Genomic DNA, 55,494 nt, shown 5'->3' with positions numbered 1-55,494 from the left:
GGTGTTGTACCCGACGCGGCCCTCAGCGGTGAAGCGCACCGTGTTGACGGCACCGACCGACGCAGCGATCGGATCGAGCCGGTCGAGCAGCGGGATCACCGCGATCTTGCACGGGTGGGTGATGTTGAGCGCATCGAATCCGAGACGCTCGGCCCAGTCGAGCATTTCGGGGAGCGCCTCGACGGTCAGCCCGAGTGCGTCGAGTGCGAGCGGCCGGTAGACGAGCGTCAGGCCGTGCGCGCGAGCCTCGGCCATCTGCATCGGCGGCGTGAGCGACGGCAGGACCCCATCACCGATGAGTCCCATCGCATACGCATGCCCCATTGTCATCGTGCTCCCGTCGTTGCGAGTCTTCCGTGCGTCATCGCACCCGTATCTCACCGGTAATGTACTCACCGGTACGTACATCATGCAATCGCTCGGCGAGGATGTCAAACACCACTTCCGAAACGGCGACGGGACCCATGAGCGCCCGGGCCTCGCTTGCACCGGCTCGGTCAACCCGAGATGATTGCCGTGTGGGAGAGAACGGCGGGAAACGGCGGGACGCTGCGCGTACCCGGGCCGAACTCCTGACCGAGGCGACCGCCGCATTCGCCGCCAACGGGTACTCGGGCACCGGCGTCGACGAGATCGCGGAGCGCAGCAGCACCACGAAGCGCATGATCTACTACTACTTCGGCAGCAAGGAACAGCTCTACCTCGCCGTGATCGAGAACGCCTATCGCGGCATCCGAGAGGCCGAGCAGGGCCTGCAGGTGGACGGCCTCGCCCCCGTCGAAGCGCTGCGCCGACTCGCCGAGCTCACGTATGACCATCATCTCGCCCATGAGGACTTCATCCGCCTCGTGGCGATCGAGAACATCCATCGCGGAAAGTTCATCAGTCAGATCGAATCGCTCCGCGAGCTCAACGCTCCGGCCCTCGACCTGCTCGATCAGCTGCTCGAACGCGGGCGCGAGGATGGGGACTTCCGCACCGACGTGGATGCGCTCGATGTCCACCTGCTCATCAGCTCCTACTGCGTCTTCCAGGTCGGCAACCAGTACACCTTCGGTCACCTCTTCGGCACCGACCTGCATGCCCCCGAGCGTCGCGCGCACCTGCGGTCGATGATCGGCGATGTGGTGGTCGCGTGGCTCACTCGCGGCGCGCGGAGAGCTGCGGACTGAGCTTCGGCTCCCGCTGATTCAGAGCAGACGCAGATCCGCCTCGATCGCAGCGGCGGTCTCGAGCGCTCTGGGAAGGTGGTGATCGCGCAGCCTCTCGAGCGAATCCCGGGTGGCACTCGTCGAAACGTTCAGCGACGCGGCGACACCTCCGTCTCGACCGCGCACGGGGACCGCGAGCGACCTCAGGCCGAGCTCAAGCTCGCCGTCGACGATGGCCCAGCCCTGCTCGCGGACTCGAGTGAGCTCGTCGATGACGGCGTCGACGTCGGTGATCGTGCGCTCGGTAAGCGCTTCCGGCGGGTGCTCCGCGAGCAACTCGCGGACTCTCGCGTCGGGCAGTTCTGCGAGCAGTACGCGCCCCATACTCGTGGTGGCCGCGGGGAATCGTGTGCCGATGGTGATGCCGATGGACATGATGCGCCGGGTGGGCACGCGGGCGACGTACACGATCTCGGTCCCGGCGAGCACCGCTGCGGAGACCGACTCGTCGACCTCGCGCGACAGTCCTTCCAGGTGGGGTTGCATCGTCTCGGGCAGGGAGAGCGCCGACAGGTAGCTGAAACCGAGCTCGAGCACGCGCGGCGTCAGCGCGAAGCGGCGGTCGTCAGACCGGACGTATCCGAGGGTCTCCAGGGTTCGCAGGAACCGGCGCGCCGCGGCCGGTGAGATCTCGGCTCGACGGGAGACCTCGCTCAGCGTGAGCTCGGCGTGCTCGGCGTTGAATGCGCGAATCACCGCGAGCCCGCGCGCGAGCGACTGGACGAAGTCGGTGTCGCGGGAATCTTCAGTCATCTGCCCTCCTCCGCCAGCATACGGGTCAGCAGAGCGATCATGAGGTCCTTCCCCCGCGGTTCACTCATGGCGACCATGAGCGTGCCCGCCGCGGGGCAGAGGCAATATGCATATCGTGCATACTGCTCTCACGGGCGTTGTCCGCATCCGGACGCATCTACCGCTCGAGCACCACCGCGAGGCCCTGCCCCACTCCGATGCAGATCGCTGCAACGGCGACTCCGCTCCCGCGGCGCTTGAGTTCCTGCGCCGCGTGGCCGATGATGCGGCCTCCCGAAGCGCCCAGCGGGTGCCCGATCGCGATCGCGCCGCCGTGGATGTTGAGCTTCTCGGGGTCGAGTTCCGGCCAACCGGCGAGGCAGGCGAGCGACTGGGACGCGAACGCCTCGTTGAGCTCGACGAAGTCGACGTCCGCCCAGGTCTTCCCGGCTCGCGCCAACGCTTTGTTGGCCGCCTCGATGGGGGCGATCGGGAACTGGTCCGGGTCTACGCCGTGCGCCGCGCGTCCGATGACCCGCGCCAACGGCTCGGCGTCGATGACCCCCTCTCCGCCGAGCAGTACGGCGGAGGCGCCGTCGTTGATCGACGATGCGTTGCCAGCGGTCACGGTGCCGTCCGCGGCGAAGAGCGCCTTGAGCCCGGCGAGCTTCTCGACGGAGGTGTTGTCGCGGATCCCCTCGTCGCGAGCCAGTTCGGCTCCCGGCACCTGCACGATCTCGGCGTCGTAGTGACCGGCGGTCCAGGCTTCTGCGGCGAGGCGGTGCGAGCGCACTGCGAACTCGTCCTGCGCCTCACGGCCGATCCCCCACTCCTGCGCGATCTTCTCGGCGGATTCGCCATTCGAGATCGTCCAGTGCGTCGGCAGCGCCCGGTTGGTCATTCGCCACCCGATCGAGGTGTTCCACATCGTCTGGTTGCCGACCGCCGGCCACGGCTTCGCCGACTTCTCGACGACGAAGGGAGCGCGGCTCATCGACTCGACACCTCCGGCGAGGATCACGTCTGCGTCGCCGGACTCGATCGCCCGTGACCCCTGGATCACCGCCTCCACCGACGAGGCGCACAGGCGGTTCACCGTCGTGCCCGTGACCGTGGTCGGGAAGCCGGCGAGCAGCGCACCGAATCGCGCGACGTTGCGGTTATCCTCGCCTGCCTGGTTCGCGTCGCCGAAGATGACGTCTTCGATGCGCGCGGGGTCCAGCCCCGTGCGCTCCACCGTAGCGCGCATCACCGTTGCAGCGAGATCGTCTGGGCGCACCCCGGAGAGGGCGCCACCGCCGCGCCCGAAGGGCGTGCGGACTGCGTCGTAGATGAATGTTCCCGTCATGTGCCTACTTCCCTGCCTCGGCGCCTGCATTGCGCGCGTCACTGAGCGACAGCCCGGTGATCTGTTCGAGCTCCGCGATCGTATTGTCGCCGAAGAGCTCGCGAACCGCGAACCCTTCAGGAGTGATGTCGAAGACCGCGTGATCCGTGTACGCGCGCGAGACGCACCCCACACCGGTGAGCGGATAGCTGCACGCTGCGACGAGCTTCGACTCGCCCTGCTTCGTGAGGAGGTCCGTCATGACGTAGACGTCTTTCGCTCCGATGGCGAGGTCCATCGCGCCGCCGACGGCGGGGATCGCTCCGGGAGCACCGGTCGACCAGTTCGCCAGGTCACCCGTCTCGGAAACCTGGAATGCGCCCAGCACGCAGACGTCGAGGTGGCCGCCCCGCATCATGCCGAACGAGTCGGCGTGATGGAAGTAGGCGGCACCCGGCTGAGCGGTGACCGCCTGCTTGCCCGCGTTGATCAGGTCGGGATCGACTCGCCCGGCTTCGGGCGCGCCGCCCATGCCGAGCATGCCGTTTTCGGTGTGGAGGATGATCTCCTCGTCCTCGGGCAAGTAGTTCGCGACGAGCGTCGGCGCTCCGATGCCGAGGTTCACGAACGCTCCCTCCGGAATGTCCGCGGCGATCCGCTGCGCCAGCTCCTGGCGGGTGATGCGAGTGGTCATGCTGCTGCCTCCTCGTTCTCGCTGAGGGGATTGCCCTCCAGGTCGACACCGCCGACGAACTCCCCGTCACGCAACCAGCGACGCTCGCCGACCGCGACGACACGGTTGACGAAGATGCCGGGAGTGACGATCGATTCAGGATCGAGGTCGCCGAGTTCGACGAATTCGTCGACCTGCGCGACCGTGGTCGCCGCGGCGGTCGCCATAACCGGGCCGAAGTTACGTGCAGTCTCGCGGAAGACGAGGTTGCCCCAGCGGTCCGCCTTGCGTGCGCTGATGAGCGCGTAATCCGCCTGAATCGGGTACTCGAGCACGTAGTGCCGTCCGTCGATCTCGCGGACTTCCTTGCCCTCGGCGAGGGCGGTGCCGTACCCGGTCGGCGTGAAGAAGGCGCCCACCCCGGCACCGGCGGCGCGGATGCGCTCGGCGAGATTGCCCTGCGGGACGAGTTCGAGCTCGATCGCACCCTCGCGATAGAGCTCGTCGAAGACCCAGGAGTCGCTCTGCCTGGGGAACGAGCAGATGATCTTGCGCACGCGACGCTTCGCCAGGAGCGCCGCAAGGCCGACGTCGCCGTTGCCCGCGTTGTTGTTGACGATCGTCAGGTCTGCCGCCCCCTGTTCGATCAGGGCGTCGATGAGTTCGACGGGCTGGCCTGCGCGGCCGAACCCGCCGATCATGACGGTGGCTCCGTCGGGGATCCCCGCCACCGCATCAGCGATGGACGGGACTGTCTTGTCGATCATCCGCACCTCCAGGTCACGTGGTCACGAGTTTTCGCTTTGCGAATATGACTTCGTTGATCGAAAACTACAGTACACGGACCCCCTCTCCAGCACCACCCCCTGCCCCGGTGGGCGCCGCATCGAACACCGAGACCCTGCCCCGGTCGCCGTCCACCTCGACCCAGTCGTCCGTCCGGATGAGAGCGACGGGGTCGCCGTCCAACTCGATCACCGTCGGACATCGCGTCACCACCGCCCCGAGCACGGCCTTTGTCGTCACGGTGGTGAACAGCATCGCCGCGGGCGGCGAGCCGAGCAGCCGCGAGGACTGGAAGAACCCCGACCACCCCGACGACCCTTTCGCACCTGGAAAGACGAGGATCCTGCCCGCGAAAGAGATGCCCTCGAGCTCATGCTGCTTCTCGATCACGGTTCCAGTCGAGGGATCGATACCGCCCCATCCTGAGATCGTCTGCGTCGTCACCAGCGCTCGCGCCTCCGCGCGCCCGGGAACGATCCCGCGCCCCGTGAGCACGAGCCTCGGTGCCGCCCGACTCGCCGAATCGTGCGCGAGCTCGTTGCGCTCCGTCGTCCGACTCATCTCAGTTCTCCTCTCCACCGACCCGATATCGCCGCTTCCACGCACTCGCGCGTCGTCCCGAACCACGCCTCGATACCGAGAATGGCGGGCAGGTAGTGGGCCTGCTTCGCACTGTCGGTCGCGAAGACGCGTGTACCCTCGGGGGCCACCCGCGACATCGCCGGACACGAGTCGGTGAGCACTTTGCCCCCTGCACGCTGAATCGCGGCGACGTACCCGTTGCGCTCGGCAACGCTGCGCAGCGCTCGCGGCGTCATGACCCAGAGCTCCGTGCCGGGATTCAGCGTCTTCCCGTCGAGCAGGTCAGCGATCTCGCGCATTTGGTTGAGCGAGGCGTGCGGGCACCCGAGCAGAATGAAGTCGACGTCCTCACTCGACCCGTTCGAGTTCAACCGCTCGTACGCGCTGCGCCGCTCCGCATCCGTGTACGGCACCGAATCGGGCACGTCACGTCCGCCGAATGCCGCCTCCAACGTCGACGCTTCGGGCGTCACGCCCGGCAGGTGAAAGATCTCGACGCCGCCGCTCGTGGCCATCGCCGCACCGAGGTGCTTGAGCTTCTCTGAGTCGACGTCGGCGAGGTCGCCGGTGAGCACGGGTCGCTCCTCTTGCACCAGGCCCCCGGAGAAGTACCCGAGCAGCCCCCAGTCCTGAAAGCTCCGCACGGGATACCGCACATCGATGTGATGCGTTCCGTAGCGATTCTCTGCGAGATGGTTGCCCCAGTAGGGGATGCGGCCGGTCAACGACGCCGCACCGGTCGAGGTCGTCCCCTCGCAGTTGCTGCGCGCGCCGAGCACGGAGTTCGCGTAGACCACCGCCGAGGATTCCATCCACGCGATGTGCTCGCCGAAGACCGGCAGGTTGCCCACCTGATACGGCGTACAGGTGGCGAGAATGTTGATCCCGCGGTCCGTCGCGAACGCCTCGGCGCCCTCCTGCAGCTCCACGAGGTGCGGGTTGTAGGGGGTGATCTGCAGCGCGTCCGCACTGAACCCCTGCTGCAACTGACACGTCGGCACCCGCATGGGCGGGATCTCGACGTCCCGGTCGCAGTCGAGGCTCGTGACCGCGAACGCCTTCGCCCATCCGCCCTCGCGCAGCAGCTGGGTCTTCGCCGGTGTCGGCTGCGTCGTCGTACCCGCGACGTTCTTGACCGCGCAGAGGCGCTCGGCGCCGAGCCCCTCGCCATAGCGGATCAGGAGATCCATGGCGGCCGCCACAGCGTCGCCCCCGTCGCCGTCGCGCATGGCGCGTTCCTCAGTGCTCAGCCGCATGATCATCCTTCCCCGTCGGAGATGTTGCGACGGATCCTGGCGCGGAGATCGCCGAAGTCGAGCGTGGAGACGGACTCTCCGAGCGTGAGGTCGAAGGCGTGGGCCGCCGCCTCACCCATCGCGGCACAGGGCCCCATGACGCGCACGCTCGACAGGGCGGCGGCGTCACCGTCCACGCACCGCCCCGCCACCAGCAGGTTCTCGGACCCCACCGGCGTAATCGAGCGGAGCGGCACCGAGTGCACGTGGTCGGAGTCGAAGACGTCCCACGTGTACCCCTCAGGGTGTCCGTGGAGCTCGATCGGCCAGGCGGTCTGCGCGATGGTGTCATCGAACTTGGTGCCGTTCCGCACCTCATCGAGCGTCAACTGGTGCTGGGACTCGATCCACCTGGTCTGACGGCGACCCGGGAGTCCATAGAGCCTCACCTTCGCCTCGCCGAACGCATCGGGGAACTGATCCTTCAAGAACGCGACCACGCGATCCGCCTGCTCCTTGCCCCGAATCTGAGCGGTGGACGCGTCCACGGGATCGAGCGGTGACTCGATGTGGGTCATATTCATGACGGCGGTATCGCGGCCGGGGAAGAAGAACGCCAACCCGTCTCGCCTGATCAGGCCGAACTCGTCGCCCCGCTCACGAACGCGCGAGACCAGGTCGGCAGGCTCGGGCGCGGCTTCGGGCACCAGGTTCTCGAGCCGCACCTGTTGCGATCCCCAGATCGTACGCTCGGGTACGCGGCAGGGCAGACCGGCCTCCCAGACGAGCGCCGCGTCACCCGTAGCATCGATGAACGCGTCGGCCCGCACCCCCACGACGCCGTACCGCGTCGAGAATTGCACCGAACGGATATGCCCGCCGTCGTTGTCGACCGAGAGGATCGATGCGCCGGTGAGCGGCAGCACACCGGTGCGATCTACCTCCTTCTCGAACCACCGCCCCACGGCGATCTCGTCGTAGTTGACGGTGATCGTGTGGCGGTAGTTGAACGAGATGTCGTCGGTCTCGGCGAGGGCCTCGAACATGCGCGGGAAGATCCCGTACGTCAGCTGACGGTACTCGGGGCCGTTGCCGTACACCCCGCAGAACAGACCGATGAGCGAGTTCGCGCACTGACCCCCCAGGGTGGGCATCGCGTCGACCAGCACCACCCGCCTGCCGAGCTCCGCGGCCGTCAGGGCCGCCGACATGCCGGCGATGCCGGCCCCGACCACGCAGACGTCCGCGGACAGCGTCTCGGTCTCGCGCGGATCCTTGACCCGGGTGTCGAGGCGGACGCGTCGTGGATCGTCCCGCTCCCGCTCCGGTGTGGTGGTGGCGGTCGTCGTCGTACTCATGCGCTCTCCTTCGCAGTCGGAGCGGAATTCGGAACATTCGAGACGAGCACCGCGCCGCGCTCCAGCGGGCTCACGGCACTGGCGTACTGGTCGAGCCAGTTCGACACCGTCTCCTCACGGGGCGCCGGCGGTCGCTCGGCGCGACGAGCGAGCTCGTCGGTGTCGACGAGCAGGTCGATGCTCGACGCCTCCACATCGATCGCGATCGTGTCCCCGTTCTCGACGAGGCTGAGCGGGGAGGGCCAGACGCCCTCGGGCTTCACCTCGCCCGCCACGATCCCCTTGTTGACGAGACCGGAGAGCTGACCGTCGGTCACCACGGCGACCTCCTGGGTCAGGCCGGATCCGTTGAGGGCGAAGACGACGTTCGACGCCATCCCCATGCCAGGGCACCCGCGAGGTCCGAGACCACGGAGCACGAGCACCGTTCCCACGACGACCCGACCGTCATTGATCGCCGCGATGGCGTCCTGCGCGTCGGCGAAGACCTGCGCCTCACCCCGGAAGCTCGTCTGACGCGATTCGGCGGCGGACAGCTTCACCACCGCACCGTGCGGCGCCAGAGATCCCGACACGATGTTGATGAGGGAGTGCCGGGCGACCGGCGCGTCGACGGCGTGGATGACCGACGCGTCGCCGGGTTCCGTCGCCGGCCAACCGTCGTCGAGCCGTCCGCCCATCACCGTGGTCGCGCCGGCGTCGATGACCCCGGACAGGCGCTGCAGCACGGCGCGCGCACCTCCGGCTGCGTCGAACTGCTCGATCGTCGTCTGCCCGTTGGGACGCACCGCGACGAGCGGATCGATGCGCTGCGACCAGCGGTGGAACGCCTCGGTCACATCGATCGCCACACCGCCCTCCGCGGCGATCGCCTGCAGGTGCTTGATCGCGTTGATCGATCCTCCGATCGCGAGCGTCAGCGCCACGGCGTTCTCGATCGCCGACTCGGTCATCACCGAGCGCGGGGTGATCCCCCGCTGCACGGCATCGACGATCGCTGCGCAGGCGCGGTCCACGTCCGACCACATGCGATCGGAGTTGGCCGCGACCGGTGCCGCACCCGGAACCGTCATACCGAGGGCTTCGGCCACGCAGTGCATGGTGTTCGCCGTGCCCATGCCGCTGCACACGCCCGGCCCCTGAATCGCCGCGTCGCTGATCGCGCACACGCGTTCGAATGTCGAGCGACCGCTCGGGATGTGCCCGGCCTGGATGAACACCTCCTCGATGTCCACCGGCTCGGCCGGGTCGACGGTGCCGCTGCGCTGATACCCGCAGGGCACCACGACGGTCGGCACATCGAGCCGCATAGCGGCCATGAGATGGGCCGGCGTGGTCTTGTCGCACGAGGACAGGCAGATCATGCCATCGAGTTGCGCACCCTCGACGGGCGCCTCGATATCGTTCACCAGCAGGTCGCGCGACGAAAGAACGTATCCGCCACGCTTGCCGGCCGCCATTAAGAAGTCGGTCGGCGCCACCGTACGGATCTCCAGTCCGACAGCCCCCAACTCGGCGAGCCGGTCGCACACCGCTGCAGCGATGTCGTCGAGGTGCGTGAAGCACGGCGCGAGCTTCGACGACGAGTTCACCACTGCGATCTTCGGTTTCTCGAGATCCTCCTCGCCGATCCCCAGCGCCCGCCACTGCGTGCGTCGAGTGAACCACCGGGGCGACCCATGGGCGTAATTGCTGCGCAGCGTTGTCATGCGGCGACCCTCCGTCCGTACACCGACTCGTGCCAGGGAATGAACACGCGCTTCATCGAGGTCACCAGGAAGTACATGATCAACCCGATCGCGGCGAGCAGGATGATCACGGCGAACAGCGCCGGCGCGTTGAGTTCGTTCAGCGTCCGCACGACGAGATAGCCGAGACCCTCGCTTCCGGCGAGGTACTCGCCGACGATCGTGCCGATGACGGCGAGCACGATGGCCGTCTCCATGCCGGCGAACATGTGAGGCATCATCGACTTCACCTCGAGGTGCGTGAACGTCTTCCATCTGCCGGCATTCACCGACCGCATGACATCCCGGTGCCCCGGGTCCACCGACCGGATGCCGAGCAGCACGTTGAGCATGACGGGGAAGAAGGCGAGGAGCGCGGCGATGATCACCTTCGTGGTCATGCCGAACCCGAACCAGATGACGAAGAGCGGGATGAGCGCCACTTTCGGGACCACCTCGAGGGCGATGATCAGCGGTCGCACGCTCGCCTCGATAAGCGGTGCCTTCCCGAGGATGACCCCGACCACGAGGCCCGCCAAGACGCCGAAGGTGAACCCGAGCACGATCTCGGTGATGGTGGTCTGAATATGCGACCAGGTCACGGGCGTCTGCAGCACGACGATCAGTTCTTGGAACACGACCGATGGTGCTGGCAGCACCAGCGGAGAGATCTCGAACGTGCGCACGGCGACCTCCCAGATCACAGTGACGACGATAAGCAGTGCCGGCGTGGTGATCCAGGGCAGTATGGAGGGAACTTTACGCATCATCATCCTCCACGTGCAGGAGCTGGCGGAGGCCTCCGACCGCGCTCGTGAATTCGGGCGCGCGCTGCACCTCGGCGCCACGCGGGCGCGGGAAGGGGATCTCGCTGATGTCGCTGATCCGCCCGGGACGCGGAGTCAGCAGCACGACACGATCCCCGAGGAAGACGGATTCCTCGATGTCGTGCGTCACGAACACGACAGTCGCCCTGGTCGACTGCGCGATGCGCTGGATCTCAAGATTCATCTTCTCCCGCGTGAGCGCGTCGAGCGCCCCGAACGGTTCATCCATGAGCAGGATCTCGGGGTTGTCGCTCAGTGCGCGCGCGATCGCGGCGCGCTGACGCATACCCCCCGAGAGTTCGCGCGGGTAGCTCTTCAAGAAGTCGCCGAGCCCGACGAGGTCGGCGAGCTCTCGCGCGCGCCGCAACCGCTCCTTCTTGGGCGTGCCCCGCAGTTTCAGCGGAAGCGCGATGTTGTCCTCGATGCTGTACCAGGGGAAGAGATTCGCATCCTGGAACACGACGCCGAGTCGCCGGACGACGGACGCATCGACCGCGCTGCCTTTCCACAGGGGCCGCCCACCGATGAGAATGTTGCCTGCGGTCGGCGACACCAGGCCCGCCATGGTGCGCAAGAGCGTCGTCTTGCCGCACCCCGAGCGGCCGACGAGGGAGACGAACTCCTCCTTGCGGATGTCGAGATTAATGTCGGACAGGGCGACGACCTTGGTGCGATCGGTCTGATACTCCTTCGAGACACCGGCGACGGAGATCTCGACGGCTCCCTGGACCGGATCCTGCCCATCGTCTGCGGTCTCGGCCGCGGTCAGCGATGACGCGATCACGACGCCTCTCCGCTCAGGAAGTCGTTGGTGACCCACTCCGTCGGATCCAAGTCCTCCGCGCCGACCGGCAGCATGCCGCCGTCGATGAGCTCCTGATACCCGGCGGCCCAAATTTCGGTGTTCGACTGCAGCACCGGAACGGTCCCGTTCGCCGTCCACAGCTCCCTCGCCTGCGAGAGGGCCTCCTTCGCAACCTCCTCGTCGTCCAGCGAACCGAACGAGTACTCGCTGCGCATCGTGTCGAGCACACCGTCCAGGGACTCGTCCGAGATCATCTCCTCGACGGCCTCCTGAATCGCGGCGAGGTAGCTGCGAATGTCGTCGCCGTGCTCGTCGAGACCCTCCTGCGTCGCCGTGTACACCTGCAGGTCGGACTTGACCTGCGTACCCGCGTCGAACGCCTCGGCCTCTCCGGCGAACTGCTTCATCGTCATCACGGCCTGGTCGATCGACACCATGTAGCCGGCGATGTCACCGCGGCGCACCAGCTCGAAGGTGGCGGGCCCGAGGCCCACGACCTGTCGCTTGACCTCAGAGGGATCGATGCCCGCGCGCTGCAGCATGAGCGACAACGACTTGTCCGAGGTGCCGCCCTCCGAGGGCACACCCACCGTCTTGCCGACGAAGTCCTCGGGGTTCTCGAGCGGAGTGTCCTGCGCATAGAGCACGCGGATCGACGAGGCGTGCACGATGGTGCCGACATTCATGAGGGGCTGGCCGTCTGCGGCAGCGGTCATCACGTCGATCGCTCCCACTCGCGTCAGCGGGGCGACACCCGAGATGAGCGTTTGCAGCGCTTGCGGCGACCCCTTTGTCGTCTGGAACTCGACGTCGAGTCCGTGCTTCTCGAAGTAGCCTCCGGCGTGCGCGAGCAGTTCGGGAGCCACGGAGAGCGTTTCCATGGGCAGGTAGCTGAGGTACGTGAACGGCCTCACGCTCGCGCCGCTGGAAGCGGCCCCACCGGCGCACCCGGTCAGAAATCCGAGCGCGGCGAGACCACCGAACCCCGCGGCACCGGCAAGAAGTGACCGGCGAGACAGTCCCGCGCCAGAAGGGGGAGCATGCATGATTTTCCTTTCGTCATTGAATGAGGAATCTCTCCGAGGATCGCAAGCTGCTCGCGCGTCACCTACCGACGTTTCACTGAATGAGAAACATCGACTAGTGGTGCGTATCCGTCGGCCAAGCTCGAGAGATGGCGCGGGCGGTCATCTGTACCGCGTGCGCCATCGATTGTTCTTTCAGATTGCCGGACGGGGTGTTCACCGAGAGCGCCGCGATGACGTTCTTCCGTCCGTCGACGATGGGGGCCGCCACCGAGAACGCGTCGGCGCGAATCTGCCGGTCGCTGACGGCGAAGCCGTGGTCGCGGATGTCGGCGAGCGAACGCCGCAGAATCGCGGGATCGGTGACGGTGAAGTCGGTGGGCGACTCGAGGGCGCGCGACAGGTACTCGTTCTGAATGCCAGCAGACGCATGGGCAAGAAGGATCAGCCCGACGGACGTCACGTGGAGCGGATACCGCGACCCCACCTCGGGTCGCGTCCACTCTTCTCCCACGGGAGCCATGCGCTCGATGAAGACGCACTCGCTCCCGTTGCGCACCGCCAAGTGAACCGGGTGCTGCGTGACAGTGCTGAGGTCGCGCATAAACGGCAGCGCGATCTTCTTGATCTCGGACGCGCCGGCCGCTCGCGAGCTGATTTCCCAGAGCGACAACCCGATCTCGTATCTGCCATCCGCGCCGCGCTCGAGGAAGCCTTCCTGGCAGAGGAGATCGACGAGTCGGTGGCAGGTTGAGAGCGGGATCCCCGTGTCCTCGCTGATCGCCCTGATGTGCCGCTGCGGGGCGTCCGAGGTGAATGCGTTCAGGATCGCAGCGACCCGCGCCACCACGCTCTTGCCATCAGAGTTACGCATGCGGATTCCCCTTCGAAACACCAGCGCGACCGAGCGACCAGCTGCTCAGCAGCCTATCGAGTGCGGCGGGAGGCACTCGCGGGCGGGGCGGGGCGAGCGCGGGCCCACGCCCCACCCCGAACGCTCACCCGATCGACCGCCCCACCCATTCGGGCGCGCGGGCCCCGGAGACCGCAGCGATCCGATCCGCCACGTCTTCCGGGAACGGGGCGGTGGCAGCCGGCTCGCCCGACACGTGGAGGCACATGAGCTCCTCTGTGGCGACAACCTCTCCGGCGACGCGCATCTCGTGGGCGAGGTGCAGCTTCTTCGCTCCGGCGGACACGATCGTCGAGACGACCTCGACCTCCGTGCCGAGGGCGACCTCACGCACATACCTGATGTGCGCCTCGACCGTGTAGAGCGAGGAACCGGTGCGCGAACGGGCTTCGGCGTCGAGGCCGATGCCGTCCATCACCTGATCGGTGGCATACCCGAAGATGAGCACGTAGAACGCCTCGGAGAGGTGCCCGTTGTAGTCGATCCACTCGTCGACGATCCCGGTGCGGTACGGGGGGAGCCCGGTCACGGTGCGTTCCTGCCCAGACCGTCCACGACCTTGCGGATCGCGATGATCGCCTGGTCCCGCTCGGCGACGAGATCGGCGACGGTGCGCCCGTCGGCCTCGTCGTCGCAGCCCGCGACGACCGAGTTCCGCAGCTCGGGGGTCAGCTCAGGGGCCTCGAGCCGCGTCCACGGGGATTTCAACGACGGCCCGAAGTGATCGAGCATGTGCGCCATGCCCCCCGGGCCTCCGGCGAGATGGAAGGTGAGCATGGGCCCCTGCGCCGGCCAGCGGAGGCCGGGCCCATCGACGATGGAGCGGTCGATCTGCTCGACCGTCGCCTCGCCGTTGGCGATCATGTGCAGCGCCTCCCGCCACAGCGCCTCCTGCAGCCGGTTCGCGATGAACCCCGGAACTTCGCGGTCCATCGTGATGACCGACTTGCCGATGTGCTCGTACCAACGCGAGGCCCACTCCACGGCCTCCGGCGCGGTACGCTCCCCGCCCACGACCTCGACGAGCGGGATCAGGTACGGCGGGTTGAACGGATGGCCGACGACGAGCCGCTCGGGTCGCACCGTCTCCAGTGCCATCTCGGTCATCGAGTACCCAGAGGTCGATGAGGCGATGATCGCCTCGGGCGGCGCAGCCGCGTCGATCTCCGCGAGCAGCCGTCGTTTCATCTCGAGCACCTCTGGGGCGTTCTCCTGCACGAACTGCACGCCAGCCAGGGCCTCACCGAGATCGCTGTGGACGCTGATGTTCTCGGGATCGGCTCCCTCAGCGAGGCCGAGCTGCGTCAGCGCGGGCCACGCGGCGGCGATCAGTGCTCGCACCCGTTCCTCGGCGTCCGGGGCAGGATCCCACGCCTGGACACGGTAGCCCCGTGCCAGGAAGTAGGCGGCCCAGCCGCCCCCGATCGTGCCGATGCCGACGCAGGCGACGGTGCGGATGTCCTCCATGCGGGGAGGCGGGGTGGTGAGCACCGCCTCATTCGCGGTCTCCGTCATCGGTTGCTCCCTCCGCGCTCGATCTGCAGAATCTCCCGAGCCTCATCCGGAGTCGCGACGGCTTCGCCGAGGTCGCCGATGATGCCCGCCGCGCGCTCCACGAGCTGCGCGTTCGTCGCCTTGACGCCCTTGCTGAGGTAGAGGTTGTCCTCCAATCCGACGCGGACGTGCCCGCCGAGGAGCACCGACTGGGCGACCCACTTCATCTGATTCCGTCCGAGCGCGAAAGACGTGAACTCGGCTCCCTCAGGCAGCATGTTCACCATCGCGTGCAGCAGCCCCGTGTCGGCCGGCGCTCCGTACGGGATCCCCATGCAGAGCTGGTACAGCGGCGGCGGCGCGAAGAGCCCCTCCTCCACCATCACGTTCGCGAACCAGAGCTGGCCCGTGTCGAAGATCTCCATCTCGGGCTTCACGCCGAGCTCCCGGATGCGCGCCGCGCCCTCACGCAGCATGTCCGGGGTGCTCACGTAGAGCTGGCTGCCTTCGCCGAAGTTCAACGAGCCGCAGTCGATGGTGCACATCTCCGGCCGCAGCTCCTCGACGTGCGACAGACGCTCCAGTCCGCTCACGAGATCGGTACCCGGCAGGTGGGTAGTGGGGTTCGAGGGATCGACGAACAGGTCCCCACCCATCCCCGCAGTCAGGTTGATGACGGGGTCGACGTCGCTCTCGCCCACGATGCGCACGACCTCGCGATAGAGGGCGTCGTCGCGGGACCCCTGCCCCGTCTCGACGTCGCGTACGTGGATGTGGACGACCGAGGCGCCGGCGCGGGCCGCGGCGATCGCGTCTGCGGCGATCTGCTCGGGCGTGACCGGTACGTGCTCGCTCTTCCCCGTCGTGTCTCCGGCTCCCGTGAGGGCGCAGGTCAGGATTACTGGACGACTCATGGTTTCTTCCCCTTTCCGATGCGGGTGGTCGATCGGGCCGAGGAAGGGTTCCTCAGTCCGGTGGCGCGTGGGCGACGATCGTGCGGTCGATGCACCGATGCACCTGATCCCGCATCTCGTCGGCGCTGATCAGGCCGACCAGCACTTTGACTCCGAGTCCATCGATGAGCGCGGTGAGGATCATCGTGACGTCGTCGAGCGACGGGAAGGCGAACGCTCCAGCGGAGCGCCCCTCCTCGAGCACGTCTCGCACGGTCCGATACCAGCGCCCGTAGGCCTGTGCGTGGTCTTCCTCCGACAGGGCTCCGACGACCACCGCACTCCAGCTCTGCAGCCAGATCGACCACTCGGTCGTCAGCTCGGCTCCGGTCGGCAGCTGCAGCTCGACGAGGTGCTTCAGACGCTCCGCGTGGCCCTCGCCAGGCTCGAGCGAGGCGACCTGTCGGTCGAAGGCCCGCTTCACGGAGTACCTGAGGCACTCGGCGAAGAGTTCCCGCTTGCTGGCGAAGTGGTAGTGCACGGCCGAACTGCTCACTCCGCACCGCGCCGCGATCTCCGCGATGCTCGTGCCGCGGAGGCCGCGTTCCCCGAACAGGTGCCAGGCCGCATCGAGGATCTCGAGGCGCTTCTGCACGCGATCCGGCGTGTCCGCGATCCGCCCGGGGAGAATCGCCGGATCCGGTGCTGCGGACGGGCCGTCGGCGGAGTCCGACCCCGTCATCAACCAGTTGACCGTGACGCCGGCCACGGTCGCGATACCGATCAGCTCGTCCGGTGTGAATCGCCGCGTGCCCCGCAGCGACTTCGAGAGCTTCGTCTCCTCCATGCCGACCCGCCGCGCCACCTCGCGCTGGGGGATTCCGGAATCGGAGATGCCGTCGCGCACCCGGAGCCGCAACTCCCGGGAGGTCTCGGACTCCTGCCGCTCTCGTGCCACAGTCTGCATCGTAGTCAGCGTCAGCTGGGGCGGCAACGCGACGGGCGGGGCGCTCAGGCATCTCCGGTCTCCCGGTGCGCGTCGTCGAGTTCCGCTAGTCCGGCGAGGAGATCTTTCGCGCGTCGGTCGACGTCTTCACTGCGCATCTCGTTCGTCAGGAACGAGAACGCGATGCCTCGTTCGGGCCAGGCGCCGTGCAGGCCACCACCGGCACCGGTGTGCCCGAACGCGGGACGGACGGGACCGTACGTGCCGATGGGATCGTCGAGTTCGTACCCGAGCCCGAACCGCACAGGGCGATCGTTGATGACGTCGGTCCCGGCAGACCACTCCCGCGTGCAGCGTTCCAGCGTTGCGCGCGAGACGATCGGCGCATCGTCTGAGGTGAGCAGCGCGTAGAGATGCGCCATCGCATCGGCCGTGCCGATGCCTCCGCCTGCCGAGAGTTCGGCCGCGTGGAGCGCACGGGTGTTGAACGGGGAGTCGCTCGCGGTGAGCGCACTCCCGTACATGCGGTTCACGATCGCGCGACGCTCTGGATCGTTCTCGAGGAACGTGGAAATGCGGTAGCCCGAGGCCTGAAAGACGGGCGCGACGCGTCCCTCCTCCGATTCCGGGAGGCCGAGATGGAGATCGAGCCCGAACGGCTCGGCGATCTCGCTCCGGATCAGCTGGCCGACCGTCGCGCCACCGGACGCCCGGCGCACGATCTCGCTCATGAGGTAGCCGTAGGTCATCGCGTGGTAGGCGACGCGTGTACCCGGCTCCCACATCGGGGCCTGCGCAGCGAGACGATCCGCCATGAGCGCGTTGTCGAGACGCTCGGCGTCTCCGGAGGGGTCGGGGTCCACGAACAGGAGTCCGACGGTGTGCGAGAGGACGTGGCTGACGCGCGCATCCGCCTTGCCCGCAGCGGCGAACTCCGGCCAGTACTCGGCGACCGGCGCATCGGGGTCCAGGAGTCCGCGGTCCACCAGGATCGCGGCCACGGTAGCGGTCAGCCCCTTGGTGCCCGAGAACATCACGGCGAGCGTGTCCTCGCACCAAGAATCGTCGCCGTTCCGGCTCGTGCTGCCGCCGTGCAGGCTCACGAGGGGTGCGCCGTGCCGGTACGCGACGAAGGACATGCCGCCCTCGCCTGCGTCGACATGGTCGGTGAAGACGCGGCTCAGGCGCTCTTTCGGATCACTCGAGCGTGGGGACATTGGCGAGCAGCTCCTTCGTGTACGGGTGGGTCGGCCGTCTCAGGACATCGTCGGTGAGCCCCTCGTCGACGATGACGCCCTGGTTGAGCACCGCGATCCGCTTGGCGACGTGGCGCGCGAGCGCGATGTTGTGCGTCACGAAGAGCATCGAAAGGCCCCGCTCCTCGCGGAGGCGGGTCAGCAGGTCGATGATGCTCGCCTGCACCGAGACGTCCAGTGCCGAGGTGATCTCGTCGCAGATGAGCACCTTCGGGGTGTTCACGAGCGCACGCGCGATGGCGGCGCGCTGCCGCTCGCCGCCGGAGAGGTCACCCGGCCTGCGGTCGATGAACCGACGGCCGAGACGCACGGCATCCAGCGCCTCCTCAACGCGCTCGCGTCGCTCAGCCGCGCTGAGGCCGCCCGTCATCTCGAGCGGGACCCCGAGGGATTCGCCGAGGGTGCGCCTGGGATTCAACGACGAGAACGGGGACTGGAAGATGTACTGCACCTCCTGCCGCTGCTGCACCGTTCGCTTGCGCGTGGAGGGCGCGAGCGACTGACCGCGATAGCCGATCTCACCGGTCCACCGGTCGATCAGCCCGGCGATCGACCGGGAGAGCGTCGTCTTGCCAGATCCTGATTCCCCGAGCAGCATGGTGCACTCCGCCGTCCGGAGCGTCAGGTCGATCCCATCGAGCACGCGCTTCGCCCCGTACGCGACCGAGACGTCGCGCACCTCGAGCACCGGCTCCCCTGCCGCGAACGTCGGGATCGCCTCGGTCGGAGGAGCTCCCGCCTCGCGGCGCAGGGTGAGCAGCGAGAGCTCGGCGGTCCCCGCCTCGGCGACCTTCTGCTTGGTCTCCTCGAATCTGCTGATGCGATTGCGGCCCGCGAGATCGGGCACCGCGGCGAGCAGCGTCTTCGTGTATCGGTGCTTCGGGTCGCGCAGCACCTCGGAGGTCGTTCCCTCCTCGACGAGTTCGCCCTGCAGCATGACGGCGACCCGGTCGGCGATCTCGTCGACGACCGCCAGATCGTGGGTGATGTACAGGCCCGCGACGTTGTTCTTCACCGTCATGTCGCGGATGGTGTCGAGCACGAGCGCCTGCGTCGAGACATCGAGACCGGTGGTGGGCTCATCGAGCACCAGGAGGTCGGGGTACATGGCGAACGCCATCGCGATGCCGATCCGCTGCTGCTGTCCACCCGAGAGCTGATGCGGCCAGCGTCGCTGGTACGCATCGTCGTCCGGGAGACCGACCTCGCGGAGCACACCGCGGACGCGCTCCTCGCGCTCCTCGCGATTCGCACCGAAGCCGTGGATATCGAGCACCTCCCGGATCTGATCGCCGACGCGCATGCTCGGATTGAGCGACAGCGCCGGATCCTGCGGGATGTACGAGACCCGGGACCCCCGCAGACGCCGAGCGGCGCGGTCGTCGAGCCCGGTCATCTCTGCGGAGTCGACGCTGTTCGACGGGTACAGCGTCACCGTTCCTCCGGTGTGGACGAGTCCCGGTCGGATCCGGCCGAGCGCGGTCAGGCCGACGGTCGTCTTGCCTGATCCCGACTCCCCCACCAGCGCGAGCATCTCAGCCGGGCGCAGGTCGAGGTTCACGTGCTGGATGATCTGCCGGCCCGTCGTCGTCTCGATGCAGAGATCGTCGATCTCGAGCACGTTGCCGCCCGAGGTGACCTGTGCGTGCCAGGCGGAGCCCTTGAGCATCGGAGCGCCGCTCGCCGTCCGCGCAGGTGCGGCCGATTTCGCTGGTGAGTTCGCCATCATGCATCTCCTATGTTCCGGGAGGCGGAGGCCCGAGCCATCGAGTCCGCGATGAGGTTCGTGCCGATCGTGAGTACCGCGATCGCCAGCACCGGGAGCATGACGCCCCACGGCTGGACCGCGAGCGCGATGCGATTCTCGTTGATCATGAGCCCCCAGTCGGCTGCGGGCGGCTGCATGCCGAGTCCGAGGAAGGACAGCGAGGCGATCGCGCCGATGGAGTACGTCAACCGGAGGCCGGCCTCGACGGCGAGCGGCCCCGTGATGTTCGGCAGAATCTCGCGGAATAGCACCCGCCACCTCGGCATCGCGTACATCTCAGCGGCGAGGATGTAGTCCTCGCCCTTGACGTCGAGCGCGGCGGAACGGGCCACTCTCGCGATGCGCGGCGCGTGGGTGATCGCGATCACCGCGACCAGGACCCAGGGCTGCGGGCCGAGCACCGTGATCGCGAGCAGCGCGAACACGAGCTGCGGAATCGCGAGGAGCACGTCGTTCGCCCGCATGATCACGGAGTCGAGCCAGCCGCCGACGTACGCGGACACCATGCCGAAGAGCACCCCGAGCAGTAGACCGAAAACGGTCGCGAGCACCGAGTAGAGAATGAGCGACATACCGCCCGCGAGGAAGCGGGAGAGCACGTCGCGCCCGAGGTTGTCGGTACCGAAGACGCCGGCCTCCTGGAACGGACGCGCCGCGAACTCGGTCGCGGAGTATCCCGTCGCCCACGGCAGGAGCAGTGGACCGCAAAAGGCGAGGATCACGACGACCGCCGTGAGCGCGACGCCGATCTTGGCCTGGCCCTGGGCCCAGAACCGGGTCAGGACCGTGCTACGCGTCACCGCATCGCCGGCGTCGCGGGGTTGCACGCTGATCTCGGACATCACTCGACACCTCCGGTGCGCAGCTTCGGATTGGCCAGGATCCCGACGACATCGGCCAGCAGATTCACCACGATGTAGACGACCGCCACGAGCATCGTGATCGCCTGCACGACCTGCACGTCTCGGTAGTTCACCGCATCGATGAGCGCCTGCCCGACGCCAGGGAAACGGAAGAGGAACTCGACTACGACGACGCCTCCGGCGAGCCACGCGAGCTGGATCGCCGCAACCTGCGCCACGGGCCCGATCGCGTGCGGCAGCGCATGGCGCAGAATCACCCGCCGCTCGGGCACGCCCTTGAGCCTCGCCATCTCGACGTACCCCGATTCGAGCACTTCGAGCATGGTCGCCCTCATCATGCGGGCGATGTACGGCGTCACCACGAGGACGAGGACCAGCGTCGGCAGGATGAGCTGGCTCGGGAAGTCCCACACTCTCGTGCCGGGCGGCGCCATCGTGACGGCGGGGAGCAGTTGGAACACCGTCGTGGAGAACGTCGCCACGAGCGCGATACCGATCACGAACTCGGGCAGTGCCGCCAGCACGAGCGAGACGCCGGTGACCGCTGTGTCGGCGGCGCGCCCACGGCGGAGCGCCGACCAGATGCCGAGAAGGATCCCGGCGGGGATGCTGATGATCGCGGCGGCGGCCATCAAGAACACCGAGGCGCTCAACCGATCGCCGAGGAGCGAGGCGACCGACTGGCCCGAAGCTACCGAGACGCCGAGGTCCCCCGTCACGAGACCGGCGAGCCAGGCCCCGTACCGCACCCAAGGCGGATCGTTCAGCTGCATCTGCGCGCGCAGCGCCTCAAGCCGCTCGGGGGTGGCCTGCTGGCCGAGAATCGCCTTTGCGGGATCGCCTGGCAGCAGGGTGGTGGCGAAGAAGATGATGAGCGAGATCGCCAGCAGGATGAGGATGCTGACGGTCAGTCGTTGGACGATGAGCCTGAAGATCATGCGACGTCTCCGATCCACACCTCGTGCAGTTTGAAACCCGAGAGCGGGAGTCCGCTGCGATCAGGGACGAGACCGCCGAGGTAGCTCTGGTACGCGTCGATCTGATTCGCGAATCCCCAGACGATCAGTCCGCCGCGGTCGTAGAGGATCTCCTGGGCGCTCCGCGTGAGCTCGTCGCGACGCGCGTCGTCCGTTTCGGCACGTGCCTCCTCGATGAGCGCGATGAACTCGGGGTCGTCCCAGCCGGTCTCGTTGAACGGCGCGTCGGGCAGCATGCCCGCGAGCGTCTGCGGCAGGAAGCTCCGGGTGTACCAGAACGTCTGCGAGAAGTCGTAGTTCAGATAGTCCGTCCAGTAGGCCGTGAGGTCCATCCGGTTGATCTTGACCCGGATCCCGGCCTCGGCGACCTGCTCGGCGAACACCTGTGCGGCCTCGACCACACCTGACTGGATCGGTGCGGTGACGAGTTCGACGTCGACGCCGTCGGGGTAGCCCGCCTCGGCGAGCAGCTGCCGCGCTGCAACGATGTCTTGAGTGCGCTGCGGCAGGTCCGCGGGGTACGCGGCGTCGAACACGGCGTACATGTCGTTGCCGACGGTGCCCCGCCCCGAGAGCACCTGCTCGACCATACCCTCCCGGTCCACGGCGAGCCGGAACGCTTCGCGCACCCGGGCATCGTCGAACGGCTCCCGGTCCACCCGCATGGTGAACGGCAGGTACGCGCCCGTCTCGGAGTCGAGGATGTTGATGCGCTCGTCCGCCTCGAGCACCTCGACGAGGGCCGGGGGGATCTGCGCGACGGCGTCGACCTGGTTCGACAGGAGCGCGTTGATGAGCGCGTCGGTGTCGTTGAAGTTGAGCAGGGTGACCTCGTCGAGATACGGACCGTCGTCTCCCCAGTAGTGCGGATTGCGTCGCAGCACGGTCGACTGCGCAGCGGTGAAGCTCTCGAGCATGAATGGGCCGGTGCCGACCGGCTTCGCCAGGTCGAAGTCGGCTGGCACGATGATGCAGTTGTACATGGCGAACTGCTGATCCATCGCCGTATCGGACCGCGACAGACGGAACTCCACCGTGCGGGGTCCGGTCTCGACAACGGCGTCCAGGTGGGCGAACGCCGCGGCACCGGACTTCGGATCCTCGGGATCGACAATGCGCTCGAAGCTCGCGATCACGTCGCGCGGCGTGAGCTCGCGCCCGTCGCTGAACTTGACGCCGTCCCGCAGCTCGACCGTCCATACGGTCGCGTCGTCGTTCGGCGTGGCCGAGGTCGCGAGCATCGGCTGCAGCTCGTACTCGTGGTCGAAGGTGAGCAGGGTGCTGTAGAGGTTCACGGCCCTGGCGATGTCGCCGAGGTTCGTCGCTACGGCACCGTCGAGCGTATCCGAGGCACCGCCGCCGACGAAGCCGATGCTGATCGCCCCGCCCTCCTGCGGCGGCCCCTCCACCTGGATTTGCGGGCCGGCGACGGCGCGACCACCGCATGCCGTGAGGAGCGTCATAAGGCCGAGACCGAGGCCCCCGCCGAGCACCGCCCGCCGCGTCGCGGTGAGCGGCGCGCGTCGCGCGATGGCCGCACGCTCCCCTCGGGGGTCCGGGTTTCTCGCTGGTTCTTCTGGAGTCATTCCGACACCCCTCATTGCCGTCGAGCAGTCCGTTTCACCCTAGACAGGTATTGCGCTCATCGCAACTCTCCTGTTCAGTAATCAGTCTCAATCGCAAGTTAGGTGCGAACGAGAGCTCCGCGTGTGAGATCATCAATGATTGACAACTTCAATTAAATCTGCGCTAATGGATCCGAACCCCGCACAGAGCAGTCAGGAGCCTCAATGTCACTCGCCGGCAAAGTCGCCATCGTCACGGGATCGGGCCGGGGCCTCGGGCTCGCATACGCGCAGGAGCTCGCCCGCCAGGGAGCCGCGGTCGTCATCAATGATGTCGACGAGAACACCGCCGCCGATGCGGTCGCGAGCATCGAGGCGGCCGGTGGCACAGCGACAGCAGTGGTCGCTCCCGTGGGCCCCACCGAGACGGCGAAGCAGCTCGTCGATGCGGCCTTCGCCGAATTCGGGCGCCTCGACATCCTCGTCACCAACGCCGGGGTCCTGCGCGACACGGTCCTCTGGAAGATGAGCGATGACGATTTCGACACCGTGATCAACGTCCACCTGCGCGGCACGTTCACCTGCGTGCGCGAGGCCGCCACGCGGATGCGCGAGCAGGGCGAGGGCGGCCGCATCATCTGCATCGGTTCCCCCACCGGGCAGCGCGGCAACTTCGGCCAGACCAACTACGCCGCGGCGAAGGCCGGCATCGTGGGAATGGTGCGCACCTGGGCACTGGAGCTGAAGCGGGCCGGCATCACCGCGAACGCCGTGATCCCGGTCGCGGCCACCGCTATGACTGCGACGGTGCCCTACTTCCACGCTGCGATGGAGGCCGACGCTCAGGGCGAGGCGATGCCGGACTTCTTCCGCCACACGCTCGGGTTCGGAACCGCTGCCGACGTCGCCCCCCTGATCGCCTACCTCGCCTCGGACGACGCGTCAGGCGTCACAGGCCAGGCAGTGGGCATCGGCGGCGATCGCCTGCAGCTCTGGTCGCACCCCGAGCCCGTGGCCACCGAATATCACGAGGGCGGCTGGACCCCGGAGGCGCTCGCCGAGAAGTTCCCCTCGACGATCGGCGAGCAGGCGCAGTCGGTCGGCGAGCAGTTCCCCCCACTGCCCGAAGAACTGCAGCCCCCGCAGGCCTGACAGCCGGCACCTCCGCACCGGGACCGCGAGCCGAAGGAGCCTCCATGACCCGCTACGAACCCGCCATCGACGTCGCATCGATCACGGCGATCGACGTGCACGTCCACATCGAGATGGACGCTCACGGACACAACTCGCTGCCAGACGACCTCGCCGCGGCCGCCGCGAAGTACTTCAGCACGGGGGGTCTCCAGCCCCGACTGGACGCCGTCGCCGAGTACTACCGGGAACGCAACACGGCCGCGGTCGTGTTCACGGTCGACGCGACGACGAATCTCGGGCACGCACCGATCTCGAGCGCCGAGATCGCGGCAGGGGCCGCTGCGAACAACGACGTGCTGATCCCGTTCGGGTCGGTCGATCCGAACCTCCCAGACGCCGTGGACCGGGTCCAACGCCTCATCGAGGAGAGCGGCGTTCGCGGCTTCAAGTTCCACCCGACCGTGCAGCGCTTCGACCCGAGCGACGAGCGATTCTCCCCCCTCTACGAGGTCCTGGAGCGGGCGGGCGTCGTCGCGCTCTTCCACACGGGTCAAACGGGGATCGGTGCGGGCATGAAGGGGGGACGCGGCCTCCGTCTCGGGCTCTCCAACCCGATGCTCCTCGACAGCGTGGCCGCCGACTTCGGCGATCTGCAGATCATCATGGCGCACCCGTCCGTGCCCTGGCAGGACGAGGCGATCTCGGTGGCCACCCACAAGCACAACACCTGGATCGACCTGTCGGGCTGGAGCCCCAAGTACTTCCCGCCGCAGCTCGTGCGGAATGCGGGAACACTGCTGAAGGATCGAGTGCTCTTCGGCTCCGACTTCCCGATGCTCTCGCCCGACCGATGGCTCCGCGACATCGAGCTGACGGATCTGAAGCCCGAAGCCCTCCCCGGCATCGTGAAGCACAACGCCGTCAGGCTGCTCGGTCTCGACGGCTGAACCGGCCGCTCCCCGCACCACCGGACCGAAGGAGTTCCATGTCATCGCCGACGAAGCCGCTGCGCGCGCCGGAGTTCGGACCGGAGGGCGCCTTCGGCATCGATCCGTTCGGCTACGCACGCGCGCACCTCAGCTCCGCCGCTGTCACGGCCCTCGAGCAGTTGCACGAGGTACTCGAGCGCGACGTCGCACCGCTGGTGAACGATGCCTGGGATTCCGCGACGATGCCCGCCGGCATCCTCGATGCGCTCGCCCCGCTCGACCTGATGGCGCCTCAGGGCGTCAGCGCCGAAGAAGCGGCGTCGACGATGTTCAGCGGGTTCCGGAACTTCGTGCTGGCCCGCACCGATGTCTCCGTCGCGACCGTGTACAACGCCCAGTCCGGTCTCTTCCGTTCGACGGTGCGCATGGGCGGTTCCGCTGAGCAAGTCGCCGACCTCGACCCGAGGATTCGCAGCTTCGACTACCGCGGCGTGTTCGCGCTCACGGAGCCCGACCACGGCTCCGACATCGCGGGCGGTCTCGCCACCACAGCGACCCGCAACGGCGATTCCTGGGTCATCGACGGCGCCAAGCGCTGGATCGGCGGGGCGACCTCCGCCGACGGTCTGGCTGTCTTCGCCCGCGATACCGCGGATGGAGAGATCAAGTGCTTCCTCATACCGCGAGAGACGCCCGGGGTGAGTCAGGAGGTCATCGGCGGCAAGATCTCGCTCCGACCGATGCAGAACTCGCACATCACGCTCGACGGGGTGCGCGTGCCCGAATCCTCCCGCCTGCAGAAGATCAACTCCTGGAGGGACGTCGCCGCCATCATGCGCCCCCTCCGGTCGGACGTCGCCTGGATCGCCGCGGGCCTGCAGGCCGGCGCACTCGAGGGCGCCGTCCGGTACGTCCGAGAACGAGAGCAGTTCGGCCGGCCGCTGGCGAGCTTCCAGCTCATCCAGGAGAAACTGGCGCGAATCCTCGGCAATCTCACCGCCTCTCTCGGCATGGTGACGGGGCTGTCCGCGGCGCAGGACCGCGGAGTGCTCAGCGATGCGAGCTCATCGCTCGCGAAAATGTGGACCTCGCTCCACGCTCGGGAGTCGGCAGCGCTCGCCCGCGAACTCGTCGGAGGCAACGGCATCGTGGTGGACTATGACGTCGCCCGCTTCTTCGCCGATGCCGAGGCCGTGTACTCCTACGAGGGCACGCACGAGGTCACCTCGCTCATCGTGGGACGCGCCCTGACGGGCGTGTCCGCGTTCGTGTGAGCGCTGAGGCCCTCCGGACTCACCCCGAGCGAGTGGTGCGGCGCAAGGCGGCTGCGCCCGCAAGCCCTCCCAGCAACCCGATCAGTGCGAACGCCGTCATCCCCGCTGCGGCGGGAACCGCGGTGCCTTCCCCCGCGAGCCCTCCGAGCGGCGCCGCCATGGCGCCAGTGACGAACTGCCCGAACCCGATGAGCGCAGACCCCGTCCCGGCGATGCCCGCGGCCTGACCGATCGCGAGTGCGGATGCCGTCGACATCACGAAGCCGGCTCCGAGTGCGAAGCAGCCGATGAGGAGCAAGTAGAGCGAGAATGAGAGCGCACCGACAAGCGCGCTGATGAGCAGCAGCCCTGACGCTCCCAGGGCGAGCAGTTGACCGATACGCAGGGCGGCGACACTGCTCCACCGCATTGACGCCTGTCCGCTGAGCCAGGACCCGAGCATGACCGCCGCGGAACTGAAGGTGAAGGTCAGCGCGTAGCCCACCGGTCCGAGCCCGAACATCGATTGCACGATGAACGACGACGACGCGATGTAGACGATGAGCACGCCGTACCCCGCGGCGAACGCGACAGCGTGACCGAGGTAGCTCATGCGGCCGAGCAGCGACCGGGCGCCCAGGGTCAGCGACGACGCCGAGAACGGACGTCTCGCCTCGGCAGGCAAGCTCTCGGGAATGCGGAGTGCAGCGACGAGGAACATCCCGGATCCCAGAACGGCGAGCCCGGTCAGCGTGGCGCGCCACCCGCCGAACTCGGTGAGCAGCGCGCCGAGAGGGCTCGCGATCGCGGGACCGAGCGCGATCATCACGAACAGGAGGCTGTAGGCGCGTACGGTTTCGCGGGGCGCCGCAAGATCGGCGATCACGGCACGGGCGAGCACCGCGCCCGACGCCCCTGCGAACCCCTGCAGCGCGCGCACGGTGATCAGGAACTCCAGCGTCGGGCTGAGCACCGCCAGGATCGCGCACGCGGCGAACACCGCAAGCCCGGCGATGAGCGACCGTCTGCGTCCGAGAGCGTCAGAAAGCGACCCGATCAGGAGCTGCCCCATTGCGGCTCCGGCCATGAACGCCGTGAGCGTCAGTTGCACGGCCGACGGTCCCACCGAGAAATGCTCGGCAATCCCCGGGAACGCCGGCGGATACATGTCCGTCGAGAGCGAGGCGGCCATCGACACATAGCCGAGCGCGAGCATGAGACCGGGAGGGATCCTCCCGGCGGATCCCTCCCCGGGGATGCGCCGGGTCACGCGGCGGACTCGGCCTCGTCCGACCGGTACCCCCGCTTCGCCTGCTGGATCTGTTCGTAGACGTGGTGACGCAGTTCCGTGAATCGCGGAAGCGCTCGGGTCTCCAATTGGTCCCGCTGCTCGGGCAGATCGACCACGAGGTCCTCCTGCACGATCGTCGGCGAGCTCGACAGCATGATGACCCGCTCGGCGAGGTACACCGACTCATCGATGTCGTGCGTCACGAACAGCACCGAGATCCCCAGCTCTCTGCGCACCTTCCGCACCAGGTCCTCGAGATCGGCACGGGTCTGCGCATCCACTGCGGCGAAGGGCTCATCCATGAGCAACACTTCGGGCTGGTAGGCGATGGCGCGCGCGATCGCGACACGCTGCTGCATGCCTCCGGAGAGCTGCCAGGGGTACGACCTCGGCACGTGATCGAGACCCACGTTCCGCAGCGCCTCATCGACGATCCTCCGACGCTCCGCCTTCGGCACCCCGGCGTTCTTGAGCGGAAGCTCGACGTTCTCGGCGACCCGCAACCAGGGAAACAGGGAGCGACCGTACTCCTGGAAGACGACGGCCATCTTCTTCGGCGGGGCCGTCACGGTCTTGCCGTCGAGCACGACCTCGCCGCTCGTGGGCTCGAGCAGCCCGGCGATGCACTTCAGCAGCGTCGTCTTGCCAGACCCTGACGGGCCGACGAGGCAGGTCAGCTCGTTCTTCCCGAGGTCGAAGGTGAGGTTGCGCACGGCTTCGATGTCTCCGCCGTCCGTGCGGTAGATCTTCTGGAGTCCGCGCACCGACAGCAGCGTCTCCTCGTCAGGAAGCGTGCGACCGTACGAGAGCGTGTCGAGCGGGGTCGAGGGTTCAGGCTGCATTCTCGAGATCCTTCAGTCGGTGGTACCAGCGGAGCACACGTCGTTCGACGAAGCGGAAGATGATGGCTACGAGATAGCCGAGGAGTCCCAGCACGAGGATTCCCGACCACATCTCGGGAATCGCGAAGCTGCGCTGGAACTGGATCACGGAGAACCCGAGACCCGAGGTCGATGCGAACATCTCGGAGATGATCATCAGCATGAGTCCGATGGGGAGGCTCTGCCGGATCCCCGTGAAGATCTGAGGTGTGGCCGACGGGAGCACCTGGTAGCGCACCCGGTTGAACCCGGTGATCCCGTAGGAGCGGCTGGTGTCCGACTGCACGGAATCAGCGGCGCGCACCCCCTCCACCGTGTTGAGCAGTACGGGCCAGATGGCGGCGAGCACGATGATGAAGATCTTCATCCAGTCGGTGGGGCCGAAGACGAGCATCAGCACCGGGATCAGTACCGGAGGCGGCAGTGCCCGGAAGAACTCGAACACCGGCTCCGTCAGCGCGCGCAGATTGCGGCTGAGTCCGACGAGGAGGCCGAGCAGGATCCCCCCGACGATGGCGATCGCCGCCCCGACGACGAACCTGAGCACGCTCGGCAGCACATCCACCCAAATGCGCGGCCCGATCCATGTGTCCCAGAACTTGGTCACGAGCTCACCGGGCGTCGGGACGAAGAAGCTCTCGTTCGCGATGGTGGAGACCCACCAGATCACGACGAGCAGAATGGGCAGCCCCAGCGCGAACAGCAGCCCGGACAGTGTCTTCTTCATGCGGCGACCTCCCCGCGAACGGATTCGTGCCAGGCGAGCATGCGCCGCTCGAGGAACCGTGCCCCGAGGTTGATGAGGACGCCCAGCAGACCGGTCGCCACGATGAGCGCGTACATCGTGGCGTACTGCCCGCCGTTCTGCGCCCGTGCGATCTCGAGTCCGAGTCCCGGCGTGCCGATGATGAGCTGCGCCGTGATCGCGAGGATCAGCGCCACCGCCGCCGCGAGTCTGAGACCGGTCAAGAGGTACGGGAGTGTGGTCGGCAGCACGATGCTCCTGACCCGCTGCCAGGTGGAGAAGCCGTAGCTGCGCCCCGTGGCCATCGCGACCTGGTCGACGTCGGCGACGCCGTAAAGCACCTGGATGAAAATCTGCCAGAACGAGGCGTAGACGATGAGGAGGAGGCTCGCCTCAATCCGAACGCCGAAGAGCAGGACCGCGAGCGGGATCAGGGCGACCGAGGGAATGGGGCGCAGGAACTCGACGGTCGAGTGCGTCGCCCGCTTCATGAACGGCGACAGGCCGATGACCACACCGAGCACGGATCCGAGCACCAGGGCGATCCCGAGCCCGAGCGCCCACGCGGCCAGCGTGTCCCCGATGGCGCTCCAGAAATCGGCGAAGGTGAGGACAAGGGCGAGCTGCGGCAGCACCTCTGTCGGCGGCGGCAGGAACCGGGGATCGACGATCCCGGTTCGGGCCGCGAGTTCCCAAACCGCCAGGAGCACCAGGATGCCCGTGACGCCCAGCAGCGCCTTTCGCGGCCGGAAACTCCGTTTGCGCTCCCGCGCCCTGGCGATGGAGACCACCGTGGTCACGGTCTGCTCGGGTGCCGAGGTGCTGGCCATGTTCCCCTCCTCTCGTCTCGGTGTGTGTACTGGTGCGGGGCGTCAGGCCCCGGCGTACTGCTTCCGCAGGTCTGCCTTCCGGATCTTGCCGCTGGCGGTGCGCGGGAACTCGTCGACGAAGACGATCCGCTTCGGCACTTTGTACCTCGCGAGCCGACCGGCCAAGTGGTCGACGATGGTATCGGCGTCGAGGCGCTCGTCGTCTCGCAACTGCACGACCGCGAGCGGAACCTCGCCCCATTTCTCATCGGGCACACCGATGAGCGCGGTGCCGGCGATCTGAGAGAACTCCATGATCACGGCCTCGACCTCGGCGGAATAGATGTTCTCACCGCCTGAGATGATCATGTCCTTGAGCCGGTCGGTGACGAAGAGGTAGCCGTCGTCGTCGAAGTAGCCGAGATCACCGGAGCGCAGCCATCCGTCGACGATGGCCTCGCTCGTGGCCTCCGGCCGACGCCAGTACTCGCGGATCACGTTCGGGCCGCTGATCCAGATCTCTCCGATCTCGCCCGGAGGCAACGCGCGTCCCTCCGTATCGACCACCTTGACGTCGGTGAAGAAGTGCTTGATGCCCGACGAACCGATCTTGTGCTGGGCCATGTGCGCCGGGAGTGCGGTGGCACTCGGGGAGGTCTCCGTCATGCCGTATCCCATGGAGAACCCCAGACCGCGCTCGGCGTACGCCTCCATGGTCCGTTCCGGGACAGCGGACCCGCCACACGTCAGCCGCTGCAGGCTGCTGAGGTCGGTGGTCTGCCACGCCTCATGCTCCTGCAGCATTTGGTAGGTGGTCGGTACCCCGGCGAGCATCGTGATGCCCTCGCGCTCGATCGTCGCCAGTACGTGGCCGGGATCGAACTTCTTGTGCAGCACGACGGTGCCGCCCTGCAGCAGCACCGTCAGCGCGCCATTGGTCAAGGAGGCCACGTGGAACATCGGCGAGATGAGGAGCACCCGCTCGCCCGGACTCACCCCGTAGTCCACAAAGACGTTGAACGTGTTCCAGGTGAGATTCCCGTGTGTGAGCACCGCTCCCTTCGGGTGACCGGTGGTGCCGGAAGTGTAGAGGATCAGCGCCGGATCATCGAGGTCCACCGCGAGATCAGGCACTGCACCCGCGGTACCAGACGCGATGACCTGCTCGTAGTCCTCGAGCTCGTGCTCGGCCTCTCCACCGACCATGATGAGCCGGCTCACGCCGGTCGCCCAACTGCCGGCGCGCGCGAGATCACGCAGATCCGACTGAAAGACCAGTGTCTTCGCTGCCGAGTTCTCGAGCATGAACTCGATCTCCGGGCCGGCGAGCCTCGTGTTCAGGGGGACGAAGATCGCACCCAGATTCGCGGTGGCGAAGAAGACCTCGAGCAGGGACGGGTGGTTGTTGCCGAGGTACGCGACGCGCTGACCAGCCGAGACACCGCGGGCGGCGAGCGCGTCGGTGAGACGCTCGATGCGCTCGGAAAGCTCCCCGTAGGTGATTCGCCGGTCACCGTGCACGATCGCGTCGCGATCAGCATGGCGCACGGCCTTGCGCGCGATCCACGGGCCGATGCCGTTGTTCTGCATGCCTGCTCCTTTGCCTGCGGATCCGAGCGGACCGGGCGCGGGGGTGCCGTGTCCGGTCCGCTCGATGTGCGGAATGATCGGTTACTCGGTTTCGATGACCGTGTCGAGGTCAGCGGGGTTTTCGAGCATCCCGTACTTCACCGCGAGGTCGTTCAGCTCCTCGATGGGCTGGGGGTCGAGTTCTCCGGTGATGTACTCGAGATTCACGTTCTCGACGACCGCGGCATCCATGCCGGTGAAGTCGACGACTGCCTGACGGTAGAGCTCGTCATCCGCCATCGCCATTTCGGCGGCCTCGGTGATCGCATCCCGGAACGCCGCCGTCGTCTCGGGGTCGGCCTCGGCGAAATCACCCGATGTAAAAGTAACCATCGTCGGCAGACCGTCGATCACGCGTAGTGGATCACCGAGCTGGACGATGCCGTCGGTCGCCTTCGCTCCGCTGATGAATGGCTCGGGGATCCACGCCGCATCAATGTTGCCCTGCTCGAGCTGCGCCTGCTGATCGGGGAAGGCGATCTCGGTGAACTCGACCTTCGACGGGTCGCCGCCATCCTGCTCGACCATCTCCATCGTGGCGAGATGTCCCTGGGTCTGCAGCGTATTGACCGCGACCGTCTTCCCCTCGAGATCGCTGTAGGACTCGATGCCCGAGTCCTCCTGCACCACGAGCCCCGAGGGTGCGTTCTCCTCCGGATCCTCCGGGTTCTCGTAGTTCCGCGAGTAGTTGGCGATGATTCGCATGTCGAGCCCCTGGCTCGCAGCCGTCAGCACGGATTGGGGGTTGCCGACCGCGAATTGGATGTCGCCGCTCTGCACGGCGGGGAGCAGCGCGGCCCCTCCCTGCCCGAGCTGCACGTCGACATCGAGGCCGTGCTCCTCGAACACGCCCTCGTCGATTCCGAGCTGCACGACCGATGCCGGAGCGATCTGGAGCAGTCCGACGGTGATCGGGGTGAGGTCTTCCGAACCGCCTCCGGATTCGCCGCCGCCCTCCTCGCCGCTGAGCGAGCCGCCCGAGCACCCGGTGAGCAGGAGTCCCGCGGCGCCGATCGCCGCGATTGCCGATACGGTGAACTTCTTCATGTCAGTATCTCCTTTGAAACTGATGCGATGTGGACCCGGCCGAATGGTCGAGCCTGATATCCGCGCCGGGTCAGGCGTAGAAGCGCTGCAAGCTTCGGGCGACGACTGCTGGCTTGGCGCCGCCGTCGATCTCGATGACCACGTCGACCGCGATCTGCACCCCTCCGGGCACTTCGGTGAGTTCGGCGATGGTCGCCGTCATCCGGATGCGGTCACCCACCTTGACGGGAGCGGGAAAGCGCACCTTGTCGAGTCCGTAATTGATCTTGGTCGTCACGTCGGTGACATCGAGCAGCTCCACCCACATCGGGATCAGCAGCGAGAGCGTGAGGAACCCGTGCGCGATCGGTCCGCCGAACGGACCCTCGGCGGCGCGCTCGGGATCCGTGTGGATCCACTGGTGATCGTCTGCGGCGTCGGCGAAGGTGTTCACGCGGCTCTGCGTCACCTCGCGCCAATCGGTGTACCCGAGGTCGGCGCCCACCAGTGTGGCCAGCTCCTCGTATGCAATCTTCGTCGTCATCGACGCACCTCCTCGTGTCAGTTGCCTCCCATCACACCTCAGACTCTTGAAAATGTCAACTATTGATTTTCGCGTCTATCTATCGGCTACAGTGACTCCATGGCACTCGACAGCACGACGGGAGCGCAGTCTCCGACGGAGGCGGGGCTTTCGCGCCTCTGGAACTCGGCGATCAGCGATGACGTGTCGTTCCTCCTCGCCCGCGCGAACGCGGTCTCGATGGCGCGCACGCACGAGGCCCTCAGCCCATTCGGACTCAAGGTGCGCTCCTACGCGCTGCTCGGCATCGCCGCAGCGGATACCCGTCCGTCGCAGCGCGAACTCTCCGAGTTCCTGAGGCTCGACCCGAGTCAGATCGTCGCCCTCGTCGACGAGCTGCAGTCCAAGGGTCTTGCACGTAGACAACCCGATCCCCGCGATCGGCGCGCGAACGTCGTCGTCGCGACCGAGGCCGGACTCCGCCTCTTCGAGGAGGCCCGCCGAGAGGTGCTCACGGCCGAGGCGACTTGGCTCGCCGAACTGCCCCGTGAGACCCGTGACCGGTTCGGCCGCGCGCTCGCTCGACTCGCGACGACCGACGACGTTTCCTGAGCCGTCGCGACTCAGAGGTCGCCTGTCTCCTCCAGCACCCGCTGCGCCAGCTTGAACGCTACGTTCGCCGCGGGCACGCCGCAGTAGAGCCCGGCCTGCAGGATGACCTCTTTGATCTCCTCTACCGAGAGACCGTTCCGTCGCGCAGCAGCGACGTGCATCGCGAACTCCTCGTGGTGCCCGAGGGCGATCATCGCGGTGAGAACCGCCACCGACCGGGCTCGGCGATCGAGACCGGGGCGCGACCAGATATCGCCCCACGCACTGCGGGTGATGTAGTCCTGGAAGTCGGCGGTGAAGTCGGTGGTGGCATCGATCGAGCGGTCGACGTGCGCGTCCGAGAGCACCTCCCGCCGCACCCCCATGCCGCCGTCGTAGCGCTCCTCGTCGCTCTGCCCCGGTCCGAACGGGCGGCTCATCGCTCCACCTCTGCGAAGAATGCCAGCAGCTCTCGAGCGACCGCCTCCGGCTGCTCGGCCGGGGGCTGGTGCGCCGCATCGGCGATCATCACCTTCCGCCCGTGCGGCACACCCGCGACGATCTCGTCCTGGGCCTCCTCCGGCCCGACGGTGTCGAACTCCCCGCCCATCGCCAGTACCGGCACCCGGATCTCGCCGAGCCGGTCCCGCACGTCGAAGGTCCCCAGAGCTTCGGCGCACCTGGCGTACCCCTCGTCCGGGGTGTCCTGGAGCGCGTGGAGGATCCTCCCTGACAGGTCGGGCTGGTTCGCGACCGAGTTCGGGCCGAACCATACCCGTGACGACGGCCCCACGAGCACCGAGGTCGATTGCGACCGAACGAGCGCGGCGCGCTCGTTCCAGTGGTCCGATCCGCCGAGTTGGGCTGCCGACGCGATCGCGGCGACACCGTCGAACAGGTCGGGGTGCCTGAGTGCGAGCTCGAGCGCGAGCGCTCCCCCGATTGAGACCCCCGCGTAGCGCACGTGCGATTCCGCGATGCCGCGGATACCCTCGGCCACAGCGTCGGCGAGCTCGGCGAAGGTGAACCCGTCCGCTGGGACGGGGGCGCTGCCGTGCCCTGGCAGCGTGAGCAGCGCGACGCGGTACTCCGCTGCGAGCGGCGGGATCACCTGCTCCCAGATGAGCGGACCGGTGCCGATGGAGTGCCCGAGGACGACGAGCGGGGCGCCGGAGCGTCCGACGGGTTCGGTGAGGCGGACCTCGGGGAGTGTCATAGCGTTCCTCTCAGGAGCGGGGTGAGCGGCGACCGGTGCGGTCGCTCAGACGTTCGGGAGCGGGTCGGGGTCGCTGCCATCGACGAGCCGACCGGCGAGCCCTGTGTATCGCGCCGGATCGAGCAGGTCGTCCAGATCGACACCCGACGCCACGACTTCCGGATCGGCGGCGAGGATCTCCCTGAGGTCCTCTCCCCTCCCCGCTCGCGACACGAAGCTCTGCACGGCCTCCGCGCCGAGAAGCGGGGTCAGGACGAGATTCAAGCGTTCGGAGAGCACAAGGCCGCGCGAGTGCGCGAGATTGCGAGCGCCGGCCTCAGCATCCGCGCGCAGGCCGTGCGCGACCGTTCGCGCCTGCGCTGACGCGCCGAGCGCCGCTCGCAGCAGATCGCGCAGCGCGGGCCATTCGGCGTGCCAGGCACCGTCGGGCCGCTCGTCGACGGCGAGCGCCGAGGCCGTATGAAGGGTGGCCCCGAGGTGGGGTGCCCGGATCGCCGCCGAGCGGATGAGCACCGATCGGGCGGGGTTCCGCTTCTGCGGCATGGCAGAGGACCCGCCGCCCGTTCCCTCGGAGAGCTCTCCGATCTCGGTGCGGCTGAGGGTGGTGACGTCGGCGGCCATCTTGCCGAGCGCATCGGTGACCTGTACGAGCGCGTCGCCGAGCTCGGTGATCGGCCAGCGTTCGGTGTGCCACGGTCCGTCCGGGGCCCGGAGTCCGAGCTCGGCGGCGAACCGTGCGGGGAGCTGGGCAGCGGCATCGATGCCGCCGATTTCGACGAACGATGCGAGCGTGCCACCCGCTCCGGCGAGCTGGGCCGGCAGTGCGTCCGTCGCCGTGGCGAGCCGCTGCGCCGCCCGGTCGATACCGCGCAGCCAGTTCGCGGCGCGAAGGCCGACGGTAGTCGGCACTGCCTGCTGCGTGAGCGTGCGGGCCACGACTACCTCGTGGCGGTGCGCTTCGGCGAAGGCGCGCAGCGCCGCACCGGTCTCATCCAGGTGCGCGAGCACCTCGGCCGCGGCCCGTCTCGCGACCAGCATGAGCGCAGAGTCCATGATGTCCTGGCTCGTGGCGCCGCGATGCACCCAGGTGCGCACCGATTCCGGAACGCGCGCGCGAAGCACGGCGACGAGTGGTATCACCGGATTGCCGCCGGCGACGGCATCCGCCGTGAGCTGGGCGAGCGGAAAGCCGCGCAGCTCACAAGGCCTTCCTGCTCCCTGCCACCCGAGCGCGTCCGAGACGAGCTCGCCCGCGTCGACGGGGGCGACGTCCGTCGCAGACCAGGCGCGGGCGAGGGCGGTCTCCGCCGCGATCAGCGCGCCGCCGATCGCGGCGTCCGACACCACAGCGTCGTGCTCGACCGAGACCGGCGTGAGCAGGCCGGCGTCGATCGTCTCGGGCACTGCGGCATCGCCGGTGTTCGGATCAGTAGGCAAGGAACACGGTCTCCTTCTCGCCCTGCAGGTGGATGTCGTGCTGAAGATAACCCTCGGGCGTTCGCGTTGCCACGAGCGTAGCGCGCTCGCTCTCGCCGAGCGACGCGAGCAGCGGGTCGGCCGCGAGTCGCTCCGTGTTCTCGGGTAGGTAAATGCGCGTGTGCAGCTTGTCCGGAAGCCCGCGAGCGTACACGATGGCCGCGAAGAACGGCGCCTCGCCCGAGACAGATCCGGGATTGCGGGTCCAGAACTCGTAGCGGCCATCGTCAGTCACGAACGAGCGACCGAACCCCGTGAACGTGTGGTCGTCGCGGTGGAGAGTGCCGCGCGCCCTGGGCACGGTTCCATCGGTATCGGCGCCGAAAATCTCCACGATCGCGTCGGGGATCGGCGCGCCGTTGCCGTCGAACACGGTGCCGCCGAGCACGATCGCTCCAGGCGAGTGGGGGAAGGCGACCTGGTGCTTCTTCTCGAAGTCGGTGCCGAACGCGAAGAACGGGCCGACTGTCTGTCCCGGCGTCGGCTCGTGAGTCTTTGCGGGAACCGGTGCGGTGCGGTCGGTCATCAGTGGTCGCCCTCCTCAGGCTCGAACCAGGTCGCGTCCGGGCCGTCGACGACGATGTCGAAGCGGTACCCCATCGAGAACTCGGGAACGGTCAGGTCATGATCGTAGACGCCGATCAGGCGATCACGATCCTTCTGGTCGCGGATGGTCTGGTAGATCGGATCGAGAGCGAACAGCGGGTCGCCAGGGAAGTACATCTGCGTGACGATGCGCTGGGTGAACGACTGCCCGAAGACCGAGAAGTGGATGTGCGCCGGCCGCCAGGCATTGACGTGGTTCTTCCACGGGTACGGTCCTGGTTTGATCGTCGTGAACTGGTACTCGCCGTTGTCGTTCGTGATCGCGCGACCCGCACCGGTGAAGTTCGGATCGAGGGGCGCCGGGTGCTGATCCCGCTTGTGGATGTACCGCCCGCCGGCGTTCGCCTGCCAGATCTCGATGAGCTGGTTGCGCAGAGGACGGCCCCACGAGTCCAGCAGCCTCCCCTGCACGGTCATGCGCTCGCCCTGGGGCTCCCCGCCCGCCGACTGCAGCGTGAGATCGGATTCGATCGCGGCGACGTCGCGCTGCCCATAGGCGGGCGACCACAGCTCGATCGTCTCGGGGTCCGCCATGCGCGGATCTTTCGTCGGGTGGCGCAGCACGCTGGACCGGTAGGGCGGGAAGTCGACCATGGTGCGCGGGATCCGCTCACCCGCCGCCGCGCGCTCCGCCGCCCGGGCGTGGAGCGTCGCGATCTCCTCGGTGATCTGCTGCTGCGACGCCTGGTCGGGCGCCGCCAGTAGGGATTCGGGTGCCGCTGCGGCAGAAGCGTCCGCTGTCATACTGGTCTCCTTTGACATCTCTGGTCTGAACTGACATCTGTGGTCTGAATCCGAGAGCTTCCCGATAGCGTGCCACTTTCACCTCGCGCCCGCACCACCGCTCCCACTCAGTGGGAAATCTGGGAGCGGGCACCCCTCAGTCCCTTAGATTGAAAGGCATGCGCACCTCCATCGCTTCCGTCTGCCTTTCGGGCGGACTCGTCGAGAAACTGCACGCCTGCGCCGAAGCCGGCTTCGACGGCGTCGAGATCATGGACGCCGATCTCGTCGCCGCGTACGAGTCGCCCGAGGAGATCCGCGCGTTGTGCCACCGGCTCGGCCTCACGATCGACCTCTTCCAGCCGTTCCGCGACTTCGAGGGCGTCGACGACCAGACCTTCACCGACAACATGCGCCGCGCCCGGGCGAAGTTCGAGGTGATGCAGCGCCTCGGTGCCGACATGATGCTGCTCTGCAGCAACGTCGCCACCGCCACGGTCCCCGACTTCGATGTCGCGGCGACGCAGATCGGGGCGCTCGCCGACCTCGCAGCCGAGTACGGGATCGACATCGCCTACGAGGCACTCGCGTGGGGCCGCTACGTCAGCGACTACCGCGACGCGTGGGATATCGTGCAGCGCGCCGACCGCGCCAACCTCGGGGTGTGCCTCGACAGCTTCCACATCCTTTCGAGAGGACACGACCCGGCGGCGATCGAGGAGATCGATCCCGACAAGCTCTTCTTCCTCCAGCTCGCGGATGCCCCGAACATGGACATGGACGTGCTGTCGTGGAGCCGTCACCACCGGCTCTTCCCCGGCGAGGGCGACTTCGACCTCATCGACTTCCTCTCGCACGTGATCCTCGCCGGCTACCGCGGGCCGCTCTCGCTGGAGGTGTTCAACGACACCTTCCGGCAGACCGATGTAACCCGCACGGCCGCGCACGCTCTGCGCTCGCTGCGGTGGCTCTACGACCGCACCGCCGCTCAGAACGACTGGGCCGACCTCCAGCTCGATGCGCCGCAGCCCCCGCGCGCTGTCGACTTCGTCGAGGTGTCAGGGGAGGATCTCTCCGCAGTCGAGCGCACCCTGAGCCAGCTGGGTTTCTCGTTCGGGGGGCGTCACCGGACCAAAGCGGTGCGCCTGTGGGAAGCGGGCGACGCCCGCGTGATCCTCAATGAGCAGGTGCGCACGCCGGGCTCGCGTCTCGTCGGCCTCGGCTTTGAGGTCGGGGATGCCGCAGCGGCCGCTCGACGCGCGCAGGCCATCGGTGCGCCGCAGGTCTTCCGCCGCACCTACGCGGGCGACTACGAGCTCCCCGCGGTCGCCTCGCCCGACGGCACCGAGGTCTACTGGAACTCGCAATCGGCAGCCGATTCCTGGCTCGACGAGTTCGAGGGTCGCGTCCCGCTCGCGGACGCGACCGCAGAGCCCGGACTGCGCGGTGTCATCGATCACCTCAACGTGGCCTACCCCTGGCAGGAGTTCGATGAGGCGGTGCTCTTCAACACGAGCGTCCTCGCGCTCGATTCCGCTCCACCGTCGGAGGTTCCCGGCCCCCGCGGCCTGGTGCGCAGTCAGGTGATGCGCACGCGCGATGGTGCCGTGCGGCTCGCCATGAACCTCGCGCCGCCGACCGCTCCTGAACTGCCGCGACACGTCGCCATTCGCGTGGACGATGCCGTCGCCGCAGCGCGCCGCGCCCGCGCCCGAGGACTGGCGTTCCTCCCGATGCCGAGCAACTACTACGACGACCTCGACGCGCGGTTCGGTCTCGAGCCCGAACTCCTCGCTGAGCTGCGCGAACTCGATCTCCTTTACGATCGTGATGCGCAGGGCAGCTTCATCCACTTCTACACTCCGACGATCGGCGACATCTTCTTCGAGATCGTCGAGCGCCGCGGCGATTACGACGGATACGGTGCCGCGAGCGCGCCCGTGCGGCTCGCAGCGCAGCGGGGCACGCCGCTGCGCTGACACCTCGGGGCACCTACCTCGCTTCGCGCAACGCCGCAGTGAGCTCGCTCGCCGCCTGCGTCACCAACCGGGCGAGGTGACGTTCGTCCGCGCGCTCGAGGTGCACGACCACCCCGAGCGCCACGGGCGGCAACCCCTCAAGCTCGGGGAGGGCCGTCGCGACCGAAATGTTGCCGAGCGTCATCTCTTCGCGCGTCGTCGCATACCCGCGGTCGCGCGTCTTCGTGATCTCGTGGCGCAATGCGCCCTCGTCACAGATCGAGTGAACTGTTTCCCTCGGTCGAGCGGTGGTGAAGTACTGGGCGAGCCAGGCCTCGTCGCGGGTCGCGAGAAGCGCCTTGCCGACTCCGGTGGTGTGGAGCGGACCCTGCCCTCCGGCGCGGGTGACAGTCGGAATCGATTTGCGCCCGGTCACTCGTCCGACGTACAGCGCCGTCGACTGCGCCGGAGTGGGTCCGTCGAGCACGGCGAGGTGCACGTTCTCTCCCGTCGCCTCGTAGAGACGGAGCAGATGCGGGATCGCGCGTTCCCTGAGACGCACCGAGACCGGCGCGAGCTCGCCGAGTTCCCACAACCGCGTCCCGATGGCGTACCGCTTGCCCGGCACCCGTGCCAGCAGGCCCCGTTCGACCAGCGTCGCAAGGAGGCGGTGCAGCGTGGACGAGGCGAGTCCGGTGCGCCGCCCGATGTCGACCGCCGTGAGCTCCAGCTCATCCTCCGTGAAGCAGTCGAGCACGCGGAGCGCACGATCGAGCACTCCCTCTCCGTGTTCGCTGCCCACCATTCCTGCTCCGTCTCCGATGCCTTCGTCCTTCGAGTCTTCCTCAGCCTACTCCCACTCAGTGGGAATTCAGTGGCGCGCGGCCATTCCGATCGGCATGCTGGTCGAGTACTGTGCGCGGCGCCGCCTGCTGCGCAGCGCCACCGTCAACGACGACCCAGGAGACTCATGCCCCTCACCAGCACCCAGGTAGCGATCGTCGGAGCGGGCCCGGCGGGTCTCCTGCTCTCCCACCTGCTCGCGGAACGCGGCATCGACTCGATCGTCTTCGACCGTCGCACGCGTGAGGAGATCGAATCGACGATCCGCGCCGGGATCCTCGAGCAGGGCACGGTCGATGTCCTCTCCGCGCTCCCCCACAGCCGCGTGCTCACCGACGGCCACCGGCACGACGGCATCGAACTCCGCTTCTCTGGCGAGGGCCACCGCATCGACTTCCCGAGCCTCGTGGGCCGCAGCGTGTGGTTGTACCCGCAGCACGAGGTGCTGAAGGACCTGATTGCCGCTCGGCTGGCAGCGGGCCAAGACATCCGGTTCTCGCACGAGGTGTCGGCGGTCGACGGGATCGACGGGGAGCGCCCGACGGTCAGGGCGCACGCGGTCGACGCCGATGGCGCTGCAGTGCCCGGCTCGGAGATCGAGCTCTCGTCGCACTTCGTGGTGGGAGCAGACGGCTCGCGCAGCACCGTCCGGCAGGCGGTCGCCGACCGCGAGACCAACCGGTACCGCGAGTATCCGTTCGCCTGGTTCGGCGTCCTGTGCGAAGCCCCTCCGAGTGCGGACGAACTCATCTACAGCAACTCCGACGCCGGCTTCGCCCTCATCAGTCAGCGCTCCGAAACGGTGCAGCGCATGTACTTCCAGTGCGACCCGGGAACCGACCCCGACGGGTGGAGCGAGGAGGAGCTCTGGGCGACGCTGCAGGAGCGTGTGCCCGGCACCACGCTGCGCGAGGGCCCCATCTTCCAGCGCGATGTGCTGCGCTTCCGCAGCTTCGTGGCTGGGCGCCTGAGGCGCGGGCGTGCCGCGATCATCGGCGACGCAGCGCACACGGTCCCCCCGACGGGCGCGAAGGGGATGAACCTCGCCATCGCCGATGTGCTGCTCCTGGCCGACGCGCTCGGAGATCTCATCATCGAGGGCGACGAGCGCCGCATCGACGCGTTCGCAGACACGGCGCTCCGCCGCATCTGGAAGGCGCAGCACTTCTCCTGGTGGATGACGAGCATGCTGCACCGCACCCCCGACGCCGGCGACTTCGACCGCGAGCGCCAGCTCGGGGAGCTGCGATCCGTCGTCGAGTCGGAGGCGGGCAGCACCTATCTCGCCGAGGCCTACACCGGGTGGCCGTTCACCCGGTGAAGATCGCGGCCGCCTTGATGGCCGTCTGCACGAGCCCGTAGCCGAGCCCTCCGACGACGACGAGAGTGAGAGCGGTGGCGACGACCCGATACGGACCCGTCGCGCCGTTCCCCGCAGGGGTTTCGGGAGTCGCGTTCATCGCTGCGCACCTTCCTCACTCGTTGCGTTCACGGGTACCTGCTCCGCGCCAGCGGACTCAGGTTCCGCGAACTTCTCCTTGACGGGCCGCACCAGGAGGTTTGCGACGAAGCCGACCGCGAGCAGCCCCACCATGATGAGCAGGCCGGGAGTGTAGAGCGATGGACCCTCGAGTCCCGCGTCCGCTCCCTTCTGCACCACCGAGTTCACCACGAGGGGACCCACGACGCCGGCAGCCGACCACGCGGTCAGCAGACGCCCGTGGATGGCGCCGACCTGCATGGTGCCGAAGAGGTCCTTCAGATACGCGGGGATCGTGGCGAAACCGCCGCCGTAGAACGACATGATGACGAGCGTGGCGACGAGGAAGAGCGCGAGGGATCCGCCACCGAACATCGAGATCAGCAGGTAGGCGACCGCGCCGACGCCGAGGTACATCATGTAGGTGTTCTTCCGCCCGATCACATCGGAGAGCGTCGACCACACGAAGCGGCCACCCATGTTCGCGAGCGACAGCAGGCCGACGAAGCCAGCCGCGGCAGCGGCGGCGATCCCGAAGTAATCGGTGATCATGGGTGCCGCGTTCTCCAGGATCCCGATGCCCGCTGTGACGTTCGTGAACAGCACGACCCAGAGGAGCCAGAACTGCGGGGTACGGATCGCGTTCTTCGCCGAGACGTTCCGCTTCGTCTGCATCGGCTTGACACGGTCTTTCGACGGGTCCCAGTTCTTCGGGCGCCAGTCCGGGTGCGGCACGCGGATCACGAACGCGCCGGCGGCGATCACGAACGCGTACACGATGGCGAGCGTCACGAACGTCGGCGTCAGGCCTGCGACCAGATCTCCGGCATCGTCACCGCCGCCGTAGAACGACATGAGGGCGTTCGACATCGGGCTCGCGATGAGCGCGCCACCGCCGAACCCCATGATCGCGAGGCCCGTCGCGAGCCCCGGGCGGTCCGGGAACCACTTCATCAGCGTGGAGACCGGTGAGATGTAGCCGATGCCGAGCCCGATGCCGCAGATGAACCCGTAGCCGAGGTACACGAGCCACAGCTGTCCCGTCGCGATCCCGAGCGACGCGACGAAGAAGCCGGACACCCAGCAGGCGCCTGCGGCGAGCATCGAGGCGCGGGGGCCGACCTTCTCCACCCAGGTGCCGAACACGGCCGAGGACAGGCCGAGCATGAGGATCGCCAGAGAGAAGATCCACCCGATGGACACCTCGCGTGCGTCGAAGTGCTCCATGAACGGGGTCTTGAACACGCTGAACGCGTACACCTGCCCGATGCAGAGGTGAATCGCGAGCGCTGCCGGCGGGATCATCCACCGGTTGAACGTGGGCGGGGCGGTGATCGCCTCGCGTCCGAATCTCGAAGCCATATCGTTGAGCGTCCTTGCTGTCGGTGTTCGCCGTCGATGTCACGTACGCGCGGGATCACCGCGCACCCAGACCATGGTGGCACACCTCGAGCATTTTCACAGGGAACACCCCGCCTCGCGCCCGCTCCCGGGCCCCTCGCTTCCTGGCCCCAGCCCTGCTCCCGGGCCCCGCCCCTCGTCGAGAATGCAAGAAGTACCCCTTCGATGCGCGTGAAGCCGGACGAAGTGCGATCTCGGCGAGGCCTGCGCCCGGAGGGGGGCACGAGCGCGGCACACGAGAAACGCCCCGCCGCGAAGTGCGACGGGGCGTTTCGTACCTGCGGAGCAGGTCAGATCATCTTGGTGACCTGGTCGAAGCTCAACTCGACCGGGGTCTCGCGCTCGAACAGCGAGACGAGCACCGTGAGCTTGCCGCTCGCGGGGTTGATCTCGCTGATCGTGCCGGGAAGGCCCTCGAAAGAGCCCGACTTGATCGTGATGGTCTCGCCGATCTCGAAGTCGATCTCGAACTGACCCTGCGCGGCCGCGTTAGTGGCGGCCTTCGACTTGGCCGTCTCGACCGGCTCGAGCTCGACGGTGCTCTTCAGCATCTCGAACGCTTCCTTGAAGCGGAGCGGGACCGGGTTGTGCGCGTTGCCGACGAAGCCGGTGACACCAGGGGTGTGACGGACAACGGACCACGAGTTCTCGTTGAGGTTCATGCGGACGAGCACGTATCCGGGGATCCGCACGCGCGTCACCATCTTGCGCTGCCCGTTCTTGACCTCCATGACATCTTCCATGGGGACCTGGATCTCGTAGATGTCGTCGACCGCGCCCATCGTCTCGCGACGGTTCCACAGGTTCGACTTCACCTTGCGCTCGTAGCCGGCGTAGCTGTGTACGACGTACCACTTGCCGGGCTTCAGGCGGAGTTCGCGCTTGAACGCGGCGTAGGGATCCTCGTCGGGCTCCTCGGCCGGGGCGTCCTCGGTCTGCTCGTCGGCGATAGCGTTCGAGGCCGCGACGGCCTCCTCGGCGGTGTCGATGTGCAGCGCGTCTTCGACGGCGGCATCCACGTCGGGGTCCGTCGACTGCGCCAGCGCGTCGAGGGCCGCGTCGAGATCGGCCTCGGGAGTGTTGCTGTTCTCGCTCGTCATCTGAACTTTCTGGGTCGTGGGTGAGGGTGGGTCGGTGCGGGCCGCGGGCGGCTCGGGGCTACGTCAGCGGCGTGCCGAAGACGAAGACGGTGACCCAGCCGAAGGCTTGATCGAGGACCCACACAATCGCCATCATGATGACCACGAAGGCGAGCACCACGAGCGTGAACCGCACGAGTTCCTTGCGCGTCGGCGTGACGACCTTCTTCAGCTCGGCGAAGACCTGCTGCACGAACAGGATGATCTTGCCGAACCAGGAGCGCTTGGCACTGTCAGCTTTGGCGCGCTCGACGAGTCCGCCTCCGGACTCTTCGATCTCGTTGCTGCTCACGGGTGTCCTTTCGATCGCCCCTCGCAATCGCGAGGGGTTCGGCAGGGCGGACAGGACTCGAACCTGCAACCTGCGGTTTTGGAGACCGCTGCGCTACCAATTGCGCCACCGCCCTATGGGCTGCCGCCGCCTATTCTCTCATCGCATGCTGATCGCGCAACGAGTGCGCGAGGGCATGGGAGATTTTGGCAGAAGTCAACCTCGAAAGAGTGTAGGGGATGCGCGGGTGCATTGTCGAACCGGCGCGACCGAACGGGCGAGGCGGGCACGGCCGCTCACGGTTTCCGCAGGTCGAGCCGACCCTGCCCGCGCCAGTGCCGCCGCGCCCAGTCGAGCGCGGAGAGCAGGATTCGCTGGGCCGCAGGCGTCGACCGGGTGAGAGCCCTGACCACCACTCCGGGCACCGCGAGCGCCGTCGCGCCCACCAGGGTGCCACCTGACGGGGGTTCAAGCGCGCCGACGGCGCCGCGGAGCGCCGTGATCGCCGCCGCATCGCAGCGGGGGTCGATGAGCACGAGGGTCGCGAGGTGGCTGAACCCCTGCGTCAGGTGCCGCGCTGCCGGCGCGTCGATGGCGGGCAGGAATCGCAGCCGATCGTGCAGGACGAGGCGTCCGGCTCCCGCGTCCGACGCACCTTCGGTGAACCTGACGCGCGTGGTCAGGGTCAGTTCGTCGAACGCGTAGGCGGTCCCGTCCGGCGACCACCCGGGGGTCGTGATCTCCGCGATCGCGAGGGACGCCGTCGGGTCCATGCGCACCTCTGTGGACTGCCGGAATCGCGCCCCGGCGAATGGGATGACGCTGTCGGGTACGGATTCCAGCCGCGCCTCGGCGCCCAGAGTAAAGCGCTGAACGGACTCCGCGTGATCCTCGGGTGTCCGGTAGACCTTGGTCGCCGACTGCGTGGTGAGGAGCAGATCTGCTCCCGCCTCGACGGAAGCCTCGAGCGCGTAGCGATCGCCGCCGAGGATCCCGCCGCCTGGGTTCACGACGGTGACCGCGACCTGCCCCGAATCGTCGAGATGCAACGGCCGCAGCAGTCGCAGCGCCCCCGAGTGCCGCTGCCCGACGACCACGCTCGTCCCGTCTCGCAGGGCGACGCGCAGCGCGAGCGAGCCGGTCATTCGAGATCCGACATGAGCACTTCGCGTTTGAGCCATGCGAGCACGAAATCGAGTCCGTCGTCGGTCTTCAGGTTGGTGAAGCAGAAGGGGCGGTCGGCCCGGAATCGGCGCGCATCCTCGGCCATCACGTCGAGGTCGGCCCCCACGTACGGCGCGAGATCGGTCTTGTTGATGATCAGGAGGTCGGACTTGATCATGCCCTGCCCCGCCTTGCGCGGAATCTTCTCCCCCTGCGCCACGTCGATCACGTAGATGGAGAAGTCGACGAGCTCCGGACTGAAGGTGGCCGAGAGGTTGTCACCGCCCGACTCGACGAAGACGAGCTCGAGGTCGGGGTGCCGCGCCTCGAGATCCTCGAGGGCGGCCCGGTTCATCGACGTGTCCTCCCGAATTGCCGTGTGGGGGCACCCACCGGTCTCCACGCCGACGATGCGGTCCTCGGGCAGCACACCGTTCCGGGCAAGGATCCTCGCGTCCTCGATCGTGTAGATGTCGTTGGTGACGGCGGCCATCGAGAGCTCATCGATGAGTGCGCGCGTCACCCGCTCGACGAGCTGCGTCTTCCCGGCTCCGACGGGCCCGCCGATGCCGACGGTGATGGGTGCATTCATGGTCTCTCCTTGCAGTCAACTGGCGAACATGCGGGCGTGCAGGTGCTCGTGCCGCATCTGATGGATTTCGAGGGCGGGGGCGGCGACGCCGAAGCCCAGGGATGCCGGATCCCGATCGATCTCGGCAGATCGTGCCGCGGCTTCCCGAACATCGGCGTCGAGCGCGGCGATCACGCGCTGACCCGCCAATTGCCCGAGCGGGATGGCCCGAACGGCGTTGGTGACGAGCGAGAGCACCGTGGCGTGGAGGTAGGCCTCCGTCGCGGTATCGGCGTCGATACCCCGGCCGGCTGCGGCGAGCGCGAACGCGATGGCTGCGTGGCCTGAGCACGACCCCGACGCCACCAGGGCGACGTAGCGCTCGACTCCCGGGGAGGGCAGCGCCTCGGTCGCGATCTCGATGAGGCGTCTGCCCGTGCGGAGACTGGCCTCGCGGATCTGGCGGGGGACGAGGAGCGCGCCGAGCTCTGCGTCGATGCTGATCAGGTCGGCGTCGCTGCCCGCCCGCCAGGCGCGCCGGACGATCACAGCATCGGTCGATGCGAGCTGAAGGGCGAGGTACTCGGCGAGCCACGCGCGCAGCACGTGCTCGTCGGACACAGGATCGGCGCCCGGCCCGGCGGTGGAGGCGTCGAGCGCGCTCTCGAGCCCGAACGAGTGGCTGAACGCCCCGGTCGGCAGTGCGGAGTCGGTGAGCTGGAGGAGTGCGCCGAGCGCATGCATGGCCGACGGCGAGGGGGTGCTCATCAGTGGGGACCCATCAGTGCGTGTGCTCCGCGTGCCGGAAGGGCACCTCCATGGTGCGCGTCTCGCGAGTGAACGGCACCCCGTGGTCGTTGAGGAAGTGCTCCACGGTGTGGTCGTACTGGCAGACCATCACCTCGGCTCCGAAGTTTGAGTCGACGTCGAAGAACTGTGCAGGGAGGTGCCGATTGCCGAGCGAGTGGGCGGCGAAGAGCGCCTCTCCGATGCTCCGCGGCGCGATAACGATGACATCGCTCGAGTCGACCTCCACGACGACGACGTTGCCCTCCTCGGCGACGAGCACGTCCCCGTCCCTGAGGTCGGGTGCGCCGACGGGGAGCCGAAGCCCGAACTCGCGTCCGTGGTCCGTCGTGAGCCGCTGGATGCGCTGCGAGAGCCTGGCGACGGGCAGCCGTACCCGCTCCCGGTGGGCGCGGGCGTACGCGGGATCCTCGTGGACGCTGCCGCTCACCTCGGTGACGATCACGTGAGCTCCTTTCAATCGGGGGCGCCGGGGCGCTGAGTGGGATTCGGCAGCGACGGCGTCGCCGCGGTCAGAACAGGAAGTACCGCTGCCCGAGCGGCACGGTATCGACGGGGTCGCACGTCACCGGGGTACCGTCGACGCGTACCTCGTAGGTCTGCGGATCCACCTCGATGTCGGGGGTCGCGTCGTTGAACACGAGGTCGGCCTTGGTGATGTCGCGCACCCCGTGGACGGGTCTGATGAGCTTCGCGAGCCCGAGTCGTCCAGGGACGCCGTCGTCGATCGCTGCGCGGGAGAGGAACGTGATGCTCGACCGCTGCACGGCGGTGCCCCGCGCCGCGAACGCCTGCCTGAGCGTCTGGGGCTGGGGTGTCGGGATCGACGCACCGGGATCCCCCATGACGGAGAGCGCGATGGAGCCGCCCTTGACGACGAGGTCGGGCTTCACTCCGAAGTACGCGGGATCCCAGAGCACGAGGTCGGCGAACTTGCCTGGCTCCACAGATCCGACAACGTCGGCGATGCCCTGGGCGAGCGCAGGATTCAGTGTCAGCTTCGCGAGGTACCGCTTGATCCTGAAGTTGTCCGCGGGGCCGCCGTCGGTCCCGTCGGCCGGGTCGAGGTGGCCGCGCTGGGCCTTCATCTTGTCCGCCAGCTGCCACGTACGGGTGATCACCTCGCCGACGCGTCCCATCGCCTGCGAGTCGCTCGACATGATCGAGAAGACGCCGAGATCGTGGAGCACATCTTCGGCCGCGATGGTCTCTGGCCGGATCCGGGAATCGGCGAATGCCACGTCCTCCGGGATCGCCGGGCTGAGGTGGTGGCACACCATGAGCATGTCGAGGTGCTCCTCTGCTGTGTTCACGGTGAACGGGATCGTCGGGTTCGTGGATGCGGGCAGCACGTTCGGGTGGGCGGCGATCGCGATGATGTCGGGGGCGTGCCCGCCGCCCGCGCCCTCCGTGTGGAAGGTGTGGATCGTCCGACCGCCGATCGCCGCGACGGTGTCCTCGAGGAACCCGCACTCGTTCAGCGTGTCAGTGTGGATCGCGACCTGCACGTCGAACTGGTCCGCGACGGTCAGCGCAGCGTCGATCGCGGCGGGTGTCGCGCCCCAGTCCTCATGCACCTTCAGACCGATCGCCCCGGCTCTCACCTGCTCAGCGAGCGGTGCGACGGCGCTGGCGTGCCCCTTGCCGAGGAAGCCGATGTTCATGGGGAACTCCTCGGCCGCCTCCAGCATGCGGGAGAGGTGCCAGGCCCCCGGAGTGACCGTCGTCGCCTTCGTGCCCTCCGCAGGGCCGGTGCCACCGCCGATCATGGTCGTGATGCCGGAGGCGAGCGCCGTCGGCACCTGGTCGGGCGAGATGAAGTGGATGTGCGTGTCGATGCCGCCGGCCGTCACGATCTTCCGCTCGCCCGCGATGATCTCCGTCGATGCGCCGACGACGATGTCCACCCCGTCCTGGGTCCGCGGATTGCCCGCCTTGCCGATGGCGAAGATGTGCCCGTCCCTGATGCCGATGTCGGCCTTCACAAACCCCGTGACGTCAAGGATGAACGCGTTCGTGATCACGGTGTCGGCCATGCGCGGGTCGTCCTCCCGAGTCGCCTGGCCGTCCTGGCCCATCCCGTCGCGCAGCACCTTGCCGCCGCCGAAGACCGCTTCCTCACCCGGCTCGGTGAGATCGCGCTCGACCTCGGCGAAAAGATCGGTGTCGCCGAGTCGAACGCGGTCGCCCGTCGTCGGCCCGTACAGCTCGGCGTACCTCGCGCGCGGGATCTCGAGGGGCCCGGACGATTCGTTGCCATCGTCCGGCTGCCCGGTCGGGATCGGGCCCAGCGCCCCCGAGGTCTCCGCCCGGAGGCCGTGCACCTCGCGCGTCCCCCCAATGGGAACCAGCGGGACCGCGCGCGCCTCCCCCGGCTCGAAACGGGCTGCCGTGCCCGCCGGGATGTTCAGGCGCAGCCCGTGCGCGGCGACCCGGTCGAAGCTGAGCGCCGGATTCGTCTCGGCGAAGTGGCAGTGGGACCCGACCTGCACCGGCCGGTCACCCGTGTTCGTGACCTCGACCGAGAAGACGGGACGGCCGGGGTTGAGCGTGATGGTGCCGGGCGCGGCGATCGTCTCGCCAGGGATACGTGCGCGAGCCATCAGCGGATCGGATCGTGGACGGTGACGAGCTTCGTACCGTCGGGGAACGTGGCCTCGATCTGCACGTCGTGGATGAGCTCGGGCACGCCCTCCATCACCTCGTCACGACTCAGGATCGTCGTCCCCCACGACATCAGGTCGGCGACGGTGCGCCCGTCCCTCGCCCCCTCGATGAGCTCGTAGCTGATGATCGCCACCGACTCGGGCAGATTGAGCTTCAGCCCGCGGGCCTGGCGCCGACGCGCCAGATCGGCCGCAGTGACGATCATGAGCTTCTCCTGCTCTCGGGGTGATAGTCGCACGGGGACTCCTTCGGATCGGAGACCTACGCTACGGCGGACCGGTTTCGGCCCGATATCGCGTGTGTGTCGTCCAGGTTTCGCTCGCCTCGAAGTTCGTTGTGGCGGATCGGGACTCCCCCGCTGAGGCCGTGTGCCGTAGGCTGGTTCGGGTGAGCACCGAGAGTCGCCTGTCGAAGAAGATTTCCGCCATCGCCGAGTCCGCGACCCTGAAGGTCGACGCGAAAGCGAAGGCCCTCCAGGCCGAGGGTCGGCCCGTCATCAGCTACGCCGCGGGCGAGCCGGACTTCGCGACGCCTGAGCACATCGTCGACGCAGCACGCGCCGCCCTCGACGACCCGAAGAACTTCCGCTACACGGCGGCCGTCGGCCTACCCGAGCTGCGCCAGGCGATCGCGGCCAAGACCGCCCGGGACTCCGGTTGGCAGGTCGAGCCCGCGCAGGTGATCGTCACGAACGGCGGGAAGCAGGGCGTTTACCAGGCCTTCCAGGTGCTGCTCGACCCGGGCGACGAGGTCATCGTCCCCTCCCCCTACTGGACCACCTACCCCGAGGCGATCGCGCTCGCCGACGGCGTCGCCGTCGACGTGTTCGCCGGTGCAGACCAGGAATACAAGGTCACCGTCGAACAGCTCGAGGCCGCGCGCACCGAGCGCACGAAGGTGCTGCTGTTCGTCTCGCCCTCGAACCCGACCGGTGCCGTCTACTCCCCCGAGGAGACCCGCGCCATCGGCGAGTGGGCCGAGTCGCACGGACTCTGGGTCATCGCCGATGAGATCTACCAGAACCTCACCTACGACGGCGTGCGCGCCGTGTCGATCGTCGAGGCGGTTCCCGCGCTGCAGGACCGCACGATCCTCGTCAACGGGGTCGCGAAGACCTTCGCGATGACCGGGTGGCGCGTCGGCTGGATGGTCGGCCCCGCAGACGTCATCAAGGGCGCGTCGAACCTCCAGTCGCACCTGACGTCCAACATCAACAACATCGCGCAGCGCGCCGCGATCGCCGCCCTCACGGGCCCGCAGGAACCGATCGAGGAGATGCGTCTCGCGTTCGATCGGCGCCGCAAGCTCATCGTCGAGGAGCTGAACCGTGTTCCCGGTTTCCGCTGTCCCACGCCAGAGGGCGCGTTCTACGCCTACGTGGACGTGACCGATGCGCTCGGCCGAGAGATCCGCGGGGTCACCCCCACCACGTCGCTCGAGCTGGCCGACCTGATCCTTACCGAGGCCGAGGTCGCCGCCGTGCCGGGTGAAGCCTTCGGGCCCAGCGGCTACCTGCGATTCAGCTACGCGCTCGGCGACGAAGCGCTCGTCGAGGGCATCCGCCGCATTCAGGATCTGCTGGCGTAAGACCGCCACGGGCGAGCCCCGCGCGACTTCGTGCCGCGCGGGGCGAACCCTAGTCGGCGTCGCCGAGCCCGATGGCGGCGGCCTCCTCCTCGGCCTGGTGGGGCTGACCGATATGGGCGAGCCGACGACCACCGGCGACGAGCGCGATGATCGAGACGACGAGCGCTGCAGCGCCGGCCCAGTAGGGCACCCCGGTGCCCCACGCCGCTGCCATCGGTCCGGCGACGGCCGGTGCGATCGCGCCGCCGATGAAACGGACGCCCGAGTAGGCCGACGAGGCGACGTTGCGCGGCAGATCGGTGGCCTCCATGACGGCTTCCGTGAGCGCCGTGTTCATGATGCCGAGCAGCAACCCCGCCGCGATGACGATCCCGATCAGCACGGGCAGGCTGTCCACGAAGACCCCGAGGAGCCCGAGGAGCACGGCGAGCCCGCCGAGCATGGTGAAGAGCACGGGGCGCAGTCCGAAACGACGGGTGAGCGCCGGTGCGACCGCCACCGAGGTGATCGCCAGTGCGAGTCCCCAGCCGAAGAAGACGAGACCGAGTTCGTGCGCCCCGAACTCTCCGCCGGTCGCAGCTGCAGCCGCCTCCATCGGGTAGGGGCTGTAGGCCAGCAGCGTGAAGAACCCGAAGTTGTAGAACACCGCGACGATCGCGAGGGTCAGCAGAGCGGGGTGGCGCAGCGCCCGGATCGAGGCGAAGATCGAGAGCCGTTCCGCCTTCGGTGCGGCGGCGTCACGCTTCGGAGCACGCAGCAGGACGAGGATCGCGACGAGCGCGATGGCCATCAGGGCTGCGGTGCCGAAGAATGGCCCGCGCCAGGAGACGGAGCCGAGCGCTCCGCCGAGGAGGGGCCCGACCGCCATGCCGAGGCCGAGCGCCGCCTCGTAGAGGACGATCGCCTGCCGCGATCCCCCGGAGGCCGCGCCGACGATCGCCGCGAGCGCCGTGGAGATGAAGAGGGCGTTGCCGAGGCCCCACCCTGCCCGGAAGCCGATGATCTCGTTGACCGTGCCCGAAGCGCCAGCCAGCGCTGCGAAGGCGACGACGAGCACGAGGCCGGCGACGAGCGTCCATCGCACTCCGATCCAGCTGGAGACCCAGCTGGTGAAGAACATCGCAATGCCCGTGATGAAGAGGTAGCTGGTGAAGAGCAGCATCGTCTGGCTGGGCGTCGCGCCGAGGTCGTGGCTGATCGCCGGCAGGATCGGGTCGACGAGGCCGATGCCCATGAACGATACGGTGCAGGCGAAAGCGATCGCCCACACGGTGATCGGCTGCTTCAGGATCGACGGGCGCTCTGCGGACGCGTGCGCGTCGCGGGAAGCGCCGCTCACGGCCGGTCGTGATGCGGTATCGGGTTGGGGTTCGAGTGCGGTGCTCGTGATGGCTCCTCGGTCTGGTGCGGGTGTGAGAAGCCGGTTCGTTCGCGTCGCGCGCTCAGGAGAGCGCGGGGTGATCGCTCATCCGCTCGAGCAGCTCGGCGGCGCGAGTCAGTGTCGCGCGGTCGAACTCCGTGAGCTCGGCGAGGAGCGGGGCGACGCGTGCTGCGGCCGCCCTGCGGTAGTCGCCGAGGGCGGTGATTCCGCAATCGGTGAGCCTCACCAGGGTGGCGCGTCCGTCGTGCGGGTCGGGTTCCCTCACCACCCACTCCTCGCCTTCCAGCCGCTGCACGAGCGAGGTCATCGTCGGCTGCGTGACCCGCTGCAGATGCACGAGGTCGCTGATGCGCATCGGCCCGCGCTGCTCGAGTTCGGCGAGCACGCGCCATGCGGTGGAGGAGTAGGTGAATCCGGGGACCCGTCCCGCTCGTCGGGTGAACCGGCTGGCGGCGACGATGAGATCGACGGCGGAACGACCATCTGCATCGTTCCGCAATTCATCCGCTGCCGTCATGCCCACGAGAATACCACTATTTACATTGTCTGTCTATGTAATGCCGGCTACGCGGGGCTCCCCCACGCCATCAGAACGAAGTGCGCGATCGTCGTCGAAGCGATGTAGGTCGCAGCGATGACCACGATGCCGACGGGAATGATCTTCCAGCCGATGGTCTTCAGCATCGGCACATCCTTGCCGATGCTGAGACCCGCGACGGTCAGCATCACGGTGATGACGGAGAGGAAGTCGACGGACTCCGACACTCCGAGCACCCAGGGCGCGATCGGTGAGATCGGTGCGGTGGAGAGCACGCCGAGCGTCGACACCACGATGAGTGCCGGCACCTTACCCCGCGTCAGGCGCGCGACCCCGATCCCGAGCGCGACCAGCGCGGCGAGGAGCGCGTAGGTGATGACCATGTCCCAGGAGAAGCTGCGCGCGGCGATCGCAGCGACGACGATGCCGCCGAGGCAGAAGATCGTGAGGGAGGTCCAGAGCGACATGCGGACGTTCGGAGTGTCGAGCACCGCCGCTTCCACGGCCTGGATCTTCTCCGTGACCAGGGTGCCCTTCGGCTTCCGGCCGGGGAGGGTCGCATGCTGGTTGCGCGTGAGGAACTTGTAGAACCGATCGGCCACGGGCAGCGAGACCCATACCCCGAGGTAGATGCCCGCGAGGCTGGCGATGAGGTTCGCCGACGTCGCGAGTGCGAGCACCTGCTCCTGCATCTCGGGGTGCGCCGCGGCGACCGCTGCGGCGCCGGCAGCCATCATCGAACCGGAGCCGACACCCGCGCCCATGGCGAGCGCAAGCGGGTCGAACACCCCGAGCGCCGAGGCGACGGAGGCCGTGAGGGTGACGATGATCGCGCCGAACACCGAGCCGAACACGTACATCGAGAGCACACCGCGGTACTGCTGAGAATTCGCGCCGAAGCGCTCGGTGACCATCGCGAAGGCGGCTTCACGATCGATGGAGAAGGTGGCGCCGACCGTCGCCGGCCCCATCCGCAGGAGCACGGCCAGCGGCAGCGCCAGCAGGATCGAGCCGAAGACGTTCCCGAGCTCCTGCAGCAGCAGCGCGGGACCCGCCTGCACGATCAGCATGAGGTTCGGGCCCATCGTGAACGAGAGACGCGCGCAGAGCAGCAGCACCGCGACCGCCATGACGACTCCCGCCGCGTGCTGCAGGTTGACCGGGAGCGGCTTCAGGCGCTGCACGGAGATCACCGCGGCGATGAGCAGTCCCCAGATCATCGGGAGGAGGGTCAGCGTGATCGACCCGACCGGAAGCATCGCCGGCCCGATCGCCTGCGCGGCGGCGGACACGGTGACCACGAGCAGTACGAGAATCCAGAGCTGCGGTGTGCGGAAGGAGTACCTCACCTCGCGTCCGACTGCGGCGATACCCGAGTCGGACTCGGCCGCCCTCGTTTGGCTCGGCTCTGCGCTCTGATCATGGTTGAGCTGGTTCATTGCGGTTCTTTCGACAGGGATTCGCTCAGCGGTGGACGAATCGGTGATGGGGAGAGAAGAGAAGGGCGGTCACGGATGACGTGGGATCGGGTGCCTGGCGCCGATGCGGGCGTCCGGGAACTCGCTAGGCCGAGAACGGGACCTGCGTGGCGCCCGCGGGGCGCGCAGCCGTGCGCCCCAGATAGTCGGCACGCAGCTCGGGATCGGCGGCGACGTCGATGACGGTCGCGGCGAGTGCGCGCGCACTGTCGATCACGGCGTCGTTCGCGGTCTCGGAGATGGCCGCCTCCGTGAAACCGGGGTTGTGGGGCGGTGCGGTCGTTCCGCGGAAGGTGATGAGCGGGTGGATCGACGGCACGACCTGGGAGACGTTCCCCATGTCCGTCGATCCCCCTCCCGATGTGGTGTCGTCGAGCGTACGGCCGAGGCTCTCGAGGTTGGCATCCCAGATGG

The 55,494-nt window shown here is 67.8% G+C and carries 57 protein-coding genes and 1 tRNA gene (2 of these 58 only partly in view); 8 read left to right on the top strand and 50 right to left on the bottom strand.

The window, feature by feature from the left end:
• Positions 1-330, bottom strand: partial view of a shikimate dehydrogenase gene (locus K8P10_RS01610; protein WP_224780069.1) — the 5' end (the start) only. 564 nt of this gene lie to the left of the window's left edge; the window shows 330 of its 894 coding nt (coding positions 1-330); the start codon lies at positions 328-330; its stop codon lies off the left edge, out of view.
• A 188-nt stretch (positions 331-518) separates the two neighbouring features.
• Here K8P10_RS01610 and K8P10_RS01605 point away from each other — a divergent pair, with 188 nt between their 5' ends.
• The gene (locus K8P10_RS01605; RefSeq protein ID WP_224780068.1) at positions 519-1,172 is read left to right on the top strand and encodes a TetR/AcrR family transcriptional regulator; all 654 of its coding nucleotides are present in this window, start codon (positions 519-521) and stop codon (positions 1,170-1,172) included.
• An 18-nt stretch (positions 1,173-1,190) separates the two neighbouring features.
• Here the strand turns inward: K8P10_RS01605 and K8P10_RS01600 are convergent, their stop codons facing one another.
• From K8P10_RS01600 to K8P10_RS01500, 21 genes are all read right to left on the bottom strand, one after another.
• Positions 1,191-1,964, bottom strand: a complete 774-nt coding sequence (locus K8P10_RS01600; protein WP_224780067.1) for an IclR family transcriptional regulator C-terminal domain-containing protein — start codon at positions 1,962-1,964, stop codon at positions 1,191-1,193.
• A 157-nt stretch (positions 1,965-2,121) separates the two neighbouring features.
• Entirely contained in the window at positions 2,122-3,291 is a 1,170-nt protein-coding gene (locus K8P10_RS01595; protein WP_224780066.1) for a thiolase family protein, read from the bottom strand.
• 4 nt (positions 3,292-3,295) lie between these two features.
• A complete protein-coding gene (locus K8P10_RS01590) occupies positions 3,296-3,964 on the bottom strand; it encodes a 3-oxoacid CoA-transferase subunit B (RefSeq protein ID WP_224780065.1) in 669 nt (222 codons plus the stop codon).
• Complete coding sequence (locus K8P10_RS01585) at positions 3,961-4,710, bottom strand: 3-oxoacid CoA-transferase subunit A (protein WP_224780064.1); 750 nt, start codon at positions 4,708-4,710, stop codon at positions 3,961-3,963. The genes K8P10_RS01590 and K8P10_RS01585 overlap by 4 nt, the downstream gene beginning before the upstream one ends.
• 64 nt (positions 4,711-4,774) lie before the next feature.
• Positions 4,775-5,290, bottom strand: coding sequence for an aconitase X swivel domain-containing protein (locus K8P10_RS01580; protein WP_224780063.1), 516 nt, complete (start codon positions 5,288-5,290; stop codon positions 4,775-4,777).
• A complete protein-coding gene (locus K8P10_RS01575; protein WP_224780062.1) occupies positions 5,287-6,567 on the bottom strand; it encodes an aconitase X catalytic domain-containing protein in 1,281 nt (426 codons plus the stop codon). Before K8P10_RS01575 ends, K8P10_RS01580 begins: the two co-directional genes overlap by 4 nt.
• Before the next feature lie 2 nt (positions 6,568-6,569).
• Positions 6,570-7,904: an FAD-dependent oxidoreductase gene (locus tag K8P10_RS01570; RefSeq protein ID WP_224780061.1), complete on the bottom strand. Its 1,335-nt coding sequence runs from the start codon at positions 7,902-7,904 to the stop codon at positions 6,570-6,572.
• Positions 7,901-9,613 carry a dihydroxy-acid dehydratase gene (locus tag K8P10_RS01565; RefSeq protein WP_224780060.1) on the bottom strand — a complete coding sequence of 571 codons (1,713 nt, stop codon included), beginning with the start codon at positions 9,611-9,613 and terminating at the stop codon, positions 7,901-7,903. Before K8P10_RS01565 ends, K8P10_RS01570 begins: the two co-directional genes overlap by 4 nt.
• Complete coding sequence (locus tag K8P10_RS01560) at positions 9,610-10,398, bottom strand: ABC transporter permease (protein WP_224780059.1); 789 nt, start codon at positions 10,396-10,398, stop codon at positions 9,610-9,612. Before K8P10_RS01560 ends, K8P10_RS01565 begins: the two co-directional genes overlap by 4 nt.
• The gene (locus K8P10_RS01555) at positions 10,391-11,242 is read right to left on the bottom strand and encodes an ABC transporter ATP-binding protein (RefSeq protein WP_224780058.1); all 852 of its coding nucleotides are present in this window, start codon (positions 11,240-11,242) and stop codon (positions 10,391-10,393) included. The genes K8P10_RS01560 and K8P10_RS01555 overlap by 8 nt, the downstream gene beginning before the upstream one ends.
• The gene (locus K8P10_RS01550) at positions 11,239-12,309 is read right to left on the bottom strand and encodes an ABC transporter substrate-binding protein (protein ID WP_224780057.1); all 1,071 of its coding nucleotides are present in this window, start codon (positions 12,307-12,309) and stop codon (positions 11,239-11,241) included. The genes K8P10_RS01555 and K8P10_RS01550 overlap by 4 nt, the downstream gene beginning before the upstream one ends.
• Before the next feature lie 94 nt (positions 12,310-12,403).
• Positions 12,404-13,162 (bottom strand): IclR family transcriptional regulator, encoded by a 759-nt coding sequence (locus K8P10_RS01545; RefSeq protein ID WP_224780056.1) that lies wholly within the window; start codon positions 13,160-13,162, stop codon positions 12,404-12,406.
• Positions 13,163-13,286: 124 nt separating this feature from the next.
• Entirely contained in the window at positions 13,287-13,730 is a 444-nt protein-coding gene (locus tag K8P10_RS01540) for a thioesterase family protein (protein ID WP_224780055.1), read from the bottom strand.
• Entirely contained in the window at positions 13,727-14,716 is a 990-nt protein-coding gene (locus K8P10_RS01535) for a 3-hydroxyacyl-CoA dehydrogenase NAD-binding domain-containing protein (RefSeq protein WP_224780054.1), read from the bottom strand. The genes K8P10_RS01540 and K8P10_RS01535 overlap by 4 nt, the downstream gene beginning before the upstream one ends.
• The gene (locus K8P10_RS01530) at positions 14,713-15,609 is read right to left on the bottom strand and encodes a 3-keto-5-aminohexanoate cleavage protein (RefSeq protein WP_224780053.1); all 897 of its coding nucleotides are present in this window, start codon (positions 15,607-15,609) and stop codon (positions 14,713-14,715) included. The genes K8P10_RS01535 and K8P10_RS01530 overlap by 4 nt, the downstream gene beginning before the upstream one ends.
• Positions 15,610-15,661: 52 nt before the next feature.
• Positions 15,662-16,546, bottom strand: a complete 885-nt coding sequence (locus K8P10_RS01525; protein ID WP_224780052.1) for a TetR family transcriptional regulator C-terminal domain-containing protein — start codon at positions 16,544-16,546, stop codon at positions 15,662-15,664.
• Between the two features lie 53 nt (positions 16,547-16,599).
• Positions 16,600-17,751, bottom strand: a complete 1,152-nt coding sequence (locus K8P10_RS01520; protein WP_224780051.1) for a serine hydrolase domain-containing protein — start codon at positions 17,749-17,751, stop codon at positions 16,600-16,602.
• Positions 17,732-19,516 (bottom strand): ABC transporter ATP-binding protein, encoded by a 1,785-nt coding sequence (locus tag K8P10_RS01515; protein WP_224780050.1) that lies wholly within the window; start codon positions 19,514-19,516, stop codon positions 17,732-17,734. Before K8P10_RS01515 ends, K8P10_RS01520 begins: the two co-directional genes overlap by 20 nt.
• The gene (locus K8P10_RS01510) at positions 19,516-20,400 is read right to left on the bottom strand and encodes an ABC transporter permease (RefSeq protein ID WP_224780049.1); all 885 of its coding nucleotides are present in this window, start codon (positions 20,398-20,400) and stop codon (positions 19,516-19,518) included. The genes K8P10_RS01515 and K8P10_RS01510 overlap by 1 nt, the downstream gene beginning before the upstream one ends.
• Complete coding sequence (locus K8P10_RS01505) at positions 20,400-21,359, bottom strand: ABC transporter permease (RefSeq protein WP_224780048.1); 960 nt, start codon at positions 21,357-21,359, stop codon at positions 20,400-20,402. Before K8P10_RS01505 ends, K8P10_RS01510 begins: the two co-directional genes overlap by 1 nt.
• The gene (locus K8P10_RS01500; protein WP_224780047.1) at positions 21,356-22,984 is read right to left on the bottom strand and encodes an ABC transporter substrate-binding protein; all 1,629 of its coding nucleotides are present in this window, start codon (positions 22,982-22,984) and stop codon (positions 21,356-21,358) included. The genes K8P10_RS01505 and K8P10_RS01500 overlap by 4 nt, the downstream gene beginning before the upstream one ends.
• A 204-nt stretch (positions 22,985-23,188) precedes the next feature.
• Here K8P10_RS01500 and K8P10_RS01495 point away from each other — a divergent pair, with 204 nt between their 5' ends.
• The 3 genes from K8P10_RS01495 to K8P10_RS01485 are packed head-to-tail and all read left to right on the top strand — an operon-like array spanning position 23,189 to position 26,300.
• Entirely contained in the window at positions 23,189-24,115 is a 927-nt protein-coding gene (locus tag K8P10_RS01495) for an SDR family NAD(P)-dependent oxidoreductase (protein ID WP_224780046.1), read from the top strand.
• A gap of 44 nt (positions 24,116-24,159) precedes the next feature.
• On the top strand, positions 24,160-25,044 hold the full coding sequence (locus K8P10_RS01490) for an amidohydrolase family protein (RefSeq protein WP_224780045.1): 885 nt from the start codon (positions 24,160-24,162) through the stop codon (positions 25,042-25,044).
• A gap of 38 nt (positions 25,045-25,082) precedes the next feature.
• Positions 25,083-26,300: an acyl-CoA dehydrogenase family protein gene (locus K8P10_RS01485; RefSeq protein WP_224780044.1), complete on the top strand. Its 1,218-nt coding sequence runs from the start codon at positions 25,083-25,085 to the stop codon at positions 26,298-26,300.
• 19 nt (positions 26,301-26,319) lie between these two features.
• Here the strand turns inward: K8P10_RS01485 and K8P10_RS01480 are convergent, their stop codons facing one another.
• The 7 genes from K8P10_RS01480 to K8P10_RS01450 form a co-directional block, all read right to left on the bottom strand.
• Positions 26,320-27,549, bottom strand: coding sequence for a Bcr/CflA family efflux MFS transporter (locus K8P10_RS01480; protein WP_224780043.1), 1,230 nt, complete (start codon positions 27,547-27,549; stop codon positions 26,320-26,322).
• Positions 27,546-28,412, bottom strand: a complete 867-nt coding sequence (locus tag K8P10_RS01475; protein WP_224780042.1) for an ABC transporter ATP-binding protein — start codon at positions 28,410-28,412, stop codon at positions 27,546-27,548. Before K8P10_RS01475 ends, K8P10_RS01480 begins: the two co-directional genes overlap by 4 nt.
• Positions 28,402-29,178, bottom strand: coding sequence for an ABC transporter permease (locus K8P10_RS01470; RefSeq protein ID WP_224780041.1), 777 nt, complete (start codon positions 29,176-29,178; stop codon positions 28,402-28,404). Before K8P10_RS01470 ends, K8P10_RS01475 begins: the two co-directional genes overlap by 11 nt.
• Positions 29,175-30,026, bottom strand: a complete 852-nt coding sequence (locus tag K8P10_RS01465) for an ABC transporter permease (RefSeq protein WP_224780040.1) — start codon at positions 30,024-30,026, stop codon at positions 29,175-29,177. Before K8P10_RS01465 ends, K8P10_RS01470 begins: the two co-directional genes overlap by 4 nt.
• Positions 30,027-30,068: 42 nt before the next feature.
• Positions 30,069-31,595, bottom strand: coding sequence for a long-chain fatty acid--CoA ligase (locus K8P10_RS01460; RefSeq protein WP_224780039.1), 1,527 nt, complete (start codon positions 31,593-31,595; stop codon positions 30,069-30,071).
• 81 nt (positions 31,596-31,676) lie between these two features.
• Positions 31,677-32,681 carry an ABC transporter substrate-binding protein gene (locus tag K8P10_RS01455; protein ID WP_224780038.1) on the bottom strand — a complete coding sequence of 335 codons (1,005 nt, stop codon included), beginning with the start codon at positions 32,679-32,681 and terminating at the stop codon, positions 31,677-31,679.
• Positions 32,682-32,751: 70 nt separating this feature from the next.
• The gene (locus K8P10_RS01450; protein WP_224780037.1) at positions 32,752-33,204 is read right to left on the bottom strand and encodes a MaoC family dehydratase; all 453 of its coding nucleotides are present in this window, start codon (positions 33,202-33,204) and stop codon (positions 32,752-32,754) included.
• A 99-nt stretch (positions 33,205-33,303) separates the two neighbouring features.
• On the opposite strand from K8P10_RS01450, the gene K8P10_RS01445 reads away from it, so the two are divergent.
• Positions 33,304-33,795, top strand: a complete 492-nt coding sequence (locus K8P10_RS01445) for a MarR family winged helix-turn-helix transcriptional regulator (RefSeq protein ID WP_224780036.1) — start codon at positions 33,304-33,306, stop codon at positions 33,793-33,795.
• Positions 33,796-33,806: 11 nt separating this feature from the next.
• On the opposite strand, the gene pcaC is transcribed toward K8P10_RS01445, so the two are convergent.
• From pcaC to pcaH, 5 genes are read right to left on the bottom strand one after another with little or no spacing between them, the layout of a single operon-like run.
• A complete protein-coding gene (pcaC, locus tag K8P10_RS01440; protein WP_224780035.1) occupies positions 33,807-34,214 on the bottom strand; it encodes a 4-carboxymuconolactone decarboxylase in 408 nt (135 codons plus the stop codon).
• A complete protein-coding gene (locus K8P10_RS01435) occupies positions 34,211-34,990 on the bottom strand; it encodes an alpha/beta fold hydrolase (RefSeq protein WP_224780034.1) in 780 nt (259 codons plus the stop codon). The genes pcaC and K8P10_RS01435 overlap by 4 nt, the downstream gene beginning before the upstream one ends.
• 45 nt (positions 34,991-35,035) lie before the next feature.
• Positions 35,036-36,427 (bottom strand): lyase family protein, encoded by a 1,392-nt coding sequence (locus K8P10_RS01430; RefSeq protein ID WP_224780033.1) that lies wholly within the window; start codon positions 36,425-36,427, stop codon positions 35,036-35,038.
• Positions 36,417-36,992: a protocatechuate 3,4-dioxygenase subunit alpha gene (gene pcaG, locus K8P10_RS01425; RefSeq protein ID WP_224780032.1), complete on the bottom strand. Its 576-nt coding sequence runs from the start codon at positions 36,990-36,992 to the stop codon at positions 36,417-36,419. The genes K8P10_RS01430 and pcaG overlap by 11 nt, the downstream gene beginning before the upstream one ends.
• Positions 36,992-37,816, bottom strand: coding sequence for a protocatechuate 3,4-dioxygenase subunit beta (gene pcaH / locus K8P10_RS01420; protein ID WP_224780031.1), 825 nt, complete (start codon positions 37,814-37,816; stop codon positions 36,992-36,994). The genes pcaG and pcaH overlap by 1 nt, the downstream gene beginning before the upstream one ends.
• 158 nt (positions 37,817-37,974) lie before the next feature.
• Between pcaH and K8P10_RS01415 the strand changes: the two genes are divergently transcribed.
• The gene (locus K8P10_RS01415; protein WP_224780030.1) at positions 37,975-39,774 is read left to right on the top strand and encodes a sugar phosphate isomerase/epimerase and 4-hydroxyphenylpyruvate domain-containing protein; all 1,800 of its coding nucleotides are present in this window, start codon (positions 37,975-37,977) and stop codon (positions 39,772-39,774) included.
• Between the two features lie 13 nt (positions 39,775-39,787).
• Here the strand turns inward: K8P10_RS01415 and K8P10_RS01410 are convergent, their stop codons facing one another.
• Positions 39,788-40,558 (bottom strand): IclR family transcriptional regulator, encoded by a 771-nt coding sequence (locus K8P10_RS01410; protein WP_224780029.1) that lies wholly within the window; start codon positions 40,556-40,558, stop codon positions 39,788-39,790.
• Between the two features lie 165 nt (positions 40,559-40,723).
• On the opposite strand from K8P10_RS01410, the gene K8P10_RS01405 reads away from it, so the two are divergent.
• Positions 40,724-41,917 carry a 4-hydroxybenzoate 3-monooxygenase gene (locus K8P10_RS01405; protein ID WP_224780028.1) on the top strand — a complete coding sequence of 398 codons (1,194 nt, stop codon included), beginning with the start codon at positions 40,724-40,726 and terminating at the stop codon, positions 41,915-41,917.
• On the opposite strand, the gene K8P10_RS01400 is transcribed toward K8P10_RS01405, so the two are convergent.
• The 11 genes from K8P10_RS01400 to K8P10_RS01350 form a co-directional block, all read right to left on the bottom strand.
• Positions 41,907-42,056 carry a hypothetical protein gene (locus K8P10_RS01400; protein WP_224780027.1) on the bottom strand — a complete coding sequence of 50 codons (150 nt, stop codon included), beginning with the start codon at positions 42,054-42,056 and terminating at the stop codon, positions 41,907-41,909. The two genes, K8P10_RS01405 and K8P10_RS01400, sit on opposite strands and share 11 nt — an antisense overlap.
• On the bottom strand, positions 42,053-43,438 hold the full coding sequence (locus tag K8P10_RS01395) for an OFA family MFS transporter (RefSeq protein ID WP_224780026.1): 1,386 nt from the start codon (positions 43,436-43,438) through the stop codon (positions 42,053-42,055). The genes K8P10_RS01400 and K8P10_RS01395 overlap by 4 nt, the downstream gene beginning before the upstream one ends.
• A 329-nt stretch (positions 43,439-43,767) precedes the next feature.
• On the bottom strand, positions 43,768-44,577 hold the full coding sequence (gene nusG, locus K8P10_RS01390; RefSeq protein ID WP_224780025.1) for a transcription termination/antitermination protein NusG: 810 nt from the start codon (positions 44,575-44,577) through the stop codon (positions 43,768-43,770).
• A gap of 58 nt (positions 44,578-44,635) precedes the next feature.
• Positions 44,636-44,908 carry a preprotein translocase subunit SecE gene (gene secE, locus K8P10_RS01385; RefSeq protein ID WP_224780024.1) on the bottom strand — a complete coding sequence of 91 codons (273 nt, stop codon included), beginning with the start codon at positions 44,906-44,908 and terminating at the stop codon, positions 44,636-44,638.
• 42 nt (positions 44,909-44,950) lie between these two features.
• Positions 44,951-45,023, bottom strand: a tRNA-Trp gene (locus tag K8P10_RS01380).
• A 160-nt stretch (positions 45,024-45,183) separates the two neighbouring features.
• A complete protein-coding gene (locus tag K8P10_RS01375) occupies positions 45,184-46,032 on the bottom strand; it encodes an urease accessory protein UreD (RefSeq protein ID WP_224780023.1) in 849 nt (282 codons plus the stop codon).
• Complete coding sequence (ureG, locus tag K8P10_RS01370; protein WP_224780022.1) at positions 46,029-46,643, bottom strand: urease accessory protein UreG; 615 nt, start codon at positions 46,641-46,643, stop codon at positions 46,029-46,031. The genes K8P10_RS01375 and ureG overlap by 4 nt, the downstream gene beginning before the upstream one ends.
• Before the next feature lie 15 nt (positions 46,644-46,658).
• A complete protein-coding gene (locus K8P10_RS01365) occupies positions 46,659-47,390 on the bottom strand; it encodes an urease accessory protein UreF (RefSeq protein WP_224780021.1) in 732 nt (243 codons plus the stop codon).
• Positions 47,391-47,403: 13 nt separating this feature from the next.
• A complete protein-coding gene (gene ureE, locus K8P10_RS01360) occupies positions 47,404-47,874 on the bottom strand; it encodes an urease accessory protein UreE (protein WP_224780020.1) in 471 nt (156 codons plus the stop codon).
• Between the two features lie 67 nt (positions 47,875-47,941).
• On the bottom strand, positions 47,942-50,032 hold the full coding sequence (gene ureC / locus K8P10_RS01355) for an urease subunit alpha (protein WP_224780019.1): 2,091 nt from the start codon (positions 50,030-50,032) through the stop codon (positions 47,942-47,944).
• Positions 50,032-50,334, bottom strand: a complete 303-nt coding sequence (locus tag K8P10_RS01350) for an urease subunit gamma (RefSeq protein WP_224780018.1) — start codon at positions 50,332-50,334, stop codon at positions 50,032-50,034. Before K8P10_RS01350 ends, ureC begins: the two co-directional genes overlap by 1 nt.
• A gap of 149 nt (positions 50,335-50,483) precedes the next feature.
• Between K8P10_RS01350 and K8P10_RS01345 the strand changes: the two genes are divergently transcribed.
• Positions 50,484-51,683 (top strand): pyridoxal phosphate-dependent aminotransferase, encoded by a 1,200-nt coding sequence (locus tag K8P10_RS01345; protein WP_224780017.1) that lies wholly within the window; start codon positions 50,484-50,486, stop codon positions 51,681-51,683.
• Positions 51,684-51,732: 49 nt separating this feature from the next.
• On the opposite strand, the gene K8P10_RS01340 is transcribed toward K8P10_RS01345, so the two are convergent.
• From K8P10_RS01340 to K8P10_RS01325, 4 genes are all read right to left on the bottom strand, one after another.
• On the bottom strand, positions 51,733-53,022 hold the full coding sequence (locus tag K8P10_RS01340) for an MFS transporter (RefSeq protein ID WP_224780016.1): 1,290 nt from the start codon (positions 53,020-53,022) through the stop codon (positions 51,733-51,735).
• A 103-nt stretch (positions 53,023-53,125) separates the two neighbouring features.
• Positions 53,126-53,581 carry a MarR family winged helix-turn-helix transcriptional regulator gene (locus tag K8P10_RS01335; protein ID WP_224780015.1) on the bottom strand — a complete coding sequence of 152 codons (456 nt, stop codon included), beginning with the start codon at positions 53,579-53,581 and terminating at the stop codon, positions 53,126-53,128.
• Positions 53,582-53,628: 47 nt separating this feature from the next.
• Positions 53,629-55,041 (bottom strand): DUF3100 domain-containing protein, encoded by a 1,413-nt coding sequence (locus tag K8P10_RS01330; protein ID WP_224780014.1) that lies wholly within the window; start codon positions 55,039-55,041, stop codon positions 53,629-53,631.
• A gap of 124 nt (positions 55,042-55,165) precedes the next feature.
• Positions 55,166-55,494 carry the end of a M20 family metallopeptidase gene (locus K8P10_RS01325; RefSeq protein ID WP_224780013.1) on the bottom strand. It continues 934 nt past the right edge of the window, so 329 of the gene's 1,263 nt are visible here — the last part of the coding sequence; its start codon lies off the right edge, out of view — the gene reads right to left on this strand; it ends in the stop codon at positions 55,166-55,168.

Source organism: Leucobacter sp. Psy1, from assembly GCF_020096995.1.
Lineage (GTDB): Bacteria > Actinomycetota > Actinomycetes > Actinomycetales > Microbacteriaceae > Leucobacter.
The sequence above is the reverse complement of the archived record's forward strand: the minus strand, read 5'-3'. Positions and strand labels throughout refer to the sequence as shown.

What these genes read in the sequence shown, in the direction of transcription:
- K8P10_RS01600 (WP_224780067.1), bottom strand. Translation starts at nt 1,964, where the DNA reads ATGACTGAAGATTCCCGCGACACCGACTTCGTCCAGTCGCTCGCGCGC.
- K8P10_RS01595 (WP_224780066.1), bottom strand. Translation starts at nt 3,291, where the DNA reads ATGACGGGAACATTCATCTACGACGCAGTCCGCACGCCCTTCGGGCGC.
- K8P10_RS01590 (WP_224780065.1), bottom strand. Translation starts at nt 3,964, where the DNA reads ATGACCACTCGCATCACCCGCCAGGAGCTGGCGCAGCGGATCGCCGCG.
- K8P10_RS01585 (WP_224780064.1), bottom strand. Translation starts at nt 4,710, where the DNA reads ATGATCGACAAGACAGTCCCGTCCATCGCTGATGCGGTGGCGGGGATC.
- K8P10_RS01580 (WP_224780063.1), bottom strand. Translation starts at nt 5,290, where the DNA reads ATGAGTCGGACGACGGAGCGCAACGAGCTCGCGCACGATTCGGCGAGT.
- K8P10_RS01575 (WP_224780062.1), bottom strand. Translation starts at nt 6,567, where the DNA reads ATGCGGCTGAGCACTGAGGAACGCGCCATGCGCGACGGCGACGGGGGC.
- K8P10_RS01570 (WP_224780061.1), bottom strand. Translation starts at nt 7,904, where the DNA reads ATGAGTACGACGACGACCGCCACCACCACACCGGAGCGGGAGCGGGAC.
- K8P10_RS01565 (WP_224780060.1), bottom strand. Translation starts at nt 9,613, where the DNA reads ATGACAACGCTGCGCAGCAATTACGCCCATGGGTCGCCCCGGTGGTTC.
- K8P10_RS01560 (WP_224780059.1), bottom strand. Translation starts at nt 10,398, where the DNA reads ATGCGTAAAGTTCCCTCCATACTGCCCTGGATCACCACGCCGGCACTG.
- K8P10_RS01550 (WP_224780057.1), bottom strand. Translation starts at nt 12,309, where the DNA reads ATGCATGCTCCCCCTTCTGGCGCGGGACTGTCTCGCCGGTCACTTCTT.
- K8P10_RS01545 (WP_224780056.1), bottom strand. Translation starts at nt 13,162, where the DNA reads ATGCGTAACTCTGATGGCAAGAGCGTGGTGGCGCGGGTCGCTGCGATC.
- K8P10_RS01535 (WP_224780054.1), bottom strand. Translation starts at nt 14,716, where the DNA reads ATGACGGAGACCGCGAATGAGGCGGTGCTCACCACCCCGCCTCCCCGC.
- K8P10_RS01530 (WP_224780053.1), bottom strand. Translation starts at nt 15,609, where the DNA reads ATGAGTCGTCCAGTAATCCTGACCTGCGCCCTCACGGGAGCCGGAGAC.
- K8P10_RS01520 (WP_224780051.1), bottom strand. Translation starts at nt 17,751, where the DNA reads ATGTCCCCACGCTCGAGTGATCCGAAAGAGCGCCTGAGCCGCGTCTTC.
- K8P10_RS01515 (WP_224780050.1), bottom strand. Translation starts at nt 19,516, where the DNA reads ATGGCGAACTCACCAGCGAAATCGGCCGCACCTGCGCGGACGGCGAGC.
- K8P10_RS01510 (WP_224780049.1), bottom strand. Translation starts at nt 20,400, where the DNA reads ATGTCCGAGATCAGCGTGCAACCCCGCGACGCCGGCGATGCGGTGACG.
- K8P10_RS01505 (WP_224780048.1), bottom strand. Translation starts at nt 21,359, where the DNA reads ATGATCTTCAGGCTCATCGTCCAACGACTGACCGTCAGCATCCTCATC.
- K8P10_RS01500 (WP_224780047.1), bottom strand. Translation starts at nt 22,984, where the DNA reads ATGACTCCAGAAGAACCAGCGAGAAACCCGGACCCCCGAGGGGAGCGT.
- K8P10_RS01495 (WP_224780046.1), top strand. Translation starts at nt 23,189, where the DNA reads ATGTCACTCGCCGGCAAAGTCGCCATCGTCACGGGATCGGGCCGGGGC.
- K8P10_RS01490 (WP_224780045.1), top strand. Translation starts at nt 24,160, where the DNA reads ATGACCCGCTACGAACCCGCCATCGACGTCGCATCGATCACGGCGATC.
- K8P10_RS01485 (WP_224780044.1), top strand. Translation starts at nt 25,083, where the DNA reads ATGTCATCGCCGACGAAGCCGCTGCGCGCGCCGGAGTTCGGACCGGAG.
- K8P10_RS01475 (WP_224780042.1), bottom strand. Translation starts at nt 28,412, where the DNA reads ATGCAGCCTGAACCCTCGACCCCGCTCGACACGCTCTCGTACGGTCGC.
- K8P10_RS01470 (WP_224780041.1), bottom strand. Translation starts at nt 29,178, where the DNA reads ATGAAGAAGACACTGTCCGGGCTGCTGTTCGCGCTGGGGCTGCCCATT.
- K8P10_RS01465 (WP_224780040.1), bottom strand. Translation starts at nt 30,026, where the DNA reads ATGGCCAGCACCTCGGCACCCGAGCAGACCGTGACCACGGTGGTCTCC.
- K8P10_RS01460 (WP_224780039.1), bottom strand. Translation starts at nt 31,595, where the DNA reads ATGCAGAACAACGGCATCGGCCCGTGGATCGCGCGCAAGGCCGTGCGC.
- K8P10_RS01455 (WP_224780038.1), bottom strand. Translation starts at nt 32,681, where the DNA reads ATGAAGAAGTTCACCGTATCGGCAATCGCGGCGATCGGCGCCGCGGGA.
- K8P10_RS01450 (WP_224780037.1), bottom strand. Translation starts at nt 33,204, where the DNA reads ATGACGACGAAGATTGCATACGAGGAGCTGGCCACACTGGTGGGCGCC.
- K8P10_RS01445 (WP_224780036.1), top strand. Translation starts at nt 33,304, where the DNA reads ATGGCACTCGACAGCACGACGGGAGCGCAGTCTCCGACGGAGGCGGGG.
- pcaC (WP_224780035.1), bottom strand. Translation starts at nt 34,214, where the DNA reads ATGAGCCGCCCGTTCGGACCGGGGCAGAGCGACGAGGAGCGCTACGAC.
- K8P10_RS01435 (WP_224780034.1), bottom strand. Translation starts at nt 34,990, where the DNA reads ATGACACTCCCCGAGGTCCGCCTCACCGAACCCGTCGGACGCTCCGGC.
- pcaG (WP_224780032.1), bottom strand. Translation starts at nt 36,992, where the DNA reads ATGACCGACCGCACCGCACCGGTTCCCGCAAAGACTCACGAGCCGACG.
- pcaH (WP_224780031.1), bottom strand. Translation starts at nt 37,816, where the DNA reads ATGACAGCGGACGCTTCTGCCGCAGCGGCACCCGAATCCCTACTGGCG.
- K8P10_RS01415 (WP_224780030.1), top strand. Translation starts at nt 37,975, where the DNA reads ATGCGCACCTCCATCGCTTCCGTCTGCCTTTCGGGCGGACTCGTCGAG.
- K8P10_RS01410 (WP_224780029.1), bottom strand. Translation starts at nt 40,558, where the DNA reads ATGGTGGGCAGCGAACACGGAGAGGGAGTGCTCGATCGTGCGCTCCGC.
- K8P10_RS01405 (WP_224780028.1), top strand. Translation starts at nt 40,724, where the DNA reads ATGCCCCTCACCAGCACCCAGGTAGCGATCGTCGGAGCGGGCCCGGCG.
- K8P10_RS01400 (WP_224780027.1), bottom strand. Translation starts at nt 42,056, where the DNA reads ATGAACGCGACTCCCGAAACCCCTGCGGGGAACGGCGCGACGGGTCCG.
- K8P10_RS01395 (WP_224780026.1), bottom strand. Translation starts at nt 43,438, where the DNA reads ATGGCTTCGAGATTCGGACGCGAGGCGATCACCGCCCCGCCCACGTTC.
- nusG (WP_224780025.1), bottom strand. Translation starts at nt 44,577, where the DNA reads ATGACGAGCGAGAACAGCAACACTCCCGAGGCCGATCTCGACGCGGCC.
- K8P10_RS01375 (WP_224780023.1), bottom strand. Translation starts at nt 46,032, where the DNA reads ATGACCGGCTCGCTCGCGCTGCGCGTCGCCCTGCGAGACGGGACGAGC.
- ureG (WP_224780022.1), bottom strand. Translation starts at nt 46,643, where the DNA reads ATGAATGCACCCATCACCGTCGGCATCGGCGGGCCCGTCGGAGCCGGG.
- K8P10_RS01365 (WP_224780021.1), bottom strand. Translation starts at nt 47,390, where the DNA reads ATGAGCACCCCCTCGCCGTCGGCCATGCATGCGCTCGGCGCACTCCTC.
- ureC (WP_224780019.1), bottom strand. Translation starts at nt 50,032, where the DNA reads ATGGCTCGCGCACGTATCCCTGGCGAGACGATCGCCGCGCCCGGCACC.
- K8P10_RS01335 (WP_224780015.1), bottom strand. Translation starts at nt 53,581, where the DNA reads ATGACGGCAGCGGATGAATTGCGGAACGATGCAGATGGTCGTTCCGCC.
- K8P10_RS01330 (WP_224780014.1), bottom strand. Translation starts at nt 55,041, where the DNA reads ATGAACCAGCTCAACCATGATCAGAGCGCAGAGCCGAGCCAAACGAGG.